Annotated in this window: 43 protein-coding genes and 1 tRNA gene (2 of these 44 only partly in view); 20 read left to right on the forward strand and 24 right to left on the reverse strand. The window is 46.7% G+C overall.

The genetic code is table 11. From position 1 onward, the window contains the following. A protein-coding gene (locus V7S65_RS25225; RefSeq protein WP_336388223.1) for a tetratricopeptide repeat protein crosses the window boundary here: on the reverse strand, nt 1-44 show its 5' end (the start). It extends 700 nt beyond the left edge of the window; only the first 44 of its 744 coding nucleotides appear in the window; it begins with the start codon at nt 42-44; the stop codon falls past the left edge of the window. A 100-nt stretch (nt 45-144) separates the two neighbouring features. Between V7S65_RS25225 and V7S65_RS25230 the strand changes: the two genes are divergently transcribed. From V7S65_RS25230 to V7S65_RS25250, 5 genes are all read left to right on the forward strand, one after another. Then, complete coding sequence (locus V7S65_RS25230) at nt 145-810, forward strand: TIGR02117 family protein (RefSeq protein WP_336388273.1); 666 nt, start codon at nt 145-147, stop codon at nt 808-810. A 38-nt stretch (nt 811-848) separates the two neighbouring features. Then, a complete protein-coding gene (locus tag V7S65_RS25235; RefSeq protein ID WP_336388224.1) occupies nt 849-1,697 on the forward strand; it encodes a helix-turn-helix domain-containing protein in 849 nt (282 codons plus the stop codon). Between the two features lie 78 nt (nt 1,698-1,775). Continuing rightward, nucleotides 1,776-2,687: an AEC family transporter gene (locus V7S65_RS25240; RefSeq protein WP_336388225.1), complete on the forward strand. Its 912-nt coding sequence runs from the start codon at nt 1,776-1,778 to the stop codon at nt 2,685-2,687. Between the two features lie 160 nt (nt 2,688-2,847). Next, complete coding sequence (locus V7S65_RS25245) at nt 2,848-4,365, forward strand: glycoside hydrolase family 43 protein (protein ID WP_336388226.1); 1,518 nt, start codon at nt 2,848-2,850, stop codon at nt 4,363-4,365. Nucleotides 4,366-4,381: 16 nt separating this feature from the next. Then, the gene (locus V7S65_RS25250) at nt 4,382-6,520 is read left to right on the forward strand and encodes a GH92 family glycosyl hydrolase (RefSeq protein ID WP_336388227.1); all 2,139 of its coding nucleotides are present in this window, start codon (nt 4,382-4,384) and stop codon (nt 6,518-6,520) included. Between the two features lie 16 nt (nt 6,521-6,536). Here the strand turns inward: V7S65_RS25250 and V7S65_RS25255 are convergent, their stop codons facing one another. After that, on the reverse strand, nt 6,537-7,010 hold the full coding sequence (locus tag V7S65_RS25255; protein ID WP_336388228.1) for a hypothetical protein: 474 nt from the start codon (nt 7,008-7,010) through the stop codon (nt 6,537-6,539). Between the two features lie 188 nt (nt 7,011-7,198). Here V7S65_RS25255 and V7S65_RS25260 point away from each other — a divergent pair, with 188 nt between their 5' ends. Next, entirely contained in the window at nt 7,199-7,597 is a 399-nt protein-coding gene (locus V7S65_RS25260; protein ID WP_336388229.1) for a hypothetical protein, read from the forward strand. A gap of 203 nt (nt 7,598-7,800) precedes the next feature. Here V7S65_RS25260 and V7S65_RS25265 read toward each other — a convergent pair whose 3' ends face one another. The 3 genes from V7S65_RS25265 to V7S65_RS25275 all read right to left on the reverse strand — a co-directional run bounded on the left by V7S65_RS25265 (nt 7,801) and on the right by V7S65_RS25275 (nt 13,494). Further along, complete coding sequence (locus V7S65_RS25265; protein ID WP_336388230.1) at nt 7,801-9,450, reverse strand: RagB/SusD family nutrient uptake outer membrane protein; 1,650 nt, start codon at nt 9,448-9,450, stop codon at nt 7,801-7,803. Between the two features lie 27 nt (nt 9,451-9,477). Then, entirely contained in the window at nt 9,478-12,447 is a 2,970-nt protein-coding gene (locus V7S65_RS25270; protein WP_336388231.1) for a SusC/RagA family TonB-linked outer membrane protein, read from the reverse strand. Nucleotides 12,448-13,143: 696 nt separating this feature from the next. Continuing rightward, nucleotides 13,144-13,494 carry a winged helix-turn-helix transcriptional regulator gene (locus V7S65_RS25275; RefSeq protein WP_079473452.1) on the reverse strand — a complete coding sequence of 117 codons (351 nt, stop codon included), beginning with the start codon at nt 13,492-13,494 and terminating at the stop codon, nt 13,144-13,146. A 96-nt stretch (nt 13,495-13,590) separates the two neighbouring features. Between V7S65_RS25275 and V7S65_RS25280 the strand changes: the two genes are divergently transcribed. Continuing rightward, nucleotides 13,591-14,379 carry an SDR family oxidoreductase gene (locus V7S65_RS25280; protein ID WP_336388232.1) on the forward strand — a complete coding sequence of 263 codons (789 nt, stop codon included), beginning with the start codon at nt 13,591-13,593 and terminating at the stop codon, nt 14,377-14,379. Nucleotides 14,380-14,503: 124 nt separating this feature from the next. Here V7S65_RS25280 and V7S65_RS25285 read toward each other — a convergent pair. Then, nucleotides 14,504-14,591, reverse strand: a tRNA-Ser gene (locus tag V7S65_RS25285). Between the two features lie 190 nt (nt 14,592-14,781). On the opposite strand from V7S65_RS25285, the gene V7S65_RS25290 reads away from it, so the two are divergent. Next, on the forward strand, nt 14,782-15,216 hold the full coding sequence (locus tag V7S65_RS25290; protein ID WP_111579096.1) for an acyl-CoA thioesterase: 435 nt from the start codon (nt 14,782-14,784) through the stop codon (nt 15,214-15,216). 87 nt (nt 15,217-15,303) lie between these two features. Here V7S65_RS25290 and V7S65_RS25295 read toward each other — a convergent pair whose 3' ends face one another. From V7S65_RS25295 to V7S65_RS25320, 6 genes are all read right to left on the reverse strand, one after another. Further along, nucleotides 15,304-15,819 carry a hypothetical protein gene (locus V7S65_RS25295; RefSeq protein WP_111579095.1) on the reverse strand — a complete coding sequence of 172 codons (516 nt, stop codon included), beginning with the start codon at nt 15,817-15,819 and terminating at the stop codon, nt 15,304-15,306. Nucleotides 15,820-16,071: 252 nt separating this feature from the next. Continuing rightward, entirely contained in the window at nt 16,072-16,338 is a 267-nt protein-coding gene (locus V7S65_RS25300; RefSeq protein ID WP_079473448.1) for a hypothetical protein, read from the reverse strand. A 104-nt stretch (nt 16,339-16,442) separates the two neighbouring features. After that, on the reverse strand, nt 16,443-16,892 hold the full coding sequence (locus tag V7S65_RS25305) for a VOC family protein (RefSeq protein ID WP_200817398.1): 450 nt from the start codon (nt 16,890-16,892) through the stop codon (nt 16,443-16,445). Between the two features lie 69 nt (nt 16,893-16,961). Next, on the reverse strand, nt 16,962-17,771 hold the full coding sequence (locus V7S65_RS25310; protein WP_336388233.1) for a helix-turn-helix domain-containing protein: 810 nt from the start codon (nt 17,769-17,771) through the stop codon (nt 16,962-16,964). Nucleotides 17,772-17,791: 20 nt separating this feature from the next. Beyond that, nucleotides 17,792-18,568, reverse strand: coding sequence for a GLPGLI family protein (locus tag V7S65_RS25315; RefSeq protein WP_336388234.1), 777 nt, complete (start codon nt 18,566-18,568; stop codon nt 17,792-17,794). A 4-nt stretch (nt 18,569-18,572) separates the two neighbouring features. Beyond that, a complete protein-coding gene (locus V7S65_RS25320; protein ID WP_336388235.1) occupies nt 18,573-21,347 on the reverse strand; it encodes an outer membrane beta-barrel protein in 2,775 nt (924 codons plus the stop codon). Nucleotides 21,348-21,576: 229 nt separating this feature from the next. Between V7S65_RS25320 and V7S65_RS25325 the strand changes: the two genes are divergently transcribed. Further along, the gene (locus tag V7S65_RS25325) at nt 21,577-23,295 is read left to right on the forward strand and encodes an IlvD/Edd family dehydratase (protein ID WP_079473445.1); all 1,719 of its coding nucleotides are present in this window, start codon (nt 21,577-21,579) and stop codon (nt 23,293-23,295) included. Nucleotides 23,296-23,305: 10 nt separating this feature from the next. Then, nucleotides 23,306-24,064 (forward strand): SDR family NAD(P)-dependent oxidoreductase, encoded by a 759-nt coding sequence (locus V7S65_RS25330; RefSeq protein WP_336388236.1) that lies wholly within the window; start codon nt 23,306-23,308, stop codon nt 24,062-24,064. Between the two features lies 1 nt (nt 24,065). Here the strand turns inward: V7S65_RS25330 and V7S65_RS25335 are convergent, their stop codons facing one another. Then, on the reverse strand, nt 24,066-28,091 hold the full coding sequence (locus V7S65_RS25335) for a DEAD/DEAH box helicase (protein ID WP_336388237.1): 4,026 nt from the start codon (nt 28,089-28,091) through the stop codon (nt 24,066-24,068). Nucleotides 28,092-28,247: 156 nt separating this feature from the next. Between V7S65_RS25335 and V7S65_RS25340 the strand changes: the two genes are divergently transcribed. After that, nucleotides 28,248-29,132 (forward strand): COG4315 family predicted lipoprotein, encoded by an 885-nt coding sequence (locus V7S65_RS25340; protein ID WP_336388238.1) that lies wholly within the window; start codon nt 28,248-28,250, stop codon nt 29,130-29,132. 85 nt (nt 29,133-29,217) lie between these two features. Here V7S65_RS25340 and V7S65_RS25345 read toward each other — a convergent pair whose 3' ends face one another. Continuing rightward, nucleotides 29,218-29,949: a GntR family transcriptional regulator gene (locus V7S65_RS25345; protein ID WP_079473525.1), complete on the reverse strand. Its 732-nt coding sequence runs from the start codon at nt 29,947-29,949 to the stop codon at nt 29,218-29,220. 246 nt (nt 29,950-30,195) lie between these two features. On the opposite strand from V7S65_RS25345, the gene V7S65_RS25350 reads away from it, so the two are divergent. The 6 genes from V7S65_RS25350 to V7S65_RS25375 all read left to right on the forward strand — a co-directional run bounded on the left by V7S65_RS25350 (nt 30,196) and on the right by V7S65_RS25375 (nt 42,516). Next, on the forward strand, nt 30,196-31,506 hold the full coding sequence (locus V7S65_RS25350) for a hypothetical protein (RefSeq protein WP_336388239.1): 1,311 nt from the start codon (nt 30,196-30,198) through the stop codon (nt 31,504-31,506). A 185-nt stretch (nt 31,507-31,691) separates the two neighbouring features. Beyond that, nucleotides 31,692-34,760, forward strand: coding sequence for a SusC/RagA family TonB-linked outer membrane protein (locus V7S65_RS25355; RefSeq protein ID WP_336388240.1), 3,069 nt, complete (start codon nt 31,692-31,694; stop codon nt 34,758-34,760). 56 nt (nt 34,761-34,816) lie between these two features. Next, nucleotides 34,817-36,319: a RagB/SusD family nutrient uptake outer membrane protein gene (locus V7S65_RS25360; RefSeq protein ID WP_336388241.1), complete on the forward strand. Its 1,503-nt coding sequence runs from the start codon at nt 34,817-34,819 to the stop codon at nt 36,317-36,319. A gap of 140 nt (nt 36,320-36,459) precedes the next feature. Then, nucleotides 36,460-39,426, forward strand: a complete 2,967-nt coding sequence (locus V7S65_RS25365; protein ID WP_336388242.1) for a glycoside hydrolase family 38 N-terminal domain-containing protein — start codon at nt 36,460-36,462, stop codon at nt 39,424-39,426. 4 nt (nt 39,427-39,430) lie between these two features. Beyond that, a complete protein-coding gene (locus V7S65_RS25370) occupies nt 39,431-41,227 on the forward strand; it encodes a class I mannose-6-phosphate isomerase (RefSeq protein ID WP_336388243.1) in 1,797 nt (598 codons plus the stop codon). A gap of 2 nt (nt 41,228-41,229) precedes the next feature. After that, complete coding sequence (locus tag V7S65_RS25375) at nt 41,230-42,516, forward strand: MFS transporter (protein WP_336388244.1); 1,287 nt, start codon at nt 41,230-41,232, stop codon at nt 42,514-42,516. A 5-nt stretch (nt 42,517-42,521) separates the two neighbouring features. Here V7S65_RS25375 and V7S65_RS25380 read toward each other — a convergent pair whose 3' ends face one another. The 9 genes from V7S65_RS25380 to V7S65_RS25420 all read right to left on the reverse strand — a co-directional run bounded on the left by V7S65_RS25380 (nt 42,522) and on the right by V7S65_RS25420 (nt 52,364). Continuing rightward, entirely contained in the window at nt 42,522-44,579 is a 2,058-nt protein-coding gene (locus tag V7S65_RS25380; RefSeq protein ID WP_336388245.1) for an endonuclease/exonuclease/phosphatase family protein, read from the reverse strand. An 85-nt stretch (nt 44,580-44,664) separates the two neighbouring features. Continuing rightward, nucleotides 44,665-47,094 (reverse strand): TonB-dependent siderophore receptor, encoded by a 2,430-nt coding sequence (locus tag V7S65_RS25385; RefSeq protein ID WP_336388246.1) that lies wholly within the window; start codon nt 47,092-47,094, stop codon nt 44,665-44,667. 132 nt (nt 47,095-47,226) lie between these two features. Beyond that, a complete protein-coding gene (locus V7S65_RS25390; RefSeq protein ID WP_336388247.1) occupies nt 47,227-47,562 on the reverse strand; it encodes a nuclear transport factor 2 family protein in 336 nt (111 codons plus the stop codon). A gap of 90 nt (nt 47,563-47,652) precedes the next feature. Beyond that, entirely contained in the window at nt 47,653-48,216 is a 564-nt protein-coding gene (locus V7S65_RS25395; RefSeq protein WP_336388248.1) for a Crp/Fnr family transcriptional regulator, read from the reverse strand. A gap of 97 nt (nt 48,217-48,313) precedes the next feature. Further along, nucleotides 48,314-49,018 (reverse strand): hypothetical protein, encoded by a 705-nt coding sequence (locus V7S65_RS25400; RefSeq protein ID WP_079473436.1) that lies wholly within the window; start codon nt 49,016-49,018, stop codon nt 48,314-48,316. Between the two features lie 60 nt (nt 49,019-49,078). Then, entirely contained in the window at nt 49,079-50,110 is a 1,032-nt protein-coding gene (locus tag V7S65_RS25405) for a hypothetical protein (RefSeq protein ID WP_336388249.1), read from the reverse strand. A gap of 12 nt (nt 50,111-50,122) precedes the next feature. Then, nucleotides 50,123-50,869 carry a hypothetical protein gene (locus tag V7S65_RS25410; RefSeq protein WP_336388250.1) on the reverse strand — a complete coding sequence of 249 codons (747 nt, stop codon included), beginning with the start codon at nt 50,867-50,869 and terminating at the stop codon, nt 50,123-50,125. Between the two features lie 7 nt (nt 50,870-50,876). Beyond that, the gene (locus V7S65_RS25415) at nt 50,877-51,608 is read right to left on the reverse strand and encodes an HmuY family protein (RefSeq protein ID WP_336388251.1); all 732 of its coding nucleotides are present in this window, start codon (nt 51,606-51,608) and stop codon (nt 50,877-50,879) included. 81 nt (nt 51,609-51,689) lie between these two features. Beyond that, nucleotides 51,690-52,364 (reverse strand): HmuY family protein, encoded by a 675-nt coding sequence (locus V7S65_RS25420; RefSeq protein WP_111579366.1) that lies wholly within the window; start codon nt 52,362-52,364, stop codon nt 51,690-51,692. 208 nt (nt 52,365-52,572) lie between these two features. Here V7S65_RS25420 and V7S65_RS25425 point away from each other — a divergent pair, with 208 nt between their 5' ends. After that, nucleotides 52,573-52,902, forward strand: coding sequence for an antibiotic biosynthesis monooxygenase family protein (locus V7S65_RS25425; RefSeq protein WP_336388252.1), 330 nt, complete (start codon nt 52,573-52,575; stop codon nt 52,900-52,902). 164 nt (nt 52,903-53,066) lie between these two features. Here V7S65_RS25425 and V7S65_RS25430 read toward each other — a convergent pair whose 3' ends face one another. Next, nucleotides 53,067-54,056, reverse strand: coding sequence for a helix-turn-helix transcriptional regulator (locus tag V7S65_RS25430; RefSeq protein ID WP_159454495.1), 990 nt, complete (start codon nt 54,054-54,056; stop codon nt 53,067-53,069). A gap of 272 nt (nt 54,057-54,328) precedes the next feature. Between V7S65_RS25430 and V7S65_RS25435 the strand changes: the two genes are divergently transcribed. Continuing rightward, the gene (locus V7S65_RS25435; protein WP_336388253.1) at nt 54,329-56,470 is read left to right on the forward strand and encodes a TonB-dependent receptor plug domain-containing protein; all 2,142 of its coding nucleotides are present in this window, start codon (nt 54,329-54,331) and stop codon (nt 56,468-56,470) included. An 84-nt stretch (nt 56,471-56,554) separates the two neighbouring features. Next, nucleotides 56,555-57,671 carry the 5' portion of a hypothetical protein gene (locus tag V7S65_RS25440; protein WP_336388254.1) on the forward strand. Its footprint extends 674 nt past the window's final position, so only the first 1,117 of its 1,791 coding nucleotides appear in the window; the start codon lies at nt 56,555-56,557; its stop codon lies beyond the right edge, outside the window.

A 57,671-nucleotide genomic window follows, 5' to 3' on the forward strand; every position in this document is an offset into this window, starting at 1 on the left:
AGAATGATAACCAGGTAATAATAGTCACTCCAAAATGGGAACATAGCAATTTCAACAACCAGGGTTAAGAAAAACTGATTCCCGGCAAAAATAATAAAATATGCTAATTTGTAGCTTTGAACCAAATGGATATTCTTGAAGAAGATGTTAAAAATTACCGGCTACTCCCTGTTAACCCTGGTGCTGCTGATCAGCGTTTACCTGTTATCGGCCTACACGCTTTCACGCATGAGCACCAGCAGGGAAATAGTGCCGGATGCGGACATCCCCATTTATATCCTCACCAACGGCGTACACACCGACCTGGTACTGCCTGTACGCACGGAACAAATAGACTGGAGCACCCGCATCCCCTTCAGCAATACCACCGGCAAAGATACCACCGCACAATGGCTGGCCTTTGGCTGGGGCGACAAAGGCTTTTACCTGGAAACCCCTACCTGGGCCGATCTTAAAGCCAGCACCGCTTTTAAGGCAGCATTCAGTCTTAGCACCGCTGCCATCCACGCCACTTACTACCGCCATCTCAGCGAAGATGAAAGCTGCCGCAGGATTATGGTCAACAAGCAACAATATGCGCGGCTGGTTCATTATATCAACAACAGCTTCCGCGCGCTCCCCGGCGAAATGCCCGTGTACATTGCCACCAATGCCAACTACGACCGGAACGATGCCTTTTATGAAGCCAAAGGCAGCTATCATCTCTTCTATACCTGTAATACCTGGGCCAATAACGGGCTGAAAAGCTGCGGCCAAAAAGCCTGCCGGTGGACCATCTTCGATACGGGCATCTTTTATCATTACCGCTGATAAAAATGCGGACACATATTGTAAATTTGAACCGGGCTATGAAAGATTTTATTCCGCGGCAGTTATTGCTGGAAACCAATCCGGTTCAACTCATCAGCATGAACCAATATGTACATGAGCTATCTACGGTAGCACACCGGCACGATCATTACATGATCATGTGGATCACTAAAGGCCACGGTACGCAAATGATCGACGGATACGAACATCAGATGCTGACCAACAGGGTGTTTTTCTTTCATCCCGGGCAGGTGCATAAAATGAACGATTTTGAGCGTGACGGCTGGATGGTGATCTTTGATGAACCTATCTATAAACTGTTCACCCGCTTTCATCCGCAGGAAGAGCTAAACGGCATGATGCAGCAGGGCGGCCACGAACCCTTTGTAGACCTGGACGAGGATACCGCAGAACTTTATGAGCATATTACCACGATGATTCAAAAAGAGCTGTTGAAATCGCCGAAAGATTTTAATATGCTCATCCACTTTGTATCCCTGTTGCTGTTGGCTGGTAATAAACTGCACGAACTGAAAAACACACTGGAACTGAAAAATAAAAACAGCTCCAAACACCTGGTACGCAACCTCACCCTGTTGATTGAGCAACATTTTAAAAAAGGTAAGCCGGTTTCCTTTTACGCCAATGCACTGAACCTGCAGCCCAGGAATCTTAACCGGGTAGTCAAATCAAAATTAGGCTATACCGTGCACGATCTGCTACAGGAAAGACTTCTCACGGAAAGCAAGATCCTGCTGGCCTCTTCTCCGCTTACTATTAAAGAGATCAGCTATAGTCTTGGCTTTGCCGATCCTTCCTATTTTAACCGTTTTTTTAAAAAGAATACCCGCCTCACCCCGGCTGCCTTCAGAACAAAAGGCGTTTAACCTCCTGCACAAAAGTGCAATTGTACTACCAGAAAGTACAATTAACCCTTCTTCCTGGTAACTAGCTTTGCTGTTATTATGATCAATTTTATAATGATAGCATTCTGTATAATGACTGGTATGGTAATGAAGTCCGCACGCCTCATTCATCCGGATGCGCACAAAGGCATCAACACCTGGATATTATACATCGCATTGCCCGCAGTATCTTTCAAATATCTCCCAAAAGTAACCTGGTCGCCCGCCATGATCCTGCCGGTGTTAAGCGCCGTGGTAGTGGTGGCCGGAAGCTGGTGCTTTATGAATATCTACTGCCGGTACAAACAATATTCAAAACGCACCCACGCTACCCTGGAACTGGCAGGCGGATACAGTAACACCTCTTTCATTGGCTTCCCGCTGATCATCGCTTACTTTGGCGAGCAGTTTATAAGTATCGCTATCATCTGTGATCAGATGACGTTCCTGATCTTATCTACCATCGGTATTATTACGGCGCTGAAGGGTAGCGCCTCCGGCAACTCCCCTGTCAGTGCAGGATTCCTTCTGAAAAAACTCCTCACCTTTCCTCCTTTCCTGGGTTGCGTGCTGGCGCTTTTGCTCAGCAGGGTAACCGATCTTTCTGTAGCGGAACCATTCTTCGATAAACTGGTAGCCACCGTAGCACCGCTGGCATTATTTTCTATCGGCCTCCAGTTAAAATTCAGCGGCTGGAGAAAAGAGATCTCCCAGGTATCGGTGGTGCTGTTATACAAACTTCTGCTGGCGCCCGCGTTGGTAGTGGTGGCGGCACTGTTGCTTAAAGAACGCAGCGATATAGCCAGGATCAGTATTTTTGAGGCTGCCATGCCCACCTTAGTAACCTCCGGCGTAATAGCGGAACAATTTAGGCTGAATACCAGGGTCATAAATTTAATTATTGGTATCAGCATCCTGGTGAGCTTTCTGACCACTGCCGCCTGGTTTGAAATACTTAAACATGTCTTTTAACTATCCCACTATTTTAACAAGATAAGATTCAACCCCATAATGAGACTTTACAATGAAGGAATGAGATGTTTTAGTGAAAAAACATCCACATAACCTTCTATTTTTGTTCCCACCGGTTTCTAATCCACCTTACCCGGCTATTCCATAAATGATTATAAAGATGAGATTTAAACTCCCGGTACTGGCTATCTGCGCGCTTCTGACAGGTACTCATGCTTCAATAGCCCAGCAGGCAAATATCCCCGGCGACTTTGCAGATCCTTCCATTATCCGGAAGGGCAGCAGCTTCTATGCCATCGGCACGTCAAGCGAATGGGGACCGCACTTTCCGATCTTCCGTTCAAATAACCTGCAACAATGGGAACAGACAGGTTTCTTATTTGATAAAGCGCCTTCCTGGACTTCTTCTTCGTTCTGGGCGCCGGAATATTTCTTTCATCACAATACCTATTACGTTTATTATACAGCGAAAAGAAAGAGCGATGGCGTTTCCTGCATAGGCGTGGCCACCTCGGCATTCCCGGATCATGGCTTCAAAGATCATGGCATTATCATAGAACATGGCAAGGAAGCCATCGACGCATTTGTATTTAACGACAACGGGCAATTATACATCACCTGGAAAGCCTATGGCCTGGATGACCGGCCTATTGAGATCCTCGGGAGTAAACTCTCCGGTGATGGACTTTCACTGACAGGCAAGCCTTTCACCCTGTTAAAAGATAATGCCCGTTCGGGTATGGAAGGACAAAGCATCATAAAAAAAGGCAACTACTATTACCTCTTTTATTCCGCAGGTAATTGCTGTGGCGTGTCATGCAGCTACCTGGTTAACGTAGCCCGCGCAACCACCATCACCGGGCCTTACGAAGAAGATACCAATAATCCCGTGCTGACTGACAACGGGAACTGGAAATGCCCCGGACATGGCACCTTTGTACAGGATACTGCGGGCAACGACTTTTATATTTACCATGCCTATAACAAAGCCAGCAATGTGTTTACCGGCAGGGAAGCATTAATTTCGTCTTTGTCGTGGAAGCCCGACCAGTGGCCTGCGCTCAGGCCTGTTCCCGTGGCGTCAAACAGCAAAGAGAACACTCATCTTCATTATAACTTTGCGCAACCAACAAAGAAAATATTCTGGCAGTGGGATTTTAGAAATATGAAGCCGGTATTCAGTCAAACGGGTGGAAAGTTGCAGCTGTCGGGGTTATACAACAGCAATCATCCGGCTGGCATAGCGCTCACCCTCAGACCTTATGCAGCGGTTTATGAAATCAGTACTGCCGTATTGAATAATAACAAGGCCGGCAAAGGATTAATTATTTATGGAGATGTATCTGCCGCCGTTGGCATTGCTGTACGCCAGGATAAAGTGGAATTCTGGGTAATAAAGGATGGAAAGAGAAATGTACTCAGCGAACAGAAAGTACCTGATACCGGTAAGCCTGTACACCTGAAAATGGTGATGCTGCCTGATTTTACCTGTAAGGTGTATTGGAAACAACAGGCCACCTGGGAAGAGCTTACACCGGATAAGAAAGCATACCCTGTAGGATTCCTTCCACCATGGGACCGTAGTCCGCGGCCGGGATTGAACTTCCAGGGCAGCGCGGATGAAAACGCCGCATTCGGCTTCTTTGATATCAGGTACACCGGTGAAATACCGCAATAAAATAAATCACACAGGAATGAGAAAGCAAACTTTAGGCGCGTTATTGATTCTGCTGTTTACTTCCGTTGCGGGTAGCAGTCAAACCTATACAAAATATGTAAATACTTTCATCGGTACTGCACCGATGACGGATCCTAAAATCCTGGGCTATGAGCTGCCACGCGGCTGGAGATCATGGGCCGGGCTTACCTTCCCCGGCAGCTCCCTCCCAAATGCAATGGTGCAGTTAAGCCCTATGACGGAATACGGTTCCGGCGCAGGCTATGAATATGAAGACTCCGTAATTTACGGCTTTACCCATACCAATAAGGGACACTGGAACCTCTGTAATATCCCCGTGTTACCGGTTTCAAATCCAGGGGAAAAATTCGGCTCTCACTTCTCCCATAAAAAAGAAAGTGCAGCTCCCGGGTTCTACCAGGTATACCTGGACGACTATGAGGTGAATGTCAGTCTTACTTCCACTTTAAGGTGCGGCTACCACCGGTATGAATATAAGAATAACACCAACCGGCAAATCCTCTTCGACCTGGCAAAGGCCAATAATAAAGTAAACGGCTGGAACATTGAACAGGTGGGTGCTTCCGCGTTGCAGGGATACCAGCAGGCAGGCGGAAAAATCTACTTCTATGCCATCCTCAATACCAATATTGAAAAACTGGAAAAGAAAGAAGAAGGTAAAAGCAACGGCTTTGCGATGGTGCATTTAGCCAACGGCAGCACCACGCCGGTTGAACTGAAAATAGGAATATCATTTGTCAGTACAGAGAACGCCAAAGAAAACCTGGAGAAAGAAATTGGTCATAAATCCTATAATGACATCCGGAAAGAAGCCACCCAAAAATGGGAAGCGCTCTTGTCTGCTATCCAGGTAAAAGGCGGTACTGCCAAACAAAAGGAAATGTTTTACTCCTGCCTGTACCGCTCCTTCCTGTGGCCAGCCTTGCGCAGCGATGTAAACGGACAGTTTACAGATGCCAAACACCAGGTGGCAAAAGCTGATTTCAATTATTATACCGAGCCTTCTTTGTGGGATACCTACCGGAATAAAGATGTGCTGCTGGGGCTTATTTCCCCGCAGGTAACGCTGGATGTAATTAAATCTATGAAAGATGTGGGAGATAAAACCGGTTTTATACCTACCTTTTTTCATGGCGATCACGGCTCCTCATCAATTGCAGGAGCTTACCTGCGAGGCATTGACGGTTTCGATATCAAAGGCACGTATCAGATACTGTTGAAAAACGCCACCGTAGAAGGCGGAGCGCGGCCGTTTATCAAAGAGTATATGGAGAAAGGATTTATCAGCGATCCCGCAGTAACTAACCCTCACGTAGAAACGAAAGGAAAGGCGGGCGTGTCCAAAACACTGGAGTATTCCTACGACGACTACTCAGTGGCGCAGATTGCAAAAAAACTTGGCGACACGGCTAATTACAACATGCTGATGACAAGGTCCAAGAACTACAAAAATATGTTTGATCCATCTACCCGGTTTATGAGAGGGAAACTGGAAAACGGAGAATGGATTAAGGATTTTAATCCGCAATATCCTTATTACGAATACATGTACAGGGAGGCCAATGCATGGCAGGTATCTTTTTTTGCACCCCACGATATGCCCGGCCTGATAGCACTATATGGCGGTGCCAAAGGGTTTGAATCCAAACTCGATTCGCTGTTCACCATTCCCTGGAACCCCAGCTATATTGCGAGAAATGTAGAAACGATGATAGGCCAGTATTGCCACGGCAACCAACCGGATCATGAAGCGCCTTTTGCTTACTACTTTATCGGAAAACCGGAAAAATCACAAAAGATCATCGACACTATTTTGAATACTTTATACGGCATCGGCGACGAAGGACTGGCGCTTTGCGGAATGGATGATGCGGGCGAAATGTCGTCCTGGTATGTATTCAGTGCATTGGGGCTTTACACTTTTTCTGCTACCGATCCGGAATACCTTGTTACCGTTCCGTTGTTTGATGAAGTAAAATGGAGAACCAGCAACGGTAAACTGCTCACTATTTCCAAACCGGGTAAAGGCAGGAACTTAACCGCCATTAAAGTAAATGGCAGGGAGAACAAAGGATATTTTGTATCACACGATTTATTTAAACAGGGAGGGAAGATAGAGATCTTTACGAAGTAAGTGACTCACATAGCGATTACCTTCGCTTTATTAAATCCTTTCCCTTCCTGGTATACAACACCACCGCCGGACATGGAGGATGTAAATCCTGGAAAATTTTAGCATAGGAAAAATCTGACAACGGGCGGCTGGCTACTATTCCATAGCTAACCTCCACTTCGTCTATATAATATTGTATACCGGAAGAACAGGAAAGAATACTATTGGTGGCCCATCCCCGTGGCAGTTCTTTATTCAAAAAGTCTAAAACAAAATATTCCCTTCCGGGATTTATCGGATCCCGTAAATCGAAGGTATAATGTTCAATAGGTTTAAATTCATCTTTAATAACATACTGTTTATTTAACGCAAGGTGCCTGTCTTTCCAACGTGCTCTTACAGTTACCTCCTTCAACTTTTTGGTTTTAGGAATGGTATCAGATGTACGTTCCTGCGCCATTACAGCAAAAGGCAACAAGAATAAAACAACTGTAAATATTACACGTATCATGATGTCCAACCCGTTTTCATGTTTAAAACATATAGTGTTCCTATATAATTACACATGAAAACAGGATAGCGTACGCGTTTCTTTAAAAAAAACACAAACCTGTGATTATAATGAATGTATAAACTTGTCGCTTCTGTACTATTGTTTAATAGTAAGGATAGCTAATTTCATTTCCTAAATACTATTTTATGGAAAATAAAATAAAACGACGTTTAAAATGGAATACAGTGACTAAAACAGTGGTTGTACTTTTAATTGGGTTATTGGGTTCATTATCAATTCATGCCCAAACGCTTCCTCCGCCTCGACCTAATCCCCCTGGGCCAGTACTGTCTGTGTATGAGCGGGAATTTAATTACGGTTACGAGGAAGGTGCAAAATTTGCCGGCAGAAAGGACCGCGCGAATTACGAGTATTTCCTCAGGAGATATTATGACGGCATAAGAATGTATCCGGAAAACGATGATTTTTATCGTGGAAGGTTCGAGGGTCTTACCTATGGCTGGATGGAAAATCAGCCGGAGCCTGATTTGACCCTGTATAGAAAATTGAAGGAAGCATTGGAGCGTGACCGCACAGATCCTTGAGCAGGTTGAAGCTGACGAAAGATTATCTAATTATCAAAATGAGTTAAAAGATATCTGATTTGATATTTTTAGCTCATTTTTATTTTATCAGTAGTTGTAAAACTCCTTTTTAATATAAGGCAAAATGCAGTAACAAAAAGAAGAGGCTGCATCATTTATTTATGATACAGCCTCTACGTTATTTATTTTTTTTTAAAAGAATTTTAATACCCCGGGTTGGGTACCAGGTTCGGATTCAGTGCCAGCTCTATTGCAGGAATAGGAAACACCCGGCGGAAAACATCGTTATCAACCGGTTTGAAACCCCATTTGCCTTCAAATTTACCAAAGCGGATCAGGTCATTTCTTCTCCAGGCTTCCCAGGCAAATTCGCGGGCGCGCTCTTCCAGGATCATAGGCAGCGTAGTACCCACCAATGGAGTGGTACCTGCACGGCTGCGGATCTTATTCACCAATACATCGGCGGTTTGCAGCTCTCCTTTCACCACTGTAGGCGTGGCGCCACGGAGAATCGCTTCTGCTTTCATCATGATCACATCAGCCAGGCGTAACACGGGAATATCTGTGTTCTGGAAACGGGTGGCTGTATTCAGGTTTTTATCAGGATAATATTTGATGGAACGCACACCTTTTAATTGTCCCTTCAGATCGTTGCCTACATCCAGCTTGGCTTCTCCACCGGCTTTCAGCGTTAAAGCTGGTGAAATTTCCACCCACCAGTCGATAGGGGTATCTGCACCGGTAGATGAAGCGTCCAACGTTTTGGTAGTGGTATGAACAATGTTGGGAGTACCATCTTTGTTATACTGTTTACCGGATAACCAGGTATTGTTACGAACATCGTTCGGCTGGTTAAAATAAGCATAGAAGTCGGGAATAGTACTCAGCGCCACGCTGGGACCAAATGCCGCCGGCAGGTCGAAACGTTCCTTCAGGAAAGGATGCAGACAGAAACGTGTAAAGTGGCAACCGGGGATAAGATTGGCGTCATAAGGAATGGCAAAAATGGTTTCTTTGATCTGCGGGCCATTATCCGGTTTAAAGATCGATGCAAAATCGGCATCCAATGAATAAGGCGCATTCAGGAGGATGCTGTCTGCCATTGCTACCGCCTCAGTATAACGCGGTGTGCCGGTATAGTATTCTGCATTGAGATACATTTTTTCCAGTAATGCAAAAGCCAGCCATTTGGTGGCACGTCCATAGGTGCTGCCATCCACTTTGGTGGTAAGATTGGGCAATGCTGACTTCAATGTGTTCTCGATAAAGGCAAATACTTCCTTACGCGGTTTCGTGGCCGGGAGCGTGTTTACCGGGAAACTATCCAGTACGGGAATATTACCATACAGGTCCATCATAAAAAAGTAGAAAAGCGAACGCATGGTCTTCAGTTCCGCAAGAGAAGCGGATTTATAATCCCCTGCAGGTAACCCGTTTACCAGGTTGATGGCGTTGTTGGCGATATTAATGCCGCCAAAACCCCACTGCCAGGAACTAATCACGTATGGATGACTGCTGCCCCATGTATGCAGGTGCATAAAACGGTATTTTCCGCCATCGTCGTAGTTACCATCACGGGCCGGAATAATGGCCTCGTCGGTAGAGAACTCCTGTAACATCCAGTAGTCCACTCCATAACTAAAGCCGGTGCCATTCATCCAGTAGGTGGCATCCCCTGATTTAGTATTCGCCAGCTGTGAATACACAGCTCCAATGGCAGCCGCATAGGATGCGTTGTTGGAGGGAAAGTTGGAAGGTGTATATTTCGACTCAACATCTACGTCCAGCTTGCTGCAGGCCGTAAGCACCATTGCGGCAAGCAGGAAAACACCAAGGATTTTTTTATAGCGCATATCTTTATTTTTAAATAGTCAGATAAATTAGAAAATGGCATTCAGCCCAAAAATGAATGACCGGGTTTTAGGATAATAGTTCCTGGCGTCAATACCTGGTGTAAGGCCACCAAGATCAATTTCAGGGTCTATGCCTGTATAATCTGTAATAGTAAATACATTGTTAACGTTACCGTATATACGTAGTTTACTGATGTAGTTACTTTTAATCTTGAAAGTATACCCCAGTGTCAGGTTGTCCAAACGCAGATAGGAACCATTTTCCAGGAACCTGTCGGAGATCAGGAAAGAGTTCTTGTCGTTATAGGATTCCCCTGTTGTAAATTTCAGGATGTTGGTCATTTTCGCATCTGTTGGCGTGTTCAATGCAGCGGTGGTAGCGTTGAGTATCTTATTGCCGGATACCCCGCGGATAAAGATATTCAGATCAAATCCCTTATAGGTGAAGGTGTTGCTCCATCCGTAGTTAATGCTGGGTTGCGCATTGCCCGCCTGCATCAGGTCGCCGATGCTTGGCGAGGTAGTAACTGTACCATCTGCCTTCTGATAGGTAGATACGCCATCTTTATCTTTCCCCAGGTAATGGAACAGCGTGAATGTACCAATGGGTTGTCCTTCCAGGATTTTCTGGCTCCAGTTACCGGACTGTCCTTTACCACCAAGTATGGCGGTAGGAATGTCCTTCAGTGTAAACCGTCCGCTGGAAAGTGCGCTGATGCTATTGGTATTATGTGATACGTTGACGGAAGTTTTCCACGAGAAATTTTTATTGCTTACCGGTTCTGCATTGAGTACTACTTCTACCCCCTTATTACTTACTTTACCAACGTTTGCCAGCAGCGTGGTGGTAATGTATTGAGTGGTAGATACCGGGTAGTTCCAGATAAGATCTGAAGTTTGTTTATCGTAGTAATCCACTGCGCCGCTCAGCCGTCCTTTAAAGATGGCAAAGTCGATACCGGCATTGAACATAGCGGTACGTTCCCATTTCAGGTCGGGGTTAGGGTTTTGCACAGGAGCGATGGCATTGATCAGGTTACCATTATCATAATAACGGCCCGTGTTGCTGTATTGCAGCTGCGCCGCCAGTGGATCAAAGCCCAGCGAGTTACCGGACACACCATAACTCACCCTGAGTTTGAGGTCATCAAAGAAGTCGTTCTTTTTCATAAACGGTTCCTGGCTGATACGCCATCCTGCTGATACTGCCGGGAAATAACCCCAGCGGTTGTTTTTGCCAAAAGCAGAGGAACCATCATTACGCAACGATGCCTGGAAATAATATTTGTCTGCATACTGGTAATTGATCCTGCCATAGTAAGAAATCAAGCGCAGGGTGGTAAGCGTACTGGTAGCAGAGTTATCGAATACTACGGTACCGGGGGGCGGGTTGCTCAGGCTAAGATTATTCCAGGAAAGTGCATCACTGCCAAATCCCTGTGTGCTTACGCCAAAGCCATCGCCATTATGGTCTTCCTGCCAGGAGTAACCAGCCAATACCTTAAAATTATGCTTGCCAACCGTTTTATCATAGTTAAAATAAGATTCAATGATGTTACGGGTGTTGGTCCAGGCCAGGCGGGTAGCTTTACCGTTGAGTCCTTTCGCGAGTACTGACAAGCTGTTGTAATACACATTTCTGGTTACCTGCTCACGCTGAGTGGAAAGGCTCAGTGTATAAGTAAGACCCGGGAGTATTTTCACTTCAGCAAGACCATTACCCAGGAACTTGTTGATTTTTGTTTCGTCGCTGTTGTTGGCGATGAGTGCTACCGGGTTATTACTACCGCGGATATTACCGGCATAGTCTTCCGTAAAACTTCCGTCAGGTTGTTTTACCAATACGGTAGGCAGGTAGTTAAGCATATTCGACAATACTGCGTCGGGCACATTGTTTTGTGTGGTAGATGAGTTGAAAATGTTCACTCCAAGCCGCAAACGGTCGTTAAATGCTCGCTGATCGATGTTGGCGCGGAGCCCCATTCTCTTCAGCGATGAACCCTCGATGATACCGGGGTTGTCGAGATAGTTGACGCTAAAACCATAGGTAGTACTTTTTGATCCACCCATGAGCGACAGGTTATGATTATGAGAAACGGCATCGCGTTGTACTTCCTTTTGCCAGTCGGTATTTACCGGTGTAGTGGTACCGGGATATACATTGTTGTTAACGGCGGCAAGTGCCTGGCCATTATCTGCCAGGTATTTCCGCAACTCATCACCGGTAAGTACTTCGAGTCGTTTGGATACTTTTTCAAGGCCAACATAGGCGTTATAGGCAATACGCAGCTGATCCGCTTTGGGCCGGCGGGTAGTCACCATGATTACGCCGTTGGCGGCCCTGGCGCCATAGATAGCAGTGGAGGCGCCATCCTTGAGAACGTCGATGCTTGCGATATCATCCGGCGCCACCATATCGATAGGCGCACCCGGCACACCATCAATCACGTAAAACGGTTCCTGGGCCCCACTGCGCAAGGTCGATGGCCCTCTCAGTATTACGCTGGGGTTCTGGTTGGGGTTACCACTTTTTGTAATCGTTAAACCAGGCACTTTACCCTGTAGTAACATCGACGGAGAGGCAATTACACCCTGTGTAAATTCTCCTGAACTGACGGAGCTGATAGCGCCGATCACATTCTTTTTACTGGTTTTACCATAACCGGTGATTACCACATCATTCAGCTGTTTTAGCTGCGCCTGCAAAGATACATGGAGGCTGTGCACTCCGTTCACATTTACATCCTTGCTTTCGTACCCTACAAATGCAATATGCAGGGTACTGTTACCATTGGCAACTTCTAAACGATAATTTCCCTCTACATCCGATACCACGCCATTGCGCGTACCAGCTTCAGAAATACTTACACCCGGGAGGGGCTGATTTTTGTCGTCTGTAATCCTGCCCTGAACCCTGAATTTGTCCTGCGCTACCGCCGGTAAAAAGGCGATGCACAGGCATACTACCCAGCATAGGGAGGCAGTCAACAGTTTCACAGGAAATCGTAATGAAAACCTACGATAATAGATTTTGTTCATAAAGCAATCTTTAAGTGATTTGTTTGTTTAATTAGTGATAATTGGTCGTTATTATTGATTAAAAGACGGGCTACACTAAGCCGGTGGCATTAGCATTCGTTAAAGTGATGTTTTAAAATAAATTTATGGCAGCTCCTCAAAAGCAAATCAGGCCATAAAACTAAAAATGTTGTTATTGAATTAACAGAAGATCATGTTATCAGATTGTTACATTAGATTTTGGTTGCTTACTACATTGTCACTAAAGGTTTTCAAATAATCGTGGATCGGGTCTTCAGGAATTCCAGGCTAAAGTTGCTGAACAAACCGTAATTAATATACAATAAAATTAGTATTACCGGGATAAAATAAGCGGTCAAAACAAAAAAATAAACCCCAATAGTATTGGGGTATGGGTTGCAACATCTAAAACTACCTTTTCCTGCATGCGCGATGGGCGACCAGCGTGCTATCAAAGTAGTAGACGGCACAACCGAGGCCGTGTCCGGGGAACATTGGAAGCTGTTTAAGCCTGATGCCTTATCCCAATAAAAAACTTCACTGATCGAGTGGCTCGGTTTTGTGCCGTGAGGCGGAGAGAGCGAGTTATTACAGTTTCAAAAATGGATTCCTTCAGGCCTTGAAGTAAAAACTGTTTTAAATTGATAATTGAACTTATAGTTTTCCGTGGAGCTTTTTCCGATGGGTTTTACCCCATTTTTCTAATGGAGCTGCCACTTCTTCTGTAGTTAAACAGTAATCCGTAATAGTATACTCGATCCTTACGGGATAGTCGTTTATCACGTCTCTTCTAATCAGTAAATTTTCCTCCAGGTGCTTTAGCTCTTTAGATAACACACGATTGGTGATGCCGGGAATAGACCCCGCTATGTCATTGAAACGCTTGTTACCACTATAAATCGAAAGGATAACCGGTAACTTCCATTTGCCGCCTAGTACAAACATGGTGTCCTGTATGGCTTTGATCTTTTCTTTAAAATGCTTTTCGTTGTCTTTTTGTGTCATAGGAGTACTAAAAAAGGATTAAGTATCCTTTTGGATACAGGTATCAAATATATACTTTCTCAGGTATATTTTTGATACTCGCGAAAAATCAAGAATATGAAAACAATATTTATTACAGGTGCTTCATCAGGCATCGGCAAAGCAACTGCAAGATTATTTCAGGCTAAAGGCTGGAAGGTAATAGCCACCATGAGAACACCGGAAAAGGAAACGGAACTGACAATGCTTGAAAATGTGACCATTCTCCCTTTAGACGTTACTAACAATGCACAAATTCAGTCAACGGTTCAATCGGCAATTTCGTCAGGCAACATCGACGTTGTATTAAATAATGCCGGTCATGGCTTGTTTGGCCCTGTGGAAGCTGTTAATGAAGAACAGATATTAAAACAGGTTAACATTAATTTTTTGGGGCCATTGAAAGTCATCCAGGCATTTATACCTTATTTCAGGGAGAAGAAAGCGGGATTGTTTATCAATACCACATCTACGGCCGGACTTACAGGCTTTCCGCTAGGCAGTATCTACAACGCCACCAAATGGGCGTTAGAAGGTTTAAGCGAATGCTTATCCATTGAATTATCAATGTTTGGTATAGGTGTTAAAACAGTTTCACCGGATGCAACGAAAACTAATTTATTTACCGCTGCCGATGTAGTTTCGCATTCTTTATACGATGGCGTAATACAGAAGATGCTCGGCAGCATACAGCAATCCAGTGAACCCATAAACATCGCGGAAGTTATTTTTAGTGCTGCAACTGACGGAAAGGACCAGCTGCGCTATCCTGCCGGCAAAGCGGCACAGCAAATCTATTCAAGGCGTCTTGAGATTGGCCCGGAAGCTTCAAGGATTGAAACTACTAAATGGTTCCTGAGTTTGTAAAAAAGGGCATTCCGACCTATTGAAACCCAAAGGGATTCGACACATTTTTCTATGAACAAATAGAAAAAACAGACACATTAATGCAAAAAGAGGAAGAATTATTACTAATTCTTCCTCTTTTTTCTGGCGGAGAGTCAGGGATTCGAACCCCGGGACCTGTTACAGTCAACAGTTTTCAAGACTGCCGCAATCGACCGCTCTGCCAACTCTCCAGGCTGCGAAAGTATAAAACGAATTGATTCTAAAAAAATTTGTTTTGCTTTTTTTATTAGAAAAATTTCGTTAAGAAGTAGCCCCCTGGCAGACATCCGGCTACCAGCATAATTTACGTATAGCCGTTACAGGTATAATTCCTGCCTGTTTGGACCGGCTTTTTTACACCACTTTTCCGTAAATTTAAATATGAACATATTCTTTGAAGGACCAGTACTATGGTCACAGATAGACGCTAATATGCACCTGCGCCACTCGGCCTATGCCGACTTTGCCGCACAGGCCAGGCTTAGTCTCCTTGAACAGGTAGGACTTACCGCGGTTCATTTTATACAGCAACAGCTGGGCCCCATTCTTTTCCGGGAAGAGCTGTTCTACCACCGGGAAATCAGCCCTAACGACAAAGTGCGCGTGAGCTGTGAAATGACCAAATGCCGGGCCGATGGCTCCCGCTGGTCCATTAAACATGAAATTTTCCGGGGCGATGGCACCAAATCCGCTACCGTATTGGTAGACGGCGCATGGATAGATACCCGTAAACGCAAGCTTACAGGACTTCCCCCTGAACTCATGGAGAAATTCAAAGCCATACCGCGTAGTGAAGATTTTGTAGAAGAAGCGTAGGTTGTCTTTCTCAGGATTAAACTGATTTTGCTGATCAAATCTCCTAAATCAACAAAATCAGTTTAATCCTGAGAAAGACATCATCCGCTACCTAGCCGTAAGTGGTTTCGCCAGTTTATCAGATTCCAGCTCTTTTATAAAAGGCAGCTGGTTCTGCAGGTATACCCTCGTCGATTGCTCCAGGTAATTGTCCAGCTGAAAGAACTTGGCCGCCCTGTTGGCGCCCAGCAGCTTGTTGAACTTCCGGAAATAACGCATTTGCAAACGTCCGAATTCCAGGTCATTGTTAATAAATTGCCTGGTAAGAGAATTCATCTTCTTCTCATCAATAGAAGAAAACTCCTCGTTGTACATCTTCAGTAAAGCAATACGCTCCGTCAACCACGGACTCTTCTCCGTTTCATACTCAAGGAATGCAGATTGAAACGCCCGTTCTTCCAAAGGGGAAATCTTTAAAAAGTCATTCAACAACGACTCTTTGTTTTTGCCAAAGATTTGTGTTACAAGATCCTCAGTTGGCAATACAGCTACAGCTGGCGTAATTTGGGCGGTTAACCGCCAGGCTGCACCCAGGATCATGAACAAACAGATAAGCTTTTTCATGCACTGAAAATTTAGGATTAATGGCAGGTTCAGCCACAAGCCTATGTATTCAGGGGGTTACGAACACCAGCTCGGAACGGTGTAGTAAAATAAGAAGCAGGTGTAGTGCCCACTACATTTATGGCAGTGAATCCACCGTCTTATATAAACAATATTCAGGGAGAAATGGTTGCAGTAAGCATTAAATAATAAAAAAGGCAGCCAGAAAACGGTTACTTTCAGGCTGCCTTTTTTGAAAAAACGGTGAATGGTCTAGTTCATGGACTGTTGATTGGATTTCATAAATGCATCATATGCTTCTTTTGTCCAATGCTGATAATCTTCCAAATGGATGCCCAGTCGCTCATCCCGCTCTACTTCTTTATATTCCCGGCTGTCCCAATAACCCTTCGCCAATGACTGAATATTCTGGGAAACCGTGGCAGGTGCTACTTCGTAATCATCAGGATAACTTTTGTAGTTGCCAATTGCCAATACCTGGATTTCTTGTTTTACTGTGTCCTTGCTTTGCTTTGCCATGGTTAAAATTTTTTGGTTAACCCTGGTAAAACAAAAATGGTTCCTGTATGGTGCCAGTCGGGGACCCTTTAAGATTATATTAACTTAAAATTATGTTAACGGTGTCAGGGATGCGAATAAGTTACCACGTCGATACCCACGCCATTAGGGTCTTGTATGGCAAAATGCCGGTCGCCCCACGGCTCATTACGGATCGCTATCTTAATATCCACTCCTTTAGCCTTAATGGCTTCATACACCTTGTCCACATCCTCCACCTCAATGGTCAGGTACACGCCCTTACCATTAAAAGCCGTTTTAAACAAAGGCTGCTGCGACGCATGCTCCGGCAATAAAAAGCTGATTTCCGCCTGCTTATCCGGTGTATGCAGCAACAGGTAAAACTCGTTTTCAAAGGACACCCCAAATCCCAATATCTCTGTATAAAATTTTTTACTCTCCGCTAGTTTAGCTGTAATAATTCCTGCATTCAGTTTCATTTTACCGGGTTTTGCCTGTGAATAAATATTGGATATAAAGAAGAAGAAAATAAACAATAACAGCCATCTTTTCATACACTTGTCAGTTTTATAACAGCAAAACTAAGACAGCCGGGAGAACAAAAATTGTAAAAAACGGACAACTTATTTACCAAACACCTTAGCCGGGGTAAGGCCATAAAGCGTTTTAAATTCCCTGATAAAATGGGCCTGGTCGTAATACCCGGCGTCGAGGTAAGCTCTGTTCCTGCGGATATGATGGGGATAATGGGTAGATTGTAATATCTTCTGAAAACGCACCACTTTACTAAACGTCTTGGGCGTATCTCCAATATAAAATTCAAACAGGCGCCTCAACTGGCGGGAGCTGATCCCTGGCGGCAGTTCCTTTTCAATACTGATAACACCCGAATGCTGAATGATCAGATCCACGGCTTCCAGCAGGCGATTATCCGCCGGCAATACTTTTTTGGCGATATGACCCAGCAAAAAGGCATCCAGCAAGGGTTGCAGCGCTTCCTCCTTCATTTCTTCATGAAAGCGATCCGCCAAAAAACGGGTAACAACCGGCGCCACGTCTTCCAGCGCGGTGGTCTGTTTACTTAACTCAGCAGCATTCAATGGAAACAACCGGGGAAACATGCCCGGCAAAAAACGGATACCCACATAATTAAAATCCCCTTCCAGCGGGAAACAGGTATAGGCGTCGCTGAATCCCATAATGAAGCTCTGCCGGGGATCGTGTAGTTCAAAAAAAATATCCATACAGCCATCGGCCACCACCCGGTAATGAAAAGGCGCTGTGAGCGGGCAGGTGGTTTTAAGCTGCCAATAACAGTAAATGTATTCCCGCAACCGCAGATCCGGTAAAAACTCCCGGTAAACGACTCCCCCCTCCGGCTGCACTGCAAACGGTTGTACTGGTGTATATATGTGGGAACTGTTTTTCATCATCTGCCCGGATCATTCTGCAATTATAACATAATTGCCCTGATATACGCGCTTCCATAATTCCCCCACTTGTCCAGTATTTTTGAAACGGATTCGCGGATCCCTTTATTGTCCACCGGCTTTCCTTTTACAGGAGGCTTCAGCGCTTCTTCCTTTATATCGTCTATCAGCACTTTGGTGGCAAACCAGGTAACATGCTCGTGTGGCAGGGCCACTCCCAGGATCATACCGGGTAAACCACTGAACGACTCCGGTCCGCCGGGCGTAACAATAGCATCGGTATAAAAGGCCACCACGTAAATAGAGTCCATGATCACCGCATTGGCACGGCGGCAATCAAACCCGGCGATTTTACGGGTTTCATCCGTAATCTTCCAGCGGATCTGCCGCATAGAATCCTTTACAAGAAACATCTGCTCAAATACCTGCTTCTGTGAAATACTCTGCATACTATCCAGCCGGGAATATACCACGTTCACTTCGGCCGGGGCCGATTCCCATATCGGTTTCTTATTGTCAGGATTGTCCCTTCCAGGTTTATACAGGGAAGTTTGATGTGAAAATGAATAATCGAAATAAGTGACCTGGTATTGCGACATCCCCTTTTTCAACATATCGGTCCACGAATTATCCTCTCCCTTACTCATGTCATCCATGCGGGCAAACAGGTTTACCCGTTTCTCAAATTCTATCCGCCCCTGTTGCAAAAAAGTGGTGTGCTGTGCCTGTGCTGATAAAACAACAACAGCGCACAGTATAACGGTCAGGAGTACACGAATTTTTATTATGATATTTTTCATAACACTATTCTTTTGGAGCGGCCGCGCCTAATTTGTTAAAGTTCCAGATAAAAGACAACAGTCCGTACCGGCCAATGGTGCTGTATGTCCGCTGACTGATCGTATTGGTTGCCACCGATCTGTTGAAGCCGATATTCTGATTCAGGATATCACTCATAGAAAAATTGATCTGCACCAGCTCCTTCTTTCCAAACTTCTTTGCCACATAGGCATTCAGGATAGCGGCATTGTTGTTGGTAGCAAACACCGGTGTTTTCTGCCGGATATTATAGTTCAGATCCGCATGCAGCACAAATTTAAGCGGCAGGAAAAAACTCAGGTTAGGCGAAATATTATATGTCCAGTATTGTGTCCGTAAAGTTTTATCCACAGAAGATACGCTGTTGTTAAAGTTCGCCTCTGTTTCCAGGGAGTATTCATACTTTTTGTCTTTGTACTTTCCCAGGTTGATGCCTAATCCTAAATTGGAAGAATTAGTAGTATTCAATAGGCCGTTCACATAATTTACATTCCTGTTCAAACCTCCGTTGGCCCTGCCTCCTACTCTCATATCCCATGGATTAATTTTCCAACCTATATACAGGTTGAAATTCGCGTTCCGGTTTCCATTCACGTTCACAGCCTGACTGGTACTTACCCCCGAAGTATCAATCACGCTCCGGTCGCTGATGGCATTAGTGGTAGATCCATACCTTACAGAGGCCCAGATACTCCTGTTAGTCATTACCTTATAATCATTAAAATTAATGCTGAAATTATTATTAAAAGATGGCTTCAGGGCAGGGTTGCCAATCTGCAGGTGGAGCGGATCATCATTCACGCGGATAGGCTGCAGCTGACCGATGCCCGGCTGACTGGTATAACCGTTATACTCAAAGGTAAGGCGCCGCTGCTGCGAAAAACTATACCGGAACATTGCCCGGGGATACCAGTTAACGAAATCACGTTCTACCTTGCTCTTCCGGAACATATCCTGCTGGCTGAAACTCGTAAGACCTACATTACTACCTATATTAATGCGGATCTTCTTTTTCGTATATCCGTAACTGATACCACCCTTATGTGTTAATATATTAAATGCATAATCATTACTGTATAAAGAATCCAGGGCGGTATACTTCCCATCGGTCTGCTGGTTATAAGAGTTCCGGTTAGAATGATTATTATCTATATTAATACCATAATTGAACAACAGCGAAGAGGCTACAGACAATGGTTCCGTGTAAGTAAGATTACTCACAATGCTGATGCTCTCGTTATTAGTGGTTTTTAGCTGATCTGTATTTTGTACAGAATCTATCTTACCCTGTTTGTAATATTCTGTATAGGCGTCCAGCATTCCTTCCCCGGTGGTTCGTGAATAATTCTCCGCAAGGCTCAGCGATATAGTGCGTCCTTTCTTCTTTAGTTTTTTACGCCACAACAGGTTGGCGTTCATGCTGCCAATGTCCGATATATTGGAGGTTTTACGCTCTCCCCGGTTCACGATCATATCATTCATTTCCATTCCGCTGTTGCTGAACCTATTGGATATTTTGTGATCCAGGCTGCCATCTACCTGTAGTTTGATAGAAGAACTGGAATCAAGTTGCCGCTCATAGCTGCCATTAACGCGGTTCCGGAGGATACTGTTGTTGAAATATTCTTTAGAATGATTATAATAAATGGTATCAGGTAAGATATTCTGTGACATGCTTTCACTGTTCCCGTCAATATATAATTTCATCAGCTTGTAGTTGGCGTTCAGATTTTGCCGGTCCCTGTCCCACTTATCCGAATAGTGTAATCCCCCGGTTTGCACCAGTGGGTAGCCATCGCCACCATAGCGGCCATCCCAGCTGTCCAGGTCATCGCCCTGGAAACTAAGCTCTACATCGCCATCGTCGTTAAAGGAGATATCACCGTTGCCGGAGCCGAATTTTTCCCGGTCGCCCCAGTCGAGTCCCACCTTACCGGTGTTTGACACGATGCCAAAAGCAGCCAGTTTCTTCTTGCCGCGGAATACATTCAACATCGCCTGGCTATCGTGAAAACCGTTATCCCCGGCGCCTACGGCTACTTTGCCAAAGTAACCGCGTTTCTTATCTTCCTTCAGCTGGATGTTAATCGTTTTCGATCGTTCTCCATCATCGATACCTGTAAAAGCCGCCTGGTCGCTTTTCTTATCGTATAGCTGTACTTTATCCACCATATCCGCCCGCAGGTTTTTGGTGACCAGCGTAGGATCATCTCCAAAAAATTCTTCCCCGTCTACCAACACTTTCTTTACCGTTTCACCCTGCGCCGTAATCTGTCCTTTGCCATTTACCTGTATACCCGGCAGTTTTTTCAGCAGCTCTTCCACAGAGGCATTGGCAGCCGTTTTATAGCTGTCCGCATTAAATTCCGTGGTGTCTCCTTTCATTTTTATAGCGGCTACTTTTTGCTGTATCACTACTTCCTGCAGTAAACGGGATTTCAGTGTCAGCATAATATTATTAAGTTGCACAGCAGAGGTATCTGATAACGTTAAAGGCTCTACGTAATCTGCAAAGGCAGGATAGGTGATCAATAGCAGGTACTTTCCGGGGTGCAGGTGCTTTAATTCAAAATGTCCTTTTTCATCACTCCGGGTAAATTTATATAAGATGGAATCTTTTGCCTGAAGCAGTGCCACTACAGTATTGGATAGCTGCACATGATTAAGTGTGTCTGATACATTTCCCTTAACAGTGGCTTGCTGCGCCAGGCAGCAATGGGCAATGACCATACCGAGAATCAATCCGGATAGTTTCTTCATTTGTGGATTATACAGGTTATGTGTACAGATGCTATGAAATTAAAATTCCATAATAAAAATTGAACTTTTGTTGCCATGTGTGATAAACATCTGTTAAATGGATAACCTACTTATCATGTAGAGAAAGAATATTAATAAAAAGATAACCAGCCATATGATAACAAAATCTGGCAGTGTTCATTTTTGAAATCCATAATTTATTGTATCTTTTAAAATATCCACTCCCGTTATGAAGCACGAAAACTCACTAAGAAGCGCTAATTGGTTTGCCCGTGATGGCAAAGATGGTTTTATTTACCGTGCCTGGCTGAAAAAGCAGGGCATCCCTTCACATGAGCTGGAAGGCAAGCCTGTAATAGGAATTTGCAACACCTGGTCGGAACTCACCCCCTGCAACTCCCATTTCAGGGAACTGGCAGAAGCCGTGAAACGCGGGGTACTGGAAGCTGGTGGTTATCCATTGGAATTCCCTGTAATGTCGTTAGGAGAAACACTCATCAAGCCCACCGCGATGCTGTACCGCAACCTGGTAAGCATGGACGTGGAAGAATCTATCCGCGCCAATCCTATAGATGGTGTGGTGCTGCTATGCGGTTGCGATAAAACCACACCGGCTTTGGTGATGGGCGCCTGCAGCGTAAATATTCCCACCATTGTGGTATCAGGCGGCGCTATGCTCACGGGCAGGCACCGCGGCCATAGTATTGGTACCAGCGATATTTGGCGGTTTAGTGATGATGTAAGAGCCGGCAGGATGACCAATGAAGAACTCGCTATGGCAGAAGCAGGTATGTGCCGCAGTGATGGCCACTGCGCCGTAATGGGCACTGCCTCTACAATGGCCTGTATGGTGGAATCCCTGGGACTGTCCCTTCCACAGAACGCCGCTATTCCCGCGCCGGATGCCGCCCGCAAAGTACTGGCACAGCTGTCGGGCAGCGAGATCGTAAAAATGGTACGGGAAAACAGGCGCTTAACGGATATCCTTACAAGAGAAGCTTTTGAAAATGCCATCCGGGTGAATGCTGCTATCGGCGGCTCCACCAATTTTGTGATCCATTTGCTGGCCATCGCAGGCCGGATAGGCATAGAGCTGAACCTGCAGGACATGGATACCTTTTCTGCCAACATCCCGCTGATTGCCAATTTACAGCCCTCCGGCAGTTATTTTATGGAAGATCTTTACTACGCCGGCGGACTGCCAGCTGTGATCAACGCCCTGCTGGAACATCTTCACAAAGATTGTATTACTGCCAATGGCAAAACTATCGGCGCTAATTACGCCAATGCTGTCAGCTATAATAAAGAAGTAATTTCATCACTGGATGATCCCTTCAATGCAGTATCAGGCATCGTGGTATTGAAAGGAAATATTTGCGAGCAGGGCGCAGTGATCAAACCATCTGCCGCAAGTCCGCACCTGATGCAGCATACCGGCAAAGCAATCGTATTTGAGGATATCGATGATTACAAAAAACGGATCGATGATCCCGCGCTGGATGTGGATGAAAACAGTGTGCTGGTACTTAAAAACGTAGGACCCAAAGGCTATCCAGGCATGCCTGAAGTAGGCAACCTCGGCTTGCCCGCAAAGCTGCTGGCCAAAGGGATTACAGACATGGTACGCATTTCCGACGGGCGGATGAGTGGTACCGGCTTTGGCACCGTAGTATTGCATATATCGCCGGAAGCCGCTGCCGGCGGGAACCTCGCCATTCTCCGCGATGGCGATGTTATTACGCTGGATGTACACCAGCGCCGGCTGGAAGCTGCTATTTCTCCCGAAGAAATTGCCCGCAGGAAAGCCGCGTGGAAACCGCTTTATCCACAATCCACAAGAGGGTATGTACAACTGTACCAGCAACACGTAGAGCAGGCGCATCTTGGCGCTGACCTCGACTTTCTCAAAGGCAGCTCCGGCAGCGAAGTTACCAGGGACTCACACTAAAAAACGGCTTATGACATTTGAAAATAAAGTAGCGATTATTACCGGCGCCGGACAAGGCATCGGCTTTGAGATAAGCAAACAACTGGCTTTACAAGGTGCTATTGTTATCCTGAATGATATTGATGCCCAGCTGGCACAACAGGCTGCCAGCACCATTACTGCCGTAAAGGGGCAATGTGTAGCCATGCCCGGCGACTCCGGTGATATTGCCTTTATCCGGCAAATGATAAACACGGCTGTTGCGCAATTCGGCCGGCTGGACATTGTAATTGCCAACGCCGGCATTACTTTATTCGGCAACTTCTTTACCTATACGCCTGAAGCATTTAACCGTGTGATGCAGGTGAACCTGGGTGGTACTTTTTTCCTGGCGCAAACTGCTGCCAACCAAATGAAACAACAGCCACAGGGCGGCGCTATTTTGTTCACGTCCTCGGTAACCGGCCACCAGGCGCACAAAGACCTCGCCGCCTATGGTATGAGCAAAGCAGCGCTGGAAATGCTGGCAAAAAATTTAGTGATTGAATTATCTCCTTTTAAAATTACGGTGAACACCATTGCTCCCGGCGCTACCCTCACGGAACGCACGCTGGACGATCCTTCCTATGAACAGATCTGGTCCAGTCTCACGCCTATGGGACGCCCTGCTTATACGCAGGACATTGCCCATGCTGCGCTGTTCCTGGTATCCGACCAGGCGAGGCATATTACCGGGCAAAGCCTCATCATTGATGGCGGGTGGACCAGTATCAGTCCTTCGCCGTTCTGAGTTATCTTTCTGCGATCAGCTCCAGCAATTCTTTAGCGTTGAGCTTACCAGCCTGGTCGCTGCCTTCCAGCAGCTGATCGGCCAGATCCCGCTTGCTGTTATGCAAAGCAATGATCTTTTCTTCAATAGTATATTGCGCTACCAGCCGGTAAATGGTTACCGGCCTGGTTTGCCCGATACGGTGCGCCCGGTCGGACGCCTGCTCTTCAATAGCCGGATTCCACCACGGGTCCATATGAATCACATAATCGGCGGCAGTTAAATTAAGTCCCAGTCCGCCCGCCTTCAGGCTGATCAGGAACAACTGCCCCGTGCCTGCCTGGAAATCTTTTACCAGCTTATCCCGTTGCGATATCGGCGTACTGCCATCGAGATAGAGATAAGTAATCCCCAGTTGATGCAGCGCTTCCCTTACCAGGTCGAGATGCTTTACAAACTGGCTGAATACCAGTGCCCGGTGATTGTTGGATACCAGTTCTTCCACAATTTCCCGGAATACCATTAATTTGGAAGATGGAATATCGGTTTCAGCATCCACCAGCCGCGGATTACAGGCCGCCATCCTCAACCGGCTAATTTCTGCCAGTGCCCGGATATGCTGCTGCGCCATACTACCCTCCTGCGCTTTGATATTCTCCAGCGCCTTCCTCCGCAATGCTTCATAAAACGACGCTTCATCCGGTGATAAGCTCACCAGCTTTACAATTTCGGTTTTAGGCGGCAATTCATCCAGCACGCCTGTTTTGGTACGCCGCAATATAAAAGGCGCGATCAGTTTTTTCAGGTGCTGCTTTACTGTGCTCTCCGGGTTCCTTACAGACGGGAAAACAAATTGCTTGTTGAAGTGATCCAGTGTGCCCAGCAACCCGGGGTTGAGGAAGTTAAACAGGTTCCAGATCTCGCCCATATGATTTTGTATAGGCGTTCCCGTTAGCATGAGTTTAAACCCTGCCTGCAGCGACATCGCCGCTTTGGATGTTTTTGTCTGGAAGTTCTTGATGGTATGTGCCTCGTCGAGTACCAGTGTAGGCCATTTCACAGCGGCCAGCAATGTTTCTTCTGTTTGAAGTAAACCGTAAGTGGTGATCACCACATCAAATGCGCCGGCGCCTTTAATCAGGCCTGCGCGGTGACCGTTATGCAGAAATACCACATTCAGGGAAGGCGCAAAGCGGCTGATCTCATTGCTCCAGTTGCTCACCACGGAGGCCGGGCAAATAACCAGTGCGGGGCCATCCGGTGCGCGGTGCAGCAGCAACGCAATAGCCTGGATGGTTTTCCCCAGTCCCATGTCGTCCGCGAGGCAGGCGCCGGCTCCCCACGCAGCCAGGTGTGTCATCCACCGGAAGCCTTCTTCCTGGTACGGGCGTAAAGTGGTTTGGAGTGTAACCGGCACCGTTACGGCCAGTTCCATCGCAGTAGTGCGTTTACGGGAGAAGGCTTTCCATGCCGCATCTGTGGTTACACTGCCTGCCTGTTCCAGTAATTCATCCAGCACCGGCGCGGCATATGGCTGAATGGTTACATTATTGCGATCGATATTAGCTACGCTGGCCATTTCGTTTAGCCGGCGGCGTAAGTCGCCGGTTAATGCGAGATATTCCCCGTTTTGCAGAGCAATAAACCGCTTCTTCACGGTGCGGGTGGTATCCAGCAAGTCTTTCAGTGCCAGCACGGTGATTTCATCCACTTTTAATTCACCGGTACACATAAACCAATGGTCTTTTTCTTTCAGTGAAATGCTCAGCTGTGCAAAGCCTGCCTGTTGCTTCACTTTATAGCGCTCGCCTTCCGGCCACTCCGCCCGCACCAGTTCGGGATGGTGATGAATAATTTCAAGTAGTTGCAGGCAGTCGAGCGGATCTTCAAAAATGATGGTATCATCCGAAAGGTCCTGTTCTATTGCCCCCTGGATGAGGTTCAGCAAGCTAGTTACATTACTCTTTTCTTTTGCCAGGTCACGGATGGCCTGCCAGCGTTCCCCGTTGCTGATACCGATAATATTATGCGCGCCAATGCCCGGCTTGCAATACGGCGGATCGCTGGTAAATGGCTTTACATAAATACCGGCCTTCAGTCCGTCTCCCAATGGAAGCAACTGTATCACAATACGGCTGTCGGCCGGGCGACGGCTGATATTGGTAGCAATGTCTCCCATATCCGCGTGGATGGTTAGGTGCGCGCCGAGGCTCTTCAGCACCTGGATCAGTTTATCCTTACCGGCGGCCGGCACTACGGGGATCTGCTGTAATGTTTGCAACAGGCGTCGCTGCTGGGCGGTGAGGTGGATGATCTTCAGGCGGGTGTTGGTTTCTTTTACAAAAACCGTTTCACTGATATAGTCGTCTACGTTAGCACTGAAAGTATACCCCTGTCCGGACCTGTTAACGCTCAGCTCCGGTTGGGCTTTTATAATTTCTACAGAAATAGTGATATCATCTGCAGAAAATAACAACGGATGCCCGGCAATTTCTTCCCATACCGTTTCCGCAAAAGAATAAGACTCTCCGTCGTAATTATAATAATGATCTTTCTGTACAGTGGCGCCTATCCTGAAATCCTGTTCTGTCATGGCTTCCGCCTTTCCTTCCTTTAGTTTTTTTAATGCCACATTCCGGCCGCTGCTCCAGGTGTTATAGCCCTGGGATGTTTGCAACACCGGCTGAATCTTATACCGGTCGAAGTCTATCAGGTAAATTAACCGGGAAGCAACTACATTTTTTTCTTTTTTTGTGAGATGTGTATCTGCGCCCAGCAACGTGTTTAATAACCGCTCCCAGTCGGGCGTTTGCTCCATCTGGGAAAACACCGGCGGGTGAATGGCAATGGCGCCGGCTTCCAGGAACATGCTTTCATATCCCTGGTAATCATCTCCCTTAAATAAATATAAATATTCGTAGGTCAGTAACCGGTAGTGACGCTCCATGCCCAGCGCCAGCAATCTCGCAGTGGTGGTACTAAACGTGCGTAACAATTTACTTTTGGGATGCAACAGCTGCAAACATAATACCGACAGGTAACTCAGCAGGTTGCTTTCGTTGCCTTCCAGTATCAGCAGCAACAGCTGCTCTCCTTTCTCCTTACGGCCCGCATGAAAATGCAGCAAACAAACGGCCGGGGTGATGACAGGGAACAGCTTGCGTTCATAGGCAGTCACAATTTTAGTGATCAGCGGATTCGTTTGCTCACCGGGCAATACAGCCAGCGTGAATGCGTAATAAAAAGCAAACAACGGCGACAGCGGCATCGTATTCTTTTTATCGTACTGGCGTTGACGTTTGATCCCTTTTTCAAATGTTGTCAGCGCTTTTGCCGGTTGTCCGCTATACAGTAATATCACGGCCTGTGCATAAAGGTCATCTGCAGTTTTATCTGCCGGAGGCAAATCGAGATGGCCCTGTAACAGCGACAGCTCAGGAAAATCAGCACCATATTGCTTGCGAAAACTTTCCAATTCTTCCACCGGCGGCATTTTCAGCAGGTTATATTTTAAGGCAAAAGATACCATCCGGTCGAGGCTCTCCTGGCTGAAAAAAGGCAACAGTTCTGCGTAGGCGGGGAAATACAACAGGTAAGACAAATAAGGCTGATATTCATCCAGCTCCATTTCCAGTTTCCTTACCGGCGGCGACAACAGGAAACGGTCACCTGTAAAATAAGCAGTGAGCAGTTGTTGCAGATCCTGCAAACGGGCGCTCATGCTGTAAAATGCATGTACGGCGTGCCTTGTCCTTTCCATCAACGCCGAATAAGCCGGCTGTTTTATATTTACCGGGAACAACAGAAAATTCATTTCCGGTACCAGGGAATAATTGCCTGTTACATTTTTAATGGCCAGTCCTGCAGCTACCAGGTGCTTCAATATTTCACTGACCCTGGTGCCCTTCATTTCTTCCACGCGGTTCACAGCGTCTGTAATGGTAAATGTTTCCAGTGGGTACAGGTACACAGACATTACGTCCATTACCAGCCGGGTATCCCTTTCCTGTGATTCATATTGTTCTGAATAGAAACTTTCATTGACCATATCAGCAAAAGTAGCTGAAAATATTTTGCGGGGCAGACAACCTTTTTCCTGTTTTTAACGAATACGCATAAGTATGGATTGCCCAACCAGGTTGTTACGGATCAACAACCTGCAATTACGTATTGATTATTTCAAATTTCTAAAAATTTTAACAGCATGAACTGCGTAAAAAATTCCCTGCTTTCATTGATAGCCTTGTCTGGTATCGTTTTCTTCAGCGCCTGCGGCGGAAACGATGATAACCCCGACACTCCTGCGCCTAAACCTCTGGTACAACTCAGTGCCAGCGCTACTTTGGGAAATCACCTGACAGATGTGGACGGTAATTCCCTCTATTATTTCTCCAACGACTTTAATGGCCAAAATAACTGCGCCGGCGGATGCGCAGCGGTATGGCCTATTTATTATGCCGGTGATAACCTTGCCCAGACAGCACTTGGCACCGGTCTGGACATCAAAGACTTCACCACTATCACTACTACCGAAGGCAAAAAACAAACTGCCTACAAAGGATGGCCACTGTACTACTTCGCACCTGCCGTAGGCGGCGTTAATGTACGTGAGGCGCCTGGTAAAACAGATGGGGAAGGCGTTAATAATGTCTGGTATGTGGCGAAACCTGATTACACTATACAGTTGATCAATGCCCAGCTGGTGGGTGCCGATGGTAAAAACTACCTGGAAAACCATACCGAGGGTACCGCCAAAACCACATACTTCACTGATGGGAAGGGCGTTACGCTCTACTCTTTTGCTAAAGACAGCTTTAATATCAACAAGTTCACCAAACCTGATTTTTCAAATAATGCAGTATGGCCTATCTACGAAACAGACCAGATCGTAGTGCCTTCTACTCTTGATAAAACATTATTTGGCAGCATCACCGTTGCCGGTAAAAAACAATTAACCTACAAAGGCTGGCCGCTGTATTACTTCGGACAGGATGCAGGCGTAAGAGGCTCCAACAAAGGCGTTAGCGTGCCTGCACCAGGTGTATGGCCGGTAGTTACCAAAAACGTGGCAGCCGCTCCTAAGCTATAAACAGTGCCCGTAACCGTAAATCGAAACGGCTCAGTATTAATACCTGTGTATTAATGCTGAGCCGTTGTATTTATATGAAATAAAATTATTCCCTTCTGCTTTCCACCGTGTACACGAAGCTATCCGCGCGGTAGTACCCCAGGTTATACTCAATAGGACGTTCGCCCTGATCGTATACAAACCGTTTCCTTACAAGGATAGGATGGCCAGGTTCCAGTTCCAGCTTAGCCGCAATAAACTTGTCGGCCGACCTGGCGCTGATTTCTTCTTTCGATAAAGTTGCTACCGTCATGTAATCCTTCTCCAGGATATCGTACAAAGGACGTTTGAAATCCTCTTCACCGGTTAATCCCACGCGTGGATGGAAATAGGAAATGAAATATACAAAAGGGCCTTCCGCCTTGCCTCTCAGGCGCTCCAGTTTGAGCACTTTTTTGGTTGGACTGATTTCGAAAAAGTTGGCAATGGTTTCATCGGGTAATACCCAGGTAACATGCAGCTCAAAGTTTTTGATGATGATACCGCGCGCTGTCATTTCCTGCGTAAAGCTCAGCCAGTTCTTGGATTTAGAGCTGATGGCCGCTTCCGCTACTTTGGTGCCTACCCCTTTTTTCCGGGTCAGCAATCCTTCGTATACAAGTTTGTTTAATGCATGACGTAATGTAGATCGGGAGATAGCGAGTTGTTTCGCTAACTGAACTTCGTTGGGTAAAAACTTTCCACCGGCGTACTGTGGATCTTTTATCATATTCCTCAACAGGTTTTCCGCCTGTATATGAAGTGGTAAAGGATTTTTATGATCTATACTCAAATTCATGCCTGCAAAGCAACTGGAAATAAACAAGAAAAACAATTTTAGGCGACCTTATTTTGGGCGTATGTATGCTCCGGTTGAAAAAACAGGATTCGTGCAAGGTATCCACATCTCACAATCCATCATCATATAGTCAACAGACAATCAATTACTTACAAGATAAATTACGCGTTAAGGTAATGTTAAAAACTTTTCTTGCATTAATTAATTTATGTTTATATGTTTGTACATAATATCCAGGGCCACATTATGAAAAGAACCCTTTCTATAATTCCCATTATTGCTGGTATCACCGCTCCTGTATTCCTTTCAGGAAACGTGACTGCCCAGAATAATACCAGGACCCTGGCGGCGGCTGTATTGGCAGACAGCCGGCTGGATACAGTACAAGCCCGCGCATTAAGATTACTCACCGGTTTCTCTGCCGGCACTTCCTACAGAGAAGTATGGATCAGGGATTTCAACACTTTCATCAATGGTTCCCTGCAGGTATTGCCGCACGACCAGGTAAAGGAAATGCTGCTGTTGTTTTTCCGGATGCAGGGCGCAGATGGAAATATTCCTGATGGCGTTATTCCGCGCGAGAAGGCCAATGTAGGCTACCAATACAGGTATTCCGACATGGCTCCTCAATGGGCGGCTCATAAAAATACAGTGGAAACCGATCAGGAATCCTCCCTGATCCAGGCAGTAAGAAAATATATCGCTGTTACAGGCGACGAAGCCTTCCTTTTTTTGGCCATAAATGATAAAACGATTTTGCAACGGATGGAAGCCTCTATGGCCTATCTGCTAAAGGAGCGTTGGTCAGAAAAATACGGGCTGATTAAAGGCGCTACCACCATCGACTGGGGCGATGTGCAACCGGAAACCGGGTGGGGCGTGGCGATCAATGAAAAAACGAAATGGGCGGTTGATATATACGATAACGCCATGTTTGTGATCGCTATACAGGATTTCCTGGCGATCAAACCAAAAGACTATCAGGCACAGAGAGACTGGCACAAAATAGCAACGGATATCCGGAAAAATGTACGCAAACATTTATGGGATAACAGGGCACAGAAATACATACCACATCTTTATTTGAACGGAAGCCCGTTTTCCCCCTCATTTAACGAAAAAGAAATCCTTTACACAGGAGGCACTGCCTGCGCAATACTGGCAGGATTTCATACACCAAAAGAAATAGCGGCCATTAACCGGCAAATGATACAGGCCGCCGCCAAAGAAAAATTCGCCACCATAGGGATCACGGTGTATCCTCCTTACCCGGCAAAGGAGTTCCCGAATATGCATCCTTATGTGTATCAGAATGCGGGCGACTGGACCTGGTTTGGCGGACGCATGATCCAGGCCCTCATCATAAACGGATTTATACAGGAAGCCATCACAGAGCTTAAACCCATGACGGATCGCGTCATTGCTCAAAACGGCTTCTTTGAATGGTACGACGTTCAGACTGGCACGCCAAAAGGATCAGGAAATTTTCGGGGCGAAGCAGGTGTTTTATCGGATGCCATTACGCTTTTGAAGAAGTGGGCAATTAATCAGCAGTAGAATAAACAATTGGGCCTGCTCATTCATTATTTATTCGTCAACCGGATCTTATTAAAAAACATATCATTACCATGATCTTAAAACCTAATCTCACTTGTTATCACGGGGACTTCCACGTACAGATCCTGTGATCACTATCAACTGAAACACACCGGCTAATATTACCTCATCTCTAAAGACTTGTTATGAAAGCAAAACTTTTTTATGTGCTTGCATGCCTGCTACTCTCTATGCATGCAATGGCCCAGATTAAAATAAGCGGTAAAGTCACCAGCGCCGCCGACGGATCCGTAATTCCAAATACTACGGTGGCCATTAAAGGTACTTCCAGCGGAACCATCGCCAACGTAGACGGCGTATATTCCCTGTCGGTGCCCAACGAAAACGCCGTGCTGGTGTTCTCGTTCACCGGGTTCGCCACCAAGGAGGTCAGGGTGGGGAGTCAAACCAATATCAATGTATCACTGGAAGTACAGGTGAATACCTTAAGCGACCTCGTGGTAATTGGTTACGGTTCGGTAAAAAAGTCTGACCTCACCGGCGCAGTAGCGTCTCTCAAAGGTGAGCAGGTGATGGACAAACCCGTTCCAAATATCTCGCAGGCCTTACAGGGCAAGGTGGCCGGCGTGGACGTAAACATCAACAGCAGCGCCCCCGGCCAGGCAGCGAAGGTACGTATCCGCGGTATCGGTTCTATCAACTCATTTGTGGATCCTTTGTATGTAGTAGATGGTGTGGCGGGTGTTGATGCCAATGCGCTCAATCCAAATGATATCGCCTCCATTGAAGTACTGAAAGACGCTTCCTCTACTGCTATTTACGGTGCGAGAGGCGCCAACGGTGTAATTATGATCACTACCAAACGTGGTAAAGCCGGTCCTACCCAGGTAAGCTACCAGGGTGATGTAAACGTAAGTACACTGGCCAGTCATCTCCCCACCTTAAATTCAGAGCAATTTGTAAAAGTATACAACGAAGCATTTGCCAATGCCACCAAGTTTGATCCGGATCATGGCACCTGGACGCCAACCGCTATACTGGATCACGAACATTTTCCTTTGCTGTTTGACGAGAACGACAAACCGCTGTACAACACCAACTGGGAAAAAGAAACCTACAAACCGGCAGTGTCTACCAGCCACCAGGTGAACTTCCAGGGCGGTACGGATAAATTACTCTATAGCGCCTCACTCGGTTACCTGGATCAGAATGGTTTGATGATAGAATCATGGTTTAGAAGATACTCTGCCAGGGCCACTTTCGATGACCAGGTAAAAGACTGGCTGAAAATTGGCGGTAGCCTGAACATCGTGTCCAGCACACAAAGAGTAGTATCTGATGGTAATGGTTCCTTAAACGTACCAAGAATGGTTACGGAAGAAGTACCTATTGTACCGGTAAGGTATCCTGACGGTAAGTGGGCCGGCAACTACGATATACCCGGACTGGAAGGTGGTCCAAACCCTGTACAGATTGCGCAGAACAGGTATACCCTCAATAACCAGGTGCATACGCTGGGCAATTTCTACATGCAATTCCAGATCAACAAGGACCTGAATTTTAAAACTGACTTTGGTTACGACCAGATCAGCAACAAAGCCAATTTCTATTCCGCCGGCAACCTGCCCCACCTGTCGCAGGATCAGGGCGGTGTAGCCAGGATCACCAATAACTACGGTAAGTACTGGCAGTCGGAAAACTATCTTACCTATAACAAGCAGTTCAAAAATAACAACAGCCTGAATGCGGTAGTAGGTATTTCCTTCCTGCAATACAGCAACGAAAATGCGCTGGCGGAAACACAGAATTTCCTGTCTGATTACTTCCAGTGGAATTCCCTGGCCGCAGGATCTGTACGTAACAACATTACTTCAGAAACCCAGCCCTGGTCGATGAACTCCTACTATGGCCGTGTTAATTATAACCTGAAGAATAAATACCTCTTTACTGCTACCGCGAGATATGATGGTTCTTCCAAATTCAGTAAAGACAACCAGTTCGCGTTCTTCCCATCTGTTGCGGCAGCATGGCGTGTTTCTGAGGAAGACTTCCTGAAGGGCAGTAAAACCATCAACAACCTGAAGATCCGCGCCAGCTACGGTACTTCCGGTAACCAGGAAATTGGTCAGTTCCAGTACTCTCCGCAGTATCGTCCTGATCAAACTGTAATTGGCGGCGCCAATCAGCCTACCCTGGTACCTGGGTATATTGGTAACCCGGATCTTAAATGGGAACGTTCCAACCAGATAGATGCCGGCGTGGAACTGGTGATGTTAGACAACCGCATTAACCTGAACGTGGATTATTATAACCGTAAAACATCGGACCTTCTGCTAGCAACACCTATTCCATGGTCTGCCGGTATGTTCACGTCCAATGTGTATAAAAACGTAGGTGAAGTAAGAAACACCGGTCTGGAAGTAAACCTGAACACGGTGAACATCCAGAAACCAAACTTCACCTGGTCCACTACTTTCGTTTTTGCAACCAATAAAAATAGGATACTCACCCTCAACGATGGTAACGCGGATATCTTCCCTGGCCCCAACTTCCTGGGTCAAACCAATATCCTGCGCGTAGGTGAGCCTATCGGTTCTTTTTATGGAATGAAAAGGTTAGGTACCTATGGTAGTGACGAAGCCGCAGAAGCAGCCAAACATTCCCTGTTGCCCGGCGACAGAAAATACGAATACGATTCTGCCGGCAATGCAGTGTATGATATCATTGGCCGCGCCTATCCAAAATGGACCGGTACTTTCAGCAGCACCATTAAATACAAAGGATGGGACTTTACCTTTGACATCCGTTTTGTACAGGGTGTAAATACAGCTGCTGCTTTCAAACACTCTGTGGAAGATCGTCAAACACTGGCTAACAGCCTGGCTACCGTATTGAATGCATGGACACCGGAAAATCAGAATACACATATTGCACAGGTGCGCAGCTATAAATTTACACAGGATTCCCATTTTGATACCTGGTGGGTAGAAGATGGTTCCTATATCAGGGGACAAAACTTCACACTGGGTTATACCTTCCCCGAATCCTGGATGCAGAGAAGCCATATCCGCAGGTTCCGTATTTATGGCAGCGTGCAAAATCTTTTCCTCATTACCAAATACACCGGTTATGACCCTGAAGTAGACACTTTCAATTTTGGTTATGGCTCTAACACCGGCTTCTCCCAGAACATCGACTTCTTCCCTTATCCCCGCCCGCGCGTGTGGAACCTGGGTGTGAATCTTGATTTCTGATGAAATCGTATACCCGTTGATGTGATAACCTTTTTAGTGATTAAAAAAATATGAAAATGAAAACGACTAAACATATCATACTCGCGTTGCTGGTGTTGCTCAGTTGCTCCTGCAAAAAATTCCTGGAACAAAAACCCACGAATTTTCTGCCACCGGATGCCGACCTCTCCGATCCTAAAGTAGCACGCGCGCTGGCAAACGGTTCTTACCAGTACCTGCAGGGTTTCTTACAGGGACAACCATCTTCCTATGGCGGTAACGTCTACAACCTGATGGAGTTCATGACCGGCAAGGCCAACAGTGATCTCGGGCAAACCGGGTTTGCTTCTTTTCAGAATCTCAGCTATAACGCCACCTCCTTTTATGTGGATACCTGGTGGCAACGTTTATACCTGGGCGTAGGCGCCTGTAACCTGGCCCTCGAAAAGCTGCCGCAGGCAGCCGTGTCTGATGCGGATAAAACCAATATGCTGGCAGAAGCGCATACCCTGCGGGCACTTTATTATTTTCACCTGGTAAGATTGTATGGTGCAGTGCCAAAAGTAACCGAGGTGCCTAAAGACCTGAACCTTAATCTGCCCCGTACAGAAGCAAAGGCGATTTATGATGAGATCATTATCCCGGATCTGCTCACCGCGGCAAAATCAACATTGCCCTGGTCAGATAAAACCGGTAAAGTATCAATGGGACTCGTTCAATCGCTTCTCGCGGATGTATACCTGACCTACGCCGGTGCTGCTATTAACGGAGGTAACCAGTACTATGCGCTGTCTGCCGCTGCTTCCAAGTCAGTAATTGACAACGGCGGTTATACGCTGTTCCCGGAATACACAGACATGATCAACCCGGCTAATAAAAATCTTGGGGAGTTCATTTTCCAGGTACAGTACGCGGCTGCCGTACCAAGCCTTAATCCGCTTACACCGCTTACCATTCCCAACTACGCAGGTATTTCACAATATTCTGATGAGTATGGATCTGTATACCCTACCCCGCAGTTTATTGCATCGTTCCCTGCCGGTGATAAAAGGATACAGGAAAGACAATTCTTTTACACCAAGTACAAGAAGAAAGCGCCCAGTACTGATACCATTACCTTTAAAGGCCGGTATATTTACAAATGGTTTGATATTTTAGCGGTGACAAGCACTGCAAAATCAGATCTCAACTATACCCTTTACCGCCTGGCAGATGTATACCTGATGTATGCTGAAGCTTCCAACCGCGCAGGAGGTGGTCCGAATGCAAGTGCCATCAGCTATGTAAATGCGATCCGCGCCCGCGCTAAACTGGCGCCGCTGCCTACTATGTCACAAGCCGCTTTTGAGCAGGAAGTATGGCTGCAGCGTTATTTTGAACTTTGCTTTGAAAATAAAATGTGGTTCGATATGATACGGACCCGGAAAGTGCATAATGATGTGACCGGCAACTGGGATAATTTTGTTGGACATAGAACCGTATTCGGCGCTACGTTCGCAGCAAAACAATTGCTATTTCCTGTTCCGAAACAGGAAAGTGATGTGAACCCGAAGTTGTTACCTAATAACCCGGGATTCTAACAGCGGATATTATTTTATTATCCGGAGATGGGAAGATGCGTGCATCTTCCCATTTTCTTTTACCGGGAACAATCCTAACGCTCAGCGACCAATTCCAGATTCCCTTCAGAATATTGAAATATGTATGTATGTTTGTACATATGAAGCATATAATAGCAAAACTCCTGTTATCTAGCTGCTTTCTGGCCGGCGGCGCAAGCGCACGGGACCTAAAATTTCCCGGTACATACAACAGGGATTTAGCCCTTTACCAGGCCGGCGCTGATTTATCACAGCAGCAGGCGCCCTTTACCAGCATAGAACTGCAACCCACCATCGCTTACCTGAATCATCATGGCGCTCCCGCCCGAATGGTACGCATGCGCTTCCACGGCGGCAAAAGCTACCAGCCGGCAATGGTGTATATGTACTTTAATGGGCATGAGGATAGTCTTGCGCTGCCGGCAAACCCGGATGGGATCCAGGATTATGAACTGCCGCTGCCCGGCGAAGCCGTAGACAAAGACACCCAGCTGTTTGTTCGCCTGCAGAGCGGTGGACAAACCTATACCGCCCGTTGTATTGTTTCACCCACCCGGCAATGGAATGTATACCTCATGCCCCACTCGCATGTGGATGTAGGGTATACCAACGTACAGGCAAAGGTGCTGGCCATTCATATGAACAACATCGATGAAGCCATTAAAATAGCCGCCCGCACGGCCGGCTATCCGCCGGAAGCCCGCTTCAAATGGAACACGGAAGCCCTTTGGGTGGTAGATAAATACCTCGCCGCCGCCAGCGATGAAAAGAAACAGACATTCCGCGAAGCCGTAAAAAAAGGATGGATCAACCTCGACGGCGCTTACGCCAATACCAATACCAGCGCCACTTCTCCTGCACAACTGCTGCAACTGTTTGCTACAGGCGCACGGCTTGCAAAAGACTATGGCATTACCATCAACACCATGTTCCAGGGAGATGTTCCCGGCGCCTCATGGGGGCTGATCAGCCAGTCGGCCATCACTGGTATAAAATATTTCCTCAGCGCGCCCAACGCCAACGACCGCATCGGCAGCTCCGGGCAATGGCGCGATAAACCCTTCTACTGGCAGGATGCCTCCGGCAAGCAACAGGTTCTCTTCTGGCAGTCGTCGCCCTACTCTATCGGCTATACGCTGAAAGGAAGCAAAATACCCAACTTCTTTACCATAGAAGATCCCAAGCCGTATTACACCGGCAAACCCAGTGAAAATTTTCTCAACCCCTATCTTTTTGATTATCTCTCCCAGCTGGAACATAACCACTTCCCCTATAACATGACGCTCCTCACCTGGGCCATGAGCGATAATGCACCCATAGACCCTGAGCTGCCGGACGCTGTAAAAGCATGGAATGAGCGGTATACATCTCCCAAACTTATTATCACCTCGGTAAAACAATTCTTTCACGATTTTGAAGCCGGATGGAAAGATAAAATCCCTGTGCTCAGCGGCGACTACACCGAATACTGGACAGATGGCATCGCCTCAGCTGCGAAAGAAACTGCCATCAACCGGAACGCATCTGACCGGCTGCAACAGGCCGGCGCCATCTGGGCTATCAGGGGAAAATCCGGCTACCCTTCGGACTCTTTCCGTAATACCTGGACGGACCTCATCATGTTCAATGAACATACCTGGGGCGCTTTCAACAGCGTATCCAACCCGCAGGATCCCAAAGCCGTAGCCCAGTGGCAGTTTAAACAAGCCTTTGCACTGGATGCCCGGGCCCGGTCGGAAGCGCTGCTCCGCAGCAGTACTGACGGCAACGGATATACCGGCAGTGCCACAGGCGTACAAGCCATAGACGTTTACAATACCCTCGGTCATTCCCGCACCGCATTGGTGCGCATACCTGCCGCCCTCAGTACTTCCGGCGATCTCGTGAAAGACCTCAATGGCAGAAAATTACCATCGCAAAGGCTCAGCACCGGTGAATTGGCCTTTCTGGCAACAGCGCTCCCTCCTTTCTCCAAACAGCGATTTACTATTCACGCAGGCAATGGAGCCTCACCTAAAAAAGCAACTGTTACGGATTACAGCCTCGATAACGGCATTTACTCCGTCCGGGTTGATCCAAAGACCGGCAACATCACGCAGCTCCTTAAAAAGGGCTATAGCGGCAACCTTGCCGACTCCGCCGGATTGAACCAATACACTTATATGCCCGGCGACTCCGCGGAAAAAATACAATACAGCGGACCGGCGGATATTCATATCAAAGAAAAAGGCCCGCTGGTAGTAAGCCTGGTGATCAACACACCGGCACCAGGGGCGCACTCACTCAGCCGCGAAATACAACTCACTGCAGGCACCGACCAGGTTACACTGATTAACACCATCGATAAAACTGCCATTGGCAGCAAAGAAAGCGTACACTTTGTATTTCCCTTCCGTATTCCCGGCGCACAGGTGCGTTACAGCATCCCGTGGGGAAGTATCGCCGCCGAAGCAGACCAGTTACCCCATACTAACAGGAACTGGTATACGCAGCAACGTTGGGTAGATGTATCCGGGAAAAATACGGGCGTTACCTGGTCGGGCCCCGACGCGCCCCTGTTTGAAATCGGGCAATACCCCACTGCAGGGCTGCTCGGCGGGTTACATAGCTCTCCCCGCTGGATTTCGTTTACAGAGCAGCAACCCCTTATCTCTTCCTGGGTAATGAACAACCTGTGGCATACCAATTTCCGTAGAGACCAGGAAGGGATCACTACCTTTCATTATTACCTGCAGGTACACGGCCAGTTTGATGCCGAAGATGTTAACAATAACGGGCTGGAAAATCATCAGCCACCGGTTGTTACGGCTGCGGATGGCGCCCCTTCGGAGAGCCTGTTCTTTAACATCAGCGGGAAAAATGTATATGTGGAAAACCTCTACCCCGCATCAGATGGCAATGGTGTATTGCTGCAACTGGTAAATACTTCCGGTCATACGGCCACGGTTACACTAACATCAAAAAATAAATCCACCGCTTTAAATATTTCAGAAAGCGACATACTGGAAACAAACAAGCACACACTTCCGGATAGTTTCACCATTCCCGGTAAAGGAATAATAATGGTCCGTGTGGCAAAAAAATAAGATTATGATCTGGCGAGAATCAGCACAACCCTTGCTGCCGGAACATGCAGCAACCCCACCACCCGATACCTATAACAGGTACCCGGCCCATCCGCTCGGCCATGGAAAGATACAGACAGGCTATGAATCACTGGCCAGGTGGATGGTACAGCATCCGCTGGTACTGATAGACGGCTATGCAGGCATTTTCTGGGATAAGATCCATACAGCACTGAAACTGGAATTTGCACATATAGGCATTAACGTTAAGTGGCATGATACGCGGGGCCTGCTAAAAAGCAACGATTGTATACAGGAGCTGGTCGGCCCTTTTATTGGCAATGAAGGCGATGTGTGGGGTACAAAAACTTCTTTACAGATCACTGATTTCTTTGATGATGAAAAACTGGCAGCGTTATCTTTCGATGGTCCTTATGATCTTCATATCGTATCAGGCAGTGGCGCCGCGCTCACTCACGCCACTGCCCCGGTGATATACCTGGATCTTCCAAAAAACGAACTCCAGTACCGCATGCGCGCCGGCACTATCACTAACTTCGGCAGCAATACTGCCGGTGGCAGCGCTGAAATGTATAAACGGTTTTACTTTGTGGATTGGGTAGTGCTCAATAACTACAAACAAACCCTGCTGCCACGCATTCACATCATAGCCGATACCCAATGGCCGGATCATATTGCCTGGGCATTTAATAAAGATCTGCAGGCAGGCATTTACCAGCTGACCCACTCCACTTTCCGGGTGCGGCCCTGGTTTGAAGCCGGCGCCTGGGGCGGCCAGTGGCTGAAAACACATATCAATGGCATTAACACGGAAGAGATAAATTACGCCTGGTCTTTTGAATTGATTGTTCCGGAAAACGGGGTGCTCTTTGAAAGCGATGGTATCCTGATGGAAATTCCTTTTGAATGGCTGATGTATGCACAGCACACCGCCATCCTGGGCAATCATGCCGGTATCTTTAAATATGAATTCCCTATCCGCTTCGACTTCCTCGATACATTTGACGGCGGCAACCTCTCCATTCAATGTCATCCTACAATGGATTATATCCGTACACATTTCGGTGAAACATTCACACAGGATGAAACTTACTATATCCTGGACTGTAAAGCCGGCGCCACCGTGTACCTCGGCTTCCAGGACGGGATTAATCCGGGAGTGTTCAGAACCAAACTTGAAAACAGCCGGGATCTTGGTATTCCCATAGAAATAACGGATTTTGTACAGCAACATACGGCAGATAAACATACCTTGTTCCTGGTGCCTAACGGAACGGTACACAGCGCCGGCGCCAATAACCTGGTACTGGAGATCAGCGCCACTCCTTACATTTTTACGTTTAAAATGTACGACTGGCTGCGGCCCGGTCTGGACGGGAAACCCAGGGCCATCAATATCGATCACGCCTTTCATAACCTGGATTTCAGCAGGCAGGGCAAAGCCGTAAAAGAACAACTGATTGCTGCACCGGTGATAATAGAGCAGGACGCAGATTACCAACTGGTGCATCTGCCTACACATGCTGCGCATTTTTATGATGTACACCGGCTGGAATTCAGCACCAGCATAAATATCACCACCAACGGCAACTGCCTGGTGATGATGCTGGTAGAAGGCAGTTCCATAACGGTCACTACCGCCAACGGGCATACGATAATATATCATTATGCTGAAACTTTTGTGATACCGGCTGCAGCGGTAGCCTGCCGGATCACCAGCAATAACGGGGAACAGGTGAAACTGATCAAAGCATTTTTAAAGCCATCGCATCCGGTTTATCAACAAATAGCATCCACCTGAACATGCAGCAACAAGGCCAACATCTCACCTTCATTACACTGGTAGCCTCCCTGGGCGGCTTCCTCTTTGGTTTTGATATGGCCGTGGTATCCGGCATCCTGCCCTTTGTGGAGCACCAGTTTTCCTTATCGCCTGCACAACTGGGTTGGTTTGTTTCATCGGCGCTGGCGGGTTGTATTGTTGGGGTAATTTTTGCCGGCGACATCAGCGACCGCCTCGGCAGGAAAAAACTATTGTTCCTGTCGGCAGCACTGTTTGTACTCACGGCGCTGGGCTGCACTTTTATCCCGGTATTCTCCTGGCTCATTGCAGCACGCATCCTCGGCGGTATGGCGGTAGGCATCGCCTCCAGCGTAGTGCCGCTCTATCTTTCTGAAATTGCCCCCGATCACCTGCGGGGCCGGTTAGTTACCTATTATCAGCTGGCCGTTACCATTGGTATTTTCAGCGCTTATGGCAGCAATGCCCTGCTGCTGAAGTACGCCGCTACCCCGTCTCAAAGCGGGTGGGGGCTGATCACCGGCCTGGAAGTATGGCGCAAAATGTTTGGGGTAGGTATTTTCCCGGCACTGCTTTTTTTACTGGGCATTACTTTTATCCCGGAAAGTCCGCGGTGGCTGAAGCAACAGCACATCACCACAACAGCTAACACCACCGGGTATACGCAGTTATTGGCGCCACGTTTCCGCCGCGCTTTACTGATTGCTATCCTGCTGCCGTTGTTTTCGCAGTTCAGTGGCATTAATGCTATTATTTATTATGGGCCTACTATCCTGCACCAGTCCGGGCTTACACTGAACAGCTCTCTTATCAGCCAGTTGTTTTTCGGCGCGGCAAATGTGCTCTTTACTTTTATTGCCATCTGGAAAGTGGATAGTCTTGGCCGGCGCCCCTTATACCTGTGGGGTACCGCCGGAGCTGCGGTGAGCCTGCTGCTGACAGGCATCTGCTTTTACGCAGGCGCCGTAAACGGTATCTATCTCCTGCTTTGTGTATTGGCTTTCCTGGCTTGTTTTGCTTTTTCCATCGGGCCGTTGAAGTTTGTGATTGCTGCGGAAATATTCCCCGACAGCATCCGCGCAAAAGCACTGTCACTCAGCATTATGGTGATGTGGACGGCCGACGCTATCATGGGACAGCTAACGCCCATCATGCTGGCATCTATAGGTACACCTCAAACATTCTGGTGCTTTTCCTTATGCTGTGTATTTGCTTTTATAACGGTATACAAACTGGTACCGGAAACCAAGGGCCAGTCGATGGAAGCCATCCAGCAACACTGGCACTAAGATCCTCACCTGATATCAAATACCGTTAATACCGCCGCATGATCAGATGCCCACACATCATCGATCTCCGGCGCTGTTCTGATAATTTTGGAAGATACCGCTTTAATGCCCGGGCCTTTATAGTAAATAAAATCTATCCGCGACGTTTGCAGATGCCCGTAAATAGCGGCGAAAGTACCTCCCTGGTGCGTTACTTCATTGGGCTGCAATTCCCGGTAACTATCGCGGTAGCCCCGTTCCAGCATGAACCTGGAAGCCGGCAATAACACCGGACCATATCCATAGTGTAAAAATGCTGCTCTCTCCGTCCAGTCGAGGTGGCTCCCTGAATTAAAGTCACCGGCCAAAATCACCGGCAATGATGTATCTGCCGCTACCACCGGGTCAATATCCTGCTCCAGGTTTTTTCGTGCATCCGTTACCGCTAGTTCACTATCTTCCTTCACCCAGTCGTTAGTGTTTAAGCCCGGAATAGGATAAAAGTCGGTGTACTCATGTTTATAGGCATACCTCAGCCACCAGTTGCCGATAAGTACTTTACGGTTACCCGGCAGCTGAACCACAGCCGTGTTAGATTTGAAATTATCATTGGAAGAATGCTTCTCCAACGAATACCTGCTGAACAACGCCAGGTTAGCGCCCGGAGCATATGTTTGCAAGTGGAACCCCAGCGTATCATTCAGGAACTGTTGCGTACCATAGGCTTCCTGCATACTGATAATATCGGCATTGGTTCGCAGCAATAATTCCTTTATCCGGTTAGGACCGTTGTTGCCCACATGCACGCCGCCATGCCAGATGTTCCACTGCAGCAGCTTTACCGTATACGGATTGGTAGCGGAAGAAGACACCACCGTTTTTACAATATTGGAGTGTGCAGCCTGCGGCGTGTAGGCGACACCGTTTAAGGCAAAGGAAGCAACAGCTGCATACAAAGTATCTCCTGCCACTGCTTCTTTCTTTACATCAAAAGTAACCAGGAAATAATTTACCCCGTCTTGTAAGGTATATCCATCTGCCGGAGGCAAAATTATTTGCATGCGCTGCTGCGGTACTTTTCCGGACCCGGACAATTCCTTCCTGGTAGCGGAACGCGGCGATTTGCCGGCATAATATACATGCACCGCTGCAATATCAGATAAGTTGGTGTTACGCGACAGATCCAGTTGCAAAGCGGTTAACTTCAGCGGATCCTTACTACCGTTGGCGACTATACGCAATTTAAGTACCTGGTCGTTAGTGCTGCCCTGATCCGCATCCCATTCGCTTTGTATGGTAACGGCGTTAAACAATTGTTGTTTGCCGGCAGGTGTTTTAAACAAAGGGTTATCATTTTTCACCAATGTAGCTAAAGGTAATTTCCCTTTATAGTTCTTCCGGGTATTTCTCATATGATACGCCTGGTGGCCTTTCCCTACCAGGTTAAGGCTTACATCATCCTGCATATCATCAAAAGTATAATAGCCTTTCAACGCTTTGAAACCAGGATGACGGGCACTCAGCGGTTGATACATCCATTGGCGGATAACAGCTGGCGATAACGCCACCGTCCATATCCTCACTTCATCTATACAACCGCCAAAGGTGCTGGAATCCATATCATTGGTGCCTATGGCCCCTGGCAAAATATCTATAGCGCCTTTTGCGCGGCCCACTTCCCTCCCATCGAGATACAGTTTGGTTTCCACCCCATTACAGGTAGCGGCCACATGATGCCAGTTGCTATCCAGTATACCCGTTGCCGTTATATGCGCTTTTTCGCTGTGCAGATGGCCGTTTTGGATCATTAACGGGCGATTGTCAACATGAGGATACTCCGAATATTCACCTCCTCCAATAATCACCTCTTTCGCCTTCCAAATGTTATCATTCCCTTTAATCCAGGCTTCCACCGTCCATTGTTTACGGATGATATCCATACCGATACAGGGATTATTGTCGTTTCCATCCAGCAGGAGCGCCTGGTTGCCGGTTTGCGCGCGGGATACGAGCACACCCGCCATTATACATATGCCGGTGAGGCTCACCTTTTTCCAGTAACGGAAGCACAGGTCGATTTTCATTGTTGCTTTTTTATTGTTCACTTCTTCTGCAAAATAAAAAACCGGTTTGAGATAAACCGGTTTTTTATTTTTTCTTCGGGAGATATCAGAAGCGGTAAGCCACGTTAAACCTGAAATTACGCCCGGCCTCTGTTTGCCAGGAGTAGTACCCTCCCCAGTCTTCATAAGTACCGGAATAAAGATATTTATCAAGTATATTATAAATATTGGCGGTTACCCGGATCTTACCCTTCTCCCAGAAAACACTGCCGTCCAGCCGGAAGTAATCCGGTAAACCAATCAAATTAGCAGCGCTTGTTGCGGTCCAGGTATCGCGGTCCTTCATATAACTGAAGCCTCCGGAAAAGCCGAGCCCTTTCAACGCGCCCTGTTCCAGCTTATAACTCAGCCAGGCGTTCACGTTATGCGTTGCATAACCCGGAACACGGTCGCCTACCTTCAGATCTGGTATTGCTTTGGTAGCTTCATCGATTTTGGAATCGGTATAGGCGTAATTGACCAGGAGATTTAATCCCGGCAACAATTCTCCTTTCATATCGAATTCTATTCCCTGTGTTTTGGTTTGCCCCAGCACCACGGAGAACTGTTCGTTCTGCTGATTATCAGGATCTGATCTTAATTCATCCTTCCGGATAATGCGATAAACGGATAAAGTGGTACTCCACTTACTATCCATCCAGTCTCTTTTTAATCCAACCTCCAGGTTGTTGCCTGTTTTAGGTTTGATCTTGCTGCTGTCTCTCATGAAACCGGTTTGCGGAATAAACGACTGATCGTACAGTGCATATGCGGATGTCTGTTTATCGATAGAAACGCTCAATCCCACGCGCGGTGTGAATTTCTTTGCATCATAGGAAGGGCCACCTTCATTTTGCTTTACATAGGTATAGCGGCCTGCCAGCGTTAACCGGATCCTGTTCTCCAGGAAGCCCAGTTCGTCCTGCAAATACAATCCTGTATAAGACTGGTCGTTAATGTTGGGATTACGCTGTTCCAGTGGCGTACTCCAGTCCCAAACAGGATACCCGTTATTAGGCGGACCATAATTGGGATGGTGTGAATCAAATTCTCCTCCCACAGAATCGAGCAGGAAATACTGACCGAAATCGGCCATGAAATTTTTGATCCCCATATCCAGTCCGCCGAGAATACGGTGGCGTATTTTACCGGTTTGTACGTCGCCATTTACATATGCCTGTCCGAATTTATATTCGCTTTTGGCATCCCAGCTGCCTATTCCCCGGATCATGGTACCATCGGGGTTTACCGCATCCGGCCATACGTTGGCGCCACGTTGTGCATAGTTAAAATAAGACAGCTGCGTAGTAAGTTTCCATTGATTGCTGATCTGGTGCTGTAAGTTAACAAAGACGCTGTGATCATCGATATTGGTGGGGGTAAGACCGGCACTTACCAGGGTAAAATCCCGCGGGAGCACACCATATCCTTCTTTCGCAAAGGAATAAGCGCTTCCCGGATCAGACATCTTCACATGCTGGTAGGTATATTCCGCGGTAAGGGTGGTTTGATCGCTGATCTTATAGGTGATAGCCGGCGCTACCACGTAACGGTTGTTGTATTCATAAGGACGGAAAGAGTTTTTATTCTGCCCCATTACATTCAAACGATAAAGCAACTTCCCGGTTTTTTCCAGTTTCCCGTCCAGGTCCAGTGAGGCGCGGTAAAGGTCGAAGCTCCCGAGGGTAAAGGAAGCTTCTCCATTAAACCCCGCGCCGGTAGGCTTTTTTGTTACCACATTATAAATTCCGCTGGGTTCGCCGTTGCTCATCATAAAACCGGCGGGGCCTTTTACAAATTCAATATGGTCTACCATGCTCATATCTTCATTGAGTGGGCCCCAGCTGGAGGTAACGTTCACGCCATTACGAAAAGCGCTGGCACGGGACCCGCGGGTATTGATACGGGTGTACAGATCCGCCCAGTGTTCTACGCGGGTGGCGCCGCTCACCAGTCTATTCACACCATCTGCCATTGTCAGCATTTGCTGATCGGCCATTACGCGGGAAGTGATAATCTGTACATTCTGTGGAATTTCTTTCAAAGGTTCATTCAGCCTTAGCGAAGAAGAAGGTACATCTGCCTTATAACGGTTTTTCTTCTCTGTTACAGACACCTCTAACAGTTCGCCGGCAATTTGTACCAGGGTAAAATCGGCCACGGTGGTTCTTCCGTTGCGTACCGTTACTTTCCGTTCCTCCTGTTTAACACCCACGCCTGAAACGCGGAGCAGGTAGCTGCCTGCAGGAATATCTGACAACAGGAAACGCCCTTCCGTGTCAGTAGTGGTTCCTTTATTCAATGCAGGAACCGCCACCGTAACCGCCTCGGCAGGTTTACCTTCCTGGCTGAGGATAATCCCGGTTACTGCGCCCGGACCCTGTTTTTGCGCCTGCGCAATAACGGGTACAAACAGGCAAAGTATCAATAGAACTGGATTCAAATGCCGGCGGACAGTACCTTTCAGCATATCTCTCATTACGTAAAAATGGTTCATCGTAGTAGTTGTGTTTAAGCGAAACAAAACTACCGTCAGCGTGAATAGCGGGGTTACGCAATTGGGAAAATTACTTACGCAATGAGGAAAAATAAAGTAATAGCGTGGAACTGCCACGCTATTACCGGGAAACTATTTCGCCGTCTCAAACAGCGGCCGTGGGTCAAACACCACCTGGAACGAGCGGATACGTCCCTGTTCCAGCTGGTACCAGCCGCAGCTTAATATGGGTTTATTATCCATGATCACGTCGTACCAGAGGCACACGTCGTTGCCATCGGCAAACACCTTCCTGATGTTGTATTTCAGTTTCATCCGTTCCATATCGGTGAAATAGGCATCAGCGCCATGACGGGTTCCCAGCACGCCGGTAAACGTAAGATCGTCTGTTACACATTCGCGCGCGGTGGTGAAATCTTCTTCATTTAACGAATTGATAAAGCGCAATACTGTTTCTGTTGTATTCATATACACTGCTGTTAAATAGTTAAAAATGATGGCGTAAAGGTCCGCAGATCCAGCCATTTTAACCTGTGACAATCGTCACAAACAGTGTACCTATCTCCTGCTGCGGATGCGGCTTAATGTTTCCCTCGCCACGCCGAGGTAAGAAGATAGCTGTGTAAGCGACACCCGCTGCAACAAACCGGGGTCATGCTCTTCAAGAAATTCGTACCGCTCCTGCGGACTCATTAATTTAAACATAGCCGCATGCTTTTCCTGCTTTGCGGCAATCTGCTGAAGACATTTCCGGCCCAGCGCTTCTATGGCAGGGTCCAGCAGGGATACTTCGCGCAGCTTCTTTATGTCAAACCGGATAGCAGTCAGCGGCTCCGATGCCTGGATGGAGAAATCCGACTTTTCGCCAGTAGCCAGACTATTTATATTGGTAGCGATGTCATTTTCAAAAAAGAAGGCCGTGTTGATATCCTGCCCGTCTTTGTTGTAGAAGGCCCTGCAGTAGCCGCTGCTCACGAAAAACAACGCATCACATACTTTCCCTGCCTGCAAAAGGTATTCATCTTTGGAGAATACGATTGTTGTTAATGCCGGCGCAAGCGTCTGCCAGTTACCTGGTGAGAAGCCGGTAAGAGAATGGATATATCTCAATAAATTTTCCATACCCAAACTTATAACAATCTAAAAAGAAAAGCGACTGTTTCCACAGCCGCTTTTCTTTTTATCGAGGAAGCATTACAGCAGTAATTCCCATTGACTATTATAAAGTTTTGTAACGGAAATGATAATATGGGAAAGTACCACCTGTAACCTGGTTCTGGTAGATAGAGATGATCTCAAATGCTACCACGGTGGTACCGGATTTGAATAACAACGTACGACCGCTAACAGGCGTAACGGTGTGTCCTGCACTCCAGTTGTAAATATACCAGCCCTTGCCGTTGGCGAGCGCTGATACTGCAGGAGGTATACCTGTACCTACTACGGTATTCATACCAATTGTATTGGCAACAGGTACGGTAGCGGTAGTCCAGTCGGCGGCTACCACACTTGAAAATGCTTTGTCTACAAAACGCAGTTCGTCTGTGCCGCCGGCGGTAATATCACCTGTAGCGACGCCAGAGAATTTGATATTGTAGCTGGCGGGAGTTCCGGCATCGTTATCTGAAAAACGCCAGAAGAAAGTGCCATTGGCCGGCTGACCCGGATCGGTTGAATAAATTTGCTTGAAATTTTCAACGCGGTAAACAGTACCAGTGCGGTACACTTTACCCTGGCCATTGTTATTGGTAATATCAACGCTGCCGCCATCAGGAACAACAACATCTGCCTGTACACGGCCATTCACTGACTGCAGACCGGGAGCGGCAACATCATTGTTTTTGGAGCAGGATGCGAGGAACATGGCTCCTGTTCCCAACAACACCCATGATAATTTTGAAAGGTTTCTGGTTAATCTGGTCATTACGATAGGGTTTAAATTAATAATGATTAAAAAAGGAATACTGCTATAATAAGTTTATAGTTAATCGGTAATCGTGATCGTCACAGATCCGGTTACTTCCACATAGTTTTTCCGGGTGTTCATCCAGCTCCAGAAGGAGAAGAAATCGCTGGTACGAAGTTGTATCCCCATACCTTTATCGTCAAAGCCACCCAATTCATAGGTGCCTTTGGGGAAATCGGCCGGTACCTTGTAAGTGGCTGTTGTTTCCGTAAAACTTTCCAGCGTAAACGTACCGATCTCGCGTTCGGACCAGTCGGCCTTATAGCCGTACACCCTGGCATCTTTCATATCCACAAAGCTGGTTCCGGAGAAAGTAAGGTTGCCGCTTCGTTTTACAGTAATGGAGGTGGTTAAAGGAGCGGCTTTAGGACGCCTGCTTTCAGGATAGATGATTCCCACCAATGCTTCACCGGTGACAGCCGATACCTGGCCGCTGGTAAACTTCAGTTTATACGCCCCTTCGCTGAAGCTGATATTTTCAGGAATAGTGACATCCACATAGTGAATATTATTTCTTACCTGGAATACTATATTCAATGCTTCTTCTTTACCGGCTGTATTCACCAGCCAGGCTTTTGTACTGGCAACATCTTCTACCAGGTATTTTACATCCCTGTTAGTGCTGATGGAGAATGTACCGCCTTTCGGTGCCGTGTAAGAACTATTTTCATTAAACTGAATACCGGGTTGATTAAGCACCAGCTTCAGGAAATAATCTTTGACGGCGCCGCTTTGCGATTTAACAGTAAACTTTGTGCCTGTAACCAGGTTCACCGGGGTACCGGAAGCAGGAGTAATGGTAGCATTATCCGAAACACGGATCACCGGGGATACCGTTGCGGGAAGTGCTGCATAGGCAGGCCAGTAAACCAGGATGCTGTCCCCGTTTATAGCCGCGTTGATCAAGCCAGTACCGCTGGTGGTTACAGCAAAGTTTTCTATCTTATTATAGGGAGAATCAGCATATGCTGTTTCCTTTTTGCAGGATGTTATCAGCGCTATGCCGGCAGTGAGTAATCCCCAATATATAAGTCTGGTAATACGGTTCATGTCGTTGATTAATTATTTCTTGTTGAGCAGATTAATACGGATTGGATTTTTTGTGGTAGCCACCTTTGCGTAGGAATACACCCTGATCCTGTAAAGCCCTTCTGCTGGTAGCATAGCAAGGATCGGGTCCGACTGCTCCTTGTACCGTATAACGGTGAAGTCTAAACGTGTCAGATCAGTTGTATTGAATGTGCTGATGTTGAGCGGGCCATATTCCTTGTTCTGTTCATCCACCAGCATCACCCTGATCATGTCCAGGTCGGCCGCAAAGCCGGCGCCATCCAGTCCAAAGGAGAAAGAATCAAAATCAAGATTCATGTTAAGGGAATAGGTATTCGGATTGGCGGCATCCGTGCTTACTTCCTGCAGGATGAGGTCCGGTTGTTGTACCTGGATGTGCAGCGTATAGGTTTTCACTTTTCCATCTTTCCCTTTCACATTGTATTTTATCTCACGTCCTTTGTGGAAGAGATCCAGCAAGTCTTCAATCATGGTACCGGAGACCGGTGTAACGGTGGCGCCGTCGCTTACTTTCATCTCAGGTTCCAAAGTAATCAGCTGCAGGTAAAATGGCAGATAAACGGTAATGGAGCTGTCTTGCTGATTGATAGCACCATAAATAGGACTTCCCTGCACATTCACAATTTTGTATTCCAGCAACTGGTTGTCCGTTTCCGGTGTGAATGGAACTATGTCTGTTTTGGTACAGGCCGGCAGCATAAAAAATACTGCCAGCAGTGTGTAGTAAAATTTCCTCATCTCTGTATTATTGAATGTCCAGGTTTTTGCTACCATCCATCTGGATGGCGTAACGGAAGGTTACATATCCGGGCTTATTGTCCCTGTTGGGATCCAGCGGATTATCTTTATAAATATTTTCGATGATCACTTTGGCGTAGTGCCCTTTGGTGGTTTTTACCACGATCACTCTTGGCATGGCATACACCACGTGTGCTTTTTTGGGATTATCGGGGAAAAGGCTGCCATAGAAATCGTAATATCCCCATCCGTCGAAATTATTCTGGAAATGATCCAGTCCGGCGTCTCTCACCACCATTTGTTCGTCTGTAACAGGTACTGTTTTAACGGATTTGAATGCGGTTGTCCAGAGATCGCGGGCGATAGGCAGTATCTTTGGTTTGAAGTTGATGGTATCATAATACTGCGCATCAAATTTACGATCGGTGATCACATAAAGTTTGGCGTTACCGGGGCCACCATATCCCGGAGAGCCAGCAGCAGCGCCGTTATTGGGATAAATACTGCTGTTGTAGATACCATAAAAAACGATATCCCATTTATTGGTTTGCTTCAATGATGCAGGGATCACTTTGTTTTCTTCCAGGCTGTAATAAAGTGATTCTGCATTGCCACCGGAAGTTGCACTGGTGTCGGCCACCAGGTTTACCACCTGGTAAACGCCCGTTTTTACTGAGCCGGCATCGCCGCCGCCTGGATCAACGGTATCGTTATTATCGCTCTTTGAGCAGGCTGCCATAGAGCAGGCAAATAATAGCATAGCAATAGCTGTTCGCCATGAAGGGTGCGAAATCATAATGATTGGAATTTCTGAAGATGATTACCTGTTTTTAAGATTCCGGCTACCGTCTGTTTGTACGAAATAGCGGAAGGTAAGGTAAGGCGCCGGCCAGAACAGATCTGTTACCACCGGTGGATTACCTTTATAGATATTTAGTATTTCCAGTTTTGCAAAATTGCCGGTCGCCGTTTTCAGCACGAAAGTCCGGTTTCTAACTGGAACGCATATATGATTATTAAGTGAATAGAAAAACCATCCCAGGCCATTGCCGTTGTCCCAACCAACACCTGCCAGTCCCTGGCTCTGAAACACTTCATCGGACGGCGCTGTGGTAACGTTATCAAATGGCTGTTCCACAATTACCAGGTTGCCCACTCCGGGGCCTTTATAACCTGGCGTACCGGCTATCTTACCATTATTAATCACCACAAAAGAGTTATACTCTTTTGAGAAAGCAATGTCCCAGTCGGCATTCTGCAAATAGCTGGCAGAATCTGCTGCATTACGTATCACATGCGTTTGCTGGTTCTTGAAACTAAAAGTCATCGTATAAAAAGGACGCTTTTCTTTTCCGTCTACTCCTTCTCCCATAGAGGCTGCAGTATCTGCAGGCAGGTCACGTATAGTAATAGCCGCATCTGCCGGTTGCAGGGCATCATTGTCTTTGCCGGAGCAGGAAGCCATCAGCAGCGCAGCAGCAAATGACACAGACATCTTCCAAAAAAAATTCTTAAACAGCATAACAATAATTGATGACGCAAAGGTGAATAATACCATTGACCATGACCGGAGAAAAAGCAACCACGAAAGGAAAAAACCGCGTCAGCACTTATTTTCCGGATATGGTAAGTGATATTCCCGAATAGGCGCATGACATAATCGTGACACAATTACTTTTGGTGTATCAAAAAATAAACTGACTATGAACAAGCATTTTGTGGCTATCAATTACATACAATGTAACAGCGATTACGCCGAAAGATTTGAGCAACTGTTTTCCTCCAGGGCACATGCCATTGACACCATGCCCGGTTTTATCAACATGCATGTATTGCGGCCAGCCAAACCGGAAGATGATTACCTGATTGTCAGCTATTGGGAGCATGAACAGGCATTTAAAGACTGGACAAAATCAGAAGCCTTTATCGCCGGCCACAGGCGCGGCTTTGAAGACCTGGCAAAAGCAAAGGCGGAAGGAAAACCCGCACCAATGCGCAGCGATTTTAAAATCTACCAGATAATCAGTGAATAATGGAAACAACATCCAGAAAACAAAAACTGATTAAATGGCTGAAACGCCTCGGCTTTTGGGGATTTATATTCTTCCTCCTGAAGGGCCTTTTCTGGCTGTATCTGATATATTGGGTTGCCAGGTAAGTCCGGCAATAAAAAAATGAAAAGGTAAGTCTGCGCGACTTACCTTTTCATTATACCCGGAGAAAATCCGAAATGCTTTTTGAAAGCCCTGGTAAAGTGGGCGGTATGTTTGTACCCGGAGAGATAAGCCACTTCTGACACACTCTTTCCTTCCGCCAACAATTCCCTCGCATGTGTCATTTTAATATTCTGCAGATAGCCATATACGGTAGTGCCGAATACCTGTTTGAAATGACTTTTAAGATAAGCATCATTGGTTCCCACCTGGTGGGAAAGATCAATCAGGGTACATGGACTGTTAATGTTTTTCGTAATAATATCCCTGGCCAGGTACATTCTGTCTACATCTTCTTTTTTTAGCTTTCTGAGAGATGAGTCCTTTGCAGAAATACCTGCCATCTGCTCATAATGAGTAAGCTGTATGGCCAGCAGCTCAATGGTTTTAGCTTTTATAAACAACTGCATATAACGCCCTTCCAGCGGGCAATTCAGCATATCAAAAAGTATGGTGCTGATATTTGCCTGTAAGGGAAAGTTATTTTTACTGAGCGGAACCGGCGCATTGTCTTTCACACTTTTCTGGAAAACATCAAACAAGGGATGTTCTTCCGGCAGAAAGTTAAGTAATAGCTCAGGACTTACACCCAGTTCAAAAATTTCCAATGGCTCTTCCGGCTCCCAGCTGAGTTGAATTTCCTGTTCAGGGAAAAACAGGTAGTTGTACTGCTGCTTCCCCATACTGGCCAGTATTGTTTTGCCGCTGTTTACATGATAACTTTTACTGCCGCTGAGCGTATAGCTCAATTGAAGAAAAGGCTGTTGATTACTGAAAACTATACTGCCGCCTTTTTCAGATTTCAGGCTGTAGTAACCCAGGGTAATACCGTCGGGGCTGTACATTTCCTGGATAGTACCGATATGTCCGTGTTGACTTAGTGCACGCTTCCGTTGCCTGAGCGTTTCCTCTCCGAGGATGTTGAACGGGCAGGGATTGAATAGTTTGTTATGGGTATTGGCTGGTGCAGACAATGGGACTGTTATTAATTTCAGAATACAAGAACAAAGCAATATTAAACCATTGGTCATTCAAAGCATTTGCGCAAAGAGGAACTTATTTTACGAATACGGGAAGATCCTTTGTCATACCCTATCTGACAATTCACCTTTTCCGTTTATGGTAACTTTTTTTCCCTTGCAGATGGCTGCGCGGGAAGGGCGCCTTCCGCAACTGGTAATATTTTCTCCATCTATGGCTGATGGAATATTGCATCTTGCCTGATCTTAAATGCGCCAGAGAACCCATGTGTACCAGATTCATTTTTCCCGCTTTCCTGCTGCTGACAGGAAATACCTATGCTTCCGCCCCGGTTGCCGACACGGCAGGCTTACAAAAGGTGCAGCAGTTGAACAGCATCGATGTACATGCCCACTACTACAAAAAAACGGATGATCTTATTGATATAAAGAAAATTGCAGCTCCCACCCTCGTCATAGATGCCAAAACCATTCAGCGGATGGGCAGCAGACGCCTGGATGAGGTACTACGTGAACAGGCTGGAATGGCCGTTGTAAGCGATCTCGGAGCCGGTAACCGGAGCATTGGGATCCAGATGCAGGGCTTCAGCTCGGCTTATGTACTGGTACTGCTCAATGGCTTACCTCTCTCCGGGCGCTTCAACGAAAACTTCGATATCAGCCGTATCAGTGTACAGCATATTGAACGCATCGAAATTATTAAAGGCGCTTCCAGCAGCCTCTATGGCAGTGAAGCATTGGGCGGGGTGATCAACATCATCACCCGGCAGCATGTACACAAGCCGGAGGCGAGTCTGTCGGCTTTGTATGGTACTTATAATACGGCTGATATCAGCGCCTTTGCGGAAACTCCTTTTGCGCATAAAAAAGGAACCGTTCACTTATCGGCCGACTACTACCGTACAGATGGATTTAATGTCAATACCGAATATCTGAAAGATGGCCAAACGGCCCCGCCGTATCACAGCTTCAGTGGTCAAACCCGTGCCTCCCTGCAATTAAATACCCGCAATACATTACAGCTGAGTGCAAGAGCCGCCAGCCGCAATTCAACCATGACGCGTTCTTATGGCACACAACCCTTCCGCGATCAACTCGATGAAACGGATATAAACGCAGCGTTATCTTTACGTACTAACCTGAACGAATACACGCGTTTACTAACCCGGTATTATTTCACTCACTATGGCACCGACCAGGATGTACAGATAATAGAAACCGGGAAGTTATTACAGGAAAACAAATTCTCCCAACAGATTCAACGCCTGGAAATACAAGGCAACAGGTTATTTCATGATGGCCGCCTGAACCTGACCGGCGGTGTGGGCGGAGAATTGCTGCATATGCGCAACAGCACAATGGCCGGCACTCCCGATCAGCAGAACTATTTCGGCTATATGCAGGCTAACTTCACTCCCAACCGGAAATACGGACTGATAGCAGGCTTACGCTACGACGGTAACAGCCTGTATGGCGGCAAACTGAATCCGACTGCCGGCGTGGAATATACCCCATTCAGATGGTGGCAGTTAAAAGGTTCGGTCGGACAAGGATTTAAAGTGCCTACCTATGCACAGTCTTACCAGGTGTTCACCAACATCACACAAGGCTATACCGTGGTAGGTGCCAATACTTTCCATACCGCTGTGGAAGACCTGAAGAAAGCAGGGCTGGTGCAATCAGTATGGAGCAACGCTGCTTCCGTTAAAGCCCTGGAAGCGGAAACAGCTGTATCATGGAACCTGGGCAGCAGATTCACCATCAAAGAGGGCTATACGCTTTCCGTGAATGGCTTTTACAACAACATCCGGCACCTGATCAATACAGAGCAGGTAGGTATTATGCGGAACGGTCAGCAACTGTTTTCCTATCTCAATCTGGGGAAAGCTTATACAACAGGTTTAGAAGCATCGCTGGAACTGAATCCCCTGCCAGGACTAAAGCTAACCGGTGGCTATCAGTACCTGGTGGCCAAAAGCCGTGATGTGGAAGATAGCATCCGCAATAGTGCCGGAGCATACGGTAAAGTGCGCTCCGATCAGGGTATCCGTTCTGCCACTACCGGCGATTACTTCGGCCTGCCTAACAGAAGCAGGCATATGGCCACTATGCAGGTATATTACACGTTCCGGCCGTGGGCACTGCAAACTTCTATCCGGGCCAGCTATCGCAGCAAATATGGCTTCCTGGATATCGACAATAACGGATACATCGACAACTACGACATATTTGTGAAGGGATACACATTATTATATCTCTCTATTCAAAAATCCCTGCTGAAAGAAAAACTGATGGTTAAATTTTCCATTGATAACATCAGTAATTATACCGACTACCTGATGCCGGCCCAACCCGGCAGGGTGTTTATGGGAGGTATCTCTTACAGATTCGGAGCAAGAGAAAAATAACGTCACAGCACCTGATTCAGGGGGGGTAACATTTTTTCAGATCAGTTGATATATCCATAGTTAATCTTCATTAAATGATTAGTTATGAGAAACTCGCTCCTACCCCTCCTGGTCCTTCTGCTGTTGTTAGCCATCAGCTGTAAGAAAAATAACAGCGATCATCCGCACCCTCCCATAAAAGATTCGGTTTCTGCAGGTGATTTTGCCCGGAATTTTGGAAATGAAGTTTCCAGGGATTTCATAGTGCAATTGGTGGATGTCAGCAATAATCCCGTTCCTGGCGCTACTGTTACAATTGGAACGTCTACCACCCAAACAAATCCGGACGGGATTGCAATCATCAAAAATGCCGGTGTATATGAACGTTTTGCTTACATCCGGGCGGCGAAAACCGGGTTTATGGAAGGTTCCAGGGCATTGATGCCATCAACAAGCACCAATGTCATTAAAATTATGATGCTGCCCAGTCACATTACCGCTACGGTAAATTCCGGTGTCACCAGTGATGTGAGCTTGTCGAATGGTACCAGAATTACATTTGACGGTAACTTTAAAACACTTACAGGTACTGCATATACCGGCGCTGTAAGTGTGATTGTCAATTCACTGGAGGCTTCAGATAACAACCTGTTTGCCAAAATGCCCGGTATGCTATACGCACAAAATGCAGCCGGCGATGCTAAATTACTGGAAACCTATGGGATGATAAATGTAGAATTATTAGGTAGCGCGGGGCAGAAATTACAAATAAGCAATAAAGCGCAGATTGAGATGAACATCACGGCTGCACAACTTAGCGTGGCGCCCGCAACAATTCCTCTTTGGCATTTTGATGAAACATTGGGCTATTGGAAAGAAGCAGGCGTGGCAAACAAAGTTGGTAATAAATACATTGGAGAAGTTGCCCATTTTAGCTGGTGGAATTTTGATATACCACTGGCCACCTCCCCGGTACAGCTTCAGATTAAAGTAGTCGATCCGGCCAGTAACCCACTTGCCAATGTCAAAACCGTATTGTTTAGAACCGGAGGAGCTTATGCCTCATATGCAGACTATACCTTGTTCAATGGCACAGTAACCGGCACCGTTCCGCAAAATGAAGTGTTAACCTTAAAGCTTTATGACATTTGTGGCAATGTGATTTACACACAGAACATTGGCCCTTTTACCGCCAATAGTAATATATTGCCCGATATCGTTC

It is taken from the genome of Chitinophaga sp. CCNWYY40 (assembly GCF_037483205.1).
GTDB classification, from domain to species: domain Bacteria; phylum Bacteroidota; class Bacteroidia; order Chitinophagales; family Chitinophagaceae; genus Chitinophaga; species Chitinophaga ginsengisegetis.

What these genes read in the sequence shown, in the direction of transcription:
- V7S65_RS25230 (WP_336388273.1), top strand. Translation starts at nt 145, where the DNA reads ATGTTAAAAATTACCGGCTACTCCCTGTTAACCCTGGTGCTGCTGATC.
- V7S65_RS25235 (WP_336388224.1), top strand. Translation starts at nt 849, where the DNA reads ATGAAAGATTTTATTCCGCGGCAGTTATTGCTGGAAACCAATCCGGTT.
- V7S65_RS25240 (WP_336388225.1), top strand. Translation starts at nt 1,776, where the DNA reads ATGATCAATTTTATAATGATAGCATTCTGTATAATGACTGGTATGGTA.
- V7S65_RS25245 (WP_336388226.1), top strand. Translation starts at nt 2,848, where the DNA reads ATGAGATTTAAACTCCCGGTACTGGCTATCTGCGCGCTTCTGACAGGT.
- V7S65_RS25250 (WP_336388227.1), top strand. Translation starts at nt 4,382, where the DNA reads ATGAGAAAGCAAACTTTAGGCGCGTTATTGATTCTGCTGTTTACTTCC.
- V7S65_RS25255 (WP_336388228.1), bottom strand. Translation starts at nt 7,010, where the DNA reads ATGATACGTGTAATATTTACAGTTGTTTTATTCTTGTTGCCTTTTGCT.
- V7S65_RS25260 (WP_336388229.1), top strand. Translation starts at nt 7,199, where the DNA reads ATGGAAAATAAAATAAAACGACGTTTAAAATGGAATACAGTGACTAAA.
- V7S65_RS25265 (WP_336388230.1), bottom strand. Translation starts at nt 9,450, where the DNA reads ATGCGCTATAAAAAAATCCTTGGTGTTTTCCTGCTTGCCGCAATGGTG.
- V7S65_RS25275 (WP_079473452.1), bottom strand. Translation starts at nt 13,494, where the DNA reads ATGACACAAAAAGACAACGAAAAGCATTTTAAAGAAAAGATCAAAGCC.
- V7S65_RS25280 (WP_336388232.1), top strand. Translation starts at nt 13,591, where the DNA reads ATGAAAACAATATTTATTACAGGTGCTTCATCAGGCATCGGCAAAGCA.
- V7S65_RS25290 (WP_111579096.1), top strand. Translation starts at nt 14,782, where the DNA reads ATGAACATATTCTTTGAAGGACCAGTACTATGGTCACAGATAGACGCT.
- V7S65_RS25295 (WP_111579095.1), bottom strand. Translation starts at nt 15,819, where the DNA reads ATGAAAAAGCTTATCTGTTTGTTCATGATCCTGGGTGCAGCCTGGCGG.
- V7S65_RS25300 (WP_079473448.1), bottom strand. Translation starts at nt 16,338, where the DNA reads ATGGCAAAGCAAAGCAAGGACACAGTAAAACAAGAAATCCAGGTATTG.
- V7S65_RS25305 (WP_200817398.1), bottom strand. Translation starts at nt 16,892, where the DNA reads ATGAAAAGATGGCTGTTATTGTTTATTTTCTTCTTCTTTATATCCAAT.
- V7S65_RS25310 (WP_336388233.1), bottom strand. Translation starts at nt 17,771, where the DNA reads ATGATGAAAAACAGTTCCCACATATATACACCAGTACAACCGTTTGCA.
- V7S65_RS25315 (WP_336388234.1), bottom strand. Translation starts at nt 18,568, where the DNA reads ATGAAAAATATCATAATAAAAATTCGTGTACTCCTGACCGTTATACTG.
- V7S65_RS25320 (WP_336388235.1), bottom strand. Translation starts at nt 21,347, where the DNA reads ATGAAGAAACTATCCGGATTGATTCTCGGTATGGTCATTGCCCATTGC.
- V7S65_RS25325 (WP_079473445.1), top strand. Translation starts at nt 21,577, where the DNA reads ATGAAGCACGAAAACTCACTAAGAAGCGCTAATTGGTTTGCCCGTGAT.
- V7S65_RS25330 (WP_336388236.1), top strand. Translation starts at nt 23,306, where the DNA reads ATGACATTTGAAAATAAAGTAGCGATTATTACCGGCGCCGGACAAGGC.
- V7S65_RS25335 (WP_336388237.1), bottom strand. Translation starts at nt 28,091, where the DNA reads ATGGTCAATGAAAGTTTCTATTCAGAACAATATGAATCACAGGAAAGG.
- V7S65_RS25340 (WP_336388238.1), top strand. Translation starts at nt 28,248, where the DNA reads ATGAACTGCGTAAAAAATTCCCTGCTTTCATTGATAGCCTTGTCTGGT.
- V7S65_RS25345 (WP_079473525.1), bottom strand. Translation starts at nt 29,949, where the DNA reads ATGAATTTGAGTATAGATCATAAAAATCCTTTACCACTTCATATACAG.
- V7S65_RS25350 (WP_336388239.1), top strand. Translation starts at nt 30,196, where the DNA reads ATGAAAAGAACCCTTTCTATAATTCCCATTATTGCTGGTATCACCGCT.
- V7S65_RS25355 (WP_336388240.1), top strand. Translation starts at nt 31,692, where the DNA reads ATGAAAGCAAAACTTTTTTATGTGCTTGCATGCCTGCTACTCTCTATG.
- V7S65_RS25360 (WP_336388241.1), top strand. Translation starts at nt 34,817, where the DNA reads ATGAAAACGACTAAACATATCATACTCGCGTTGCTGGTGTTGCTCAGT.
- V7S65_RS25365 (WP_336388242.1), top strand. Translation starts at nt 36,460, where the DNA reads ATGAAGCATATAATAGCAAAACTCCTGTTATCTAGCTGCTTTCTGGCC.
- V7S65_RS25370 (WP_336388243.1), top strand. Translation starts at nt 39,431, where the DNA reads ATGATCTGGCGAGAATCAGCACAACCCTTGCTGCCGGAACATGCAGCA.
- V7S65_RS25375 (WP_336388244.1), top strand. Translation starts at nt 41,230, where the DNA reads ATGCAGCAACAAGGCCAACATCTCACCTTCATTACACTGGTAGCCTCC.
- V7S65_RS25380 (WP_336388245.1), bottom strand. Translation starts at nt 44,579, where the DNA reads ATGAAAATCGACCTGTGCTTCCGTTACTGGAAAAAGGTGAGCCTCACC.
- V7S65_RS25385 (WP_336388246.1), bottom strand. Translation starts at nt 47,094, where the DNA reads ATGAACCATTTTTACGTAATGAGAGATATGCTGAAAGGTACTGTCCGC.
- V7S65_RS25390 (WP_336388247.1), bottom strand. Translation starts at nt 47,562, where the DNA reads ATGAATACAACAGAAACAGTATTGCGCTTTATCAATTCGTTAAATGAA.
- V7S65_RS25395 (WP_336388248.1), bottom strand. Translation starts at nt 48,216, where the DNA reads ATGGAAAATTTATTGAGATATATCCATTCTCTTACCGGCTTCTCACCA.
- V7S65_RS25400 (WP_079473436.1), bottom strand. Translation starts at nt 49,018, where the DNA reads ATGACCAGATTAACCAGAAACCTTTCAAAATTATCATGGGTGTTGTTG.
- V7S65_RS25405 (WP_336388249.1), bottom strand. Translation starts at nt 50,110, where the DNA reads ATGAACCGTATTACCAGACTTATATATTGGGGATTACTCACTGCCGGC.
- V7S65_RS25410 (WP_336388250.1), bottom strand. Translation starts at nt 50,869, where the DNA reads ATGAGGAAATTTTACTACACACTGCTGGCAGTATTTTTTATGCTGCCG.
- V7S65_RS25415 (WP_336388251.1), bottom strand. Translation starts at nt 51,608, where the DNA reads ATGGCAGCCTGCTCAAAGAGCGATAATAACGATACCGTTGATCCAGGC.
- V7S65_RS25420 (WP_111579366.1), bottom strand. Translation starts at nt 52,364, where the DNA reads ATGTCTGTGTCATTTGCTGCTGCGCTGCTGATGGCTTCCTGCTCCGGC.
- V7S65_RS25425 (WP_336388252.1), top strand. Translation starts at nt 52,573, where the DNA reads ATGAACAAGCATTTTGTGGCTATCAATTACATACAATGTAACAGCGAT.
- V7S65_RS25435 (WP_336388253.1), top strand. Translation starts at nt 54,329, where the DNA reads ATGTGTACCAGATTCATTTTTCCCGCTTTCCTGCTGCTGACAGGAAAT.